Origin of the sequence: Streptomyces sp. NPDC056373 (assembly GCF_042262425.1) — a bacterium.
GTDB lineage: Bacteria > Actinomycetota > Actinomycetes > Streptomycetales > Streptomycetaceae > Streptomyces.
Genome location: NZ_JBHJPX010000003.1, coordinates 115,344 through 169,547, shown reverse-complemented (window position 1 = coordinate 169,547; position 54,204 = coordinate 115,344). Strand labels below are relative to the sequence as shown.

The 54,204-nt window shown below is 70.5% G+C and carries 56 protein-coding genes, 3 tRNA genes, 2 pseudogenes and 1 riboswitch (2 of these 62 running past the window's edge); of the genes and pseudogenes, 24 read left to right on the top strand and 37 right to left on the bottom strand.

Going from position 1 to position 54,204, the window contains the following annotated elements; genetic code table 11:
• Nucleotides 1-1,293, bottom strand: the 5' portion of a protein-coding gene (locus tag ACFCXS_RS07585; RefSeq protein ID WP_376642121.1) for a beta-1,6-galactanase. It extends 183 nt beyond the left edge of the window; the window shows 1,293 of its 1,476 coding nt (coding positions 1-1,293); its start codon is at nt 1,291-1,293; its stop codon lies beyond the left edge, outside the window.
• Nucleotides 1,294-1,527: 234 nt separating this feature from the next.
• Here ACFCXS_RS07585 and ACFCXS_RS07580 point away from each other — a divergent pair, with 234 nt between their 5' ends.
• The 3 genes from ACFCXS_RS07580 (at nt 1,528) to ACFCXS_RS07570 (ending at nt 3,644) form a co-directional block, all read left to right on the top strand.
• Complete coding sequence (locus ACFCXS_RS07580; protein ID WP_376642120.1) at nt 1,528-1,863, top strand: DUF6412 domain-containing protein; 336 nt, start codon at nt 1,528-1,530, stop codon at nt 1,861-1,863.
• Nucleotides 1,864-1,930: 67 nt separating this feature from the next.
• Entirely contained in the window at nt 1,931-2,641 is a 711-nt protein-coding gene (locus tag ACFCXS_RS07575) for a YidC/Oxa1 family membrane protein insertase (RefSeq protein WP_376642119.1), read from the top strand.
• Nucleotides 2,642-2,786: 145 nt separating this feature from the next.
• Nucleotides 2,787-3,644, top strand: coding sequence for a fumarylacetoacetate hydrolase family protein (locus ACFCXS_RS07570; protein ID WP_376642118.1), 858 nt, complete (start codon nt 2,787-2,789; stop codon nt 3,642-3,644).
• A 121-nt stretch (nt 3,645-3,765) separates the two neighbouring features.
• Here ACFCXS_RS07570 and ACFCXS_RS07565 read toward each other — a convergent pair whose 3' ends face one another.
• The 5 genes from ACFCXS_RS07565 to ACFCXS_RS07545 all read right to left on the bottom strand — a co-directional run bounded on the left by ACFCXS_RS07565 (nt 3,766) and on the right by ACFCXS_RS07545 (nt 7,318).
• Nucleotides 3,766-4,056, bottom strand: a complete 291-nt coding sequence (locus ACFCXS_RS07565; RefSeq protein ID WP_376642117.1) for a hypothetical protein — start codon at nt 4,054-4,056, stop codon at nt 3,766-3,768.
• A 7-nt stretch (nt 4,057-4,063) separates the two neighbouring features.
• Nucleotides 4,064-4,516 (bottom strand): hypothetical protein, encoded by a 453-nt coding sequence (locus ACFCXS_RS07560; RefSeq protein WP_376642116.1) that lies wholly within the window; start codon nt 4,514-4,516, stop codon nt 4,064-4,066.
• 217 nt (nt 4,517-4,733) lie between these two features.
• Nucleotides 4,734-5,600 (bottom strand): LLM class F420-dependent oxidoreductase, encoded by an 867-nt coding sequence (locus tag ACFCXS_RS07555; protein ID WP_376642115.1) that lies wholly within the window; start codon nt 5,598-5,600, stop codon nt 4,734-4,736.
• A 108-nt stretch (nt 5,601-5,708) separates the two neighbouring features.
• Entirely contained in the window at nt 5,709-6,230 is a 522-nt protein-coding gene (locus ACFCXS_RS07550; RefSeq protein WP_376642114.1) for a heme-degrading domain-containing protein, read from the bottom strand.
• Nucleotides 6,227-7,318, bottom strand: coding sequence for a Gfo/Idh/MocA family oxidoreductase (locus tag ACFCXS_RS07545; RefSeq protein WP_376642113.1), 1,092 nt, complete (start codon nt 7,316-7,318; stop codon nt 6,227-6,229). The genes ACFCXS_RS07550 and ACFCXS_RS07545 overlap by 4 nt, the downstream gene beginning before the upstream one ends.
• A gap of 95 nt (nt 7,319-7,413) precedes the next feature.
• On the opposite strand from ACFCXS_RS07545, the gene ACFCXS_RS07540 reads away from it, so the two are divergent.
• The 6 genes from ACFCXS_RS07540 (at nt 7,414) to ACFCXS_RS07515 (ending at nt 13,402) form a co-directional block, all read left to right on the top strand.
• Nucleotides 7,414-8,679: an ROK family protein gene (locus ACFCXS_RS07540; RefSeq protein ID WP_376642410.1), complete on the top strand. Its 1,266-nt coding sequence runs from the start codon at nt 7,414-7,416 to the stop codon at nt 8,677-8,679.
• A 211-nt stretch (nt 8,680-8,890) separates the two neighbouring features.
• Nucleotides 8,891-9,709, top strand: a complete 819-nt coding sequence (locus ACFCXS_RS07535) for an LPXTG cell wall anchor domain-containing protein (RefSeq protein WP_376642112.1) — start codon at nt 8,891-8,893, stop codon at nt 9,707-9,709.
• Nucleotides 9,710-9,857: 148 nt separating this feature from the next.
• Complete coding sequence (locus ACFCXS_RS07530; RefSeq protein ID WP_376642111.1) at nt 9,858-10,637, top strand: HAD-IIA family hydrolase; 780 nt, start codon at nt 9,858-9,860, stop codon at nt 10,635-10,637.
• Nucleotides 10,638-10,758: 121 nt separating this feature from the next.
• A complete protein-coding gene (locus ACFCXS_RS07525) occupies nt 10,759-11,553 on the top strand; it encodes a hypothetical protein (RefSeq protein ID WP_376642110.1) in 795 nt (264 codons plus the stop codon).
• Between the two features lie 6 nt (nt 11,554-11,559).
• Nucleotides 11,560-12,246, top strand: coding sequence for a class F sortase (locus ACFCXS_RS07520; protein ID WP_376642109.1), 687 nt, complete (start codon nt 11,560-11,562; stop codon nt 12,244-12,246).
• Nucleotides 12,247-12,361: 115 nt separating this feature from the next.
• Nucleotides 12,362-13,402 carry a glycoside hydrolase family 6 protein gene (locus tag ACFCXS_RS07515; protein ID WP_376642108.1) on the top strand — a complete coding sequence of 347 codons (1,041 nt, stop codon included), beginning with the start codon at nt 12,362-12,364 and terminating at the stop codon, nt 13,400-13,402.
• A gap of 96 nt (nt 13,403-13,498) precedes the next feature.
• On the opposite strand, the gene ACFCXS_RS07510 is transcribed toward ACFCXS_RS07515, so the two are convergent.
• From ACFCXS_RS07510 to ACFCXS_RS07495, 4 genes are all read right to left on the bottom strand, one after another.
• Nucleotides 13,499-15,439, bottom strand: a complete 1,941-nt coding sequence (locus ACFCXS_RS07510) for a kelch motif-containing protein (RefSeq protein WP_376642107.1) — start codon at nt 15,437-15,439, stop codon at nt 13,499-13,501.
• Entirely contained in the window at nt 15,436-17,436 is a 2,001-nt protein-coding gene (locus tag ACFCXS_RS07505; RefSeq protein WP_376642106.1) for a glycosyltransferase family 2 protein, read from the bottom strand. Before ACFCXS_RS07505 ends, ACFCXS_RS07510 begins: the two co-directional genes overlap by 4 nt.
• Before the next feature lie 325 nt (nt 17,437-17,761).
• A complete protein-coding gene (locus ACFCXS_RS07500) occupies nt 17,762-18,475 on the bottom strand; it encodes a FadR/GntR family transcriptional regulator (protein WP_376642105.1) in 714 nt (237 codons plus the stop codon).
• Between the two features lie 99 nt (nt 18,476-18,574).
• Nucleotides 18,575-18,648: transfer RNA gene (locus ACFCXS_RS07495), tRNA-Lys, on the bottom strand.
• Between the two features lie 197 nt (nt 18,649-18,845).
• Here ACFCXS_RS07495 and ACFCXS_RS07490 point away from each other — a divergent pair.
• The 5 genes from ACFCXS_RS07490 to ACFCXS_RS07470 all read left to right on the top strand — a co-directional run bounded on the left by ACFCXS_RS07490 (nt 18,846) and on the right by ACFCXS_RS07470 (nt 24,422).
• Entirely contained in the window at nt 18,846-20,159 is a 1,314-nt protein-coding gene (locus tag ACFCXS_RS07490; RefSeq protein WP_376642104.1) for a peptidoglycan-binding protein, read from the top strand.
• Between the two features lie 122 nt (nt 20,160-20,281).
• Nucleotides 20,282-21,403 carry an SPFH domain-containing protein gene (locus ACFCXS_RS07485; protein ID WP_376642103.1) on the top strand — a complete coding sequence of 374 codons (1,122 nt, stop codon included), beginning with the start codon at nt 20,282-20,284 and terminating at the stop codon, nt 21,401-21,403.
• Between the two features lie 101 nt (nt 21,404-21,504).
• Entirely contained in the window at nt 21,505-22,110 is a 606-nt protein-coding gene (locus tag ACFCXS_RS07480; RefSeq protein ID WP_376642102.1) for a lytic polysaccharide monooxygenase, read from the top strand.
• 106 nt (nt 22,111-22,216) lie between these two features.
• Entirely contained in the window at nt 22,217-22,681 is a 465-nt protein-coding gene (locus ACFCXS_RS07475) for a DUF3592 domain-containing protein (RefSeq protein WP_376642101.1), read from the top strand.
• A gap of 40 nt (nt 22,682-22,721) precedes the next feature.
• A complete protein-coding gene (locus ACFCXS_RS07470) occupies nt 22,722-24,422 on the top strand; it encodes an AMP-binding protein (protein ID WP_376642100.1) in 1,701 nt (566 codons plus the stop codon).
• Here the strand turns inward: ACFCXS_RS07470 and ACFCXS_RS07465 are convergent.
• From ACFCXS_RS07465 to ehuB, 6 genes are all read right to left on the bottom strand, one after another.
• Nucleotides 24,388-24,461, bottom strand: a tRNA-Lys gene (locus tag ACFCXS_RS07465). The two genes, ACFCXS_RS07470 and ACFCXS_RS07465, sit on opposite strands and share 35 nt — an antisense overlap.
• Nucleotides 24,462-24,603: 142 nt before the next feature.
• Nucleotides 24,604-25,362, bottom strand: coding sequence for an IclR family transcriptional regulator (locus ACFCXS_RS07460; protein WP_376642099.1), 759 nt, complete (start codon nt 25,360-25,362; stop codon nt 24,604-24,606).
• 208 nt (nt 25,363-25,570) lie between these two features.
• Nucleotides 25,571-26,368, bottom strand: a complete 798-nt coding sequence (gene ehuA, locus ACFCXS_RS07455; RefSeq protein ID WP_376642098.1) for an ectoine/hydroxyectoine ABC transporter ATP-binding protein EhuA — start codon at nt 26,366-26,368, stop codon at nt 25,571-25,573.
• On the bottom strand, nt 26,358-27,008 hold the full coding sequence (gene ehuD / locus ACFCXS_RS07450) for an ectoine/hydroxyectoine ABC transporter permease subunit EhuD (RefSeq protein WP_376642097.1): 651 nt from the start codon (nt 27,006-27,008) through the stop codon (nt 26,358-26,360). The genes ehuA and ehuD overlap by 11 nt, the downstream gene beginning before the upstream one ends.
• Nucleotides 27,005-27,721 (bottom strand): ectoine/hydroxyectoine ABC transporter permease subunit EhuC, encoded by a 717-nt coding sequence (gene ehuC, locus ACFCXS_RS07445; RefSeq protein WP_376642096.1) that lies wholly within the window; start codon nt 27,719-27,721, stop codon nt 27,005-27,007. The genes ehuD and ehuC overlap by 4 nt, the downstream gene beginning before the upstream one ends.
• Nucleotides 27,718-28,659 carry an ectoine/hydroxyectoine ABC transporter substrate-binding protein EhuB gene (gene ehuB / locus ACFCXS_RS07440; protein WP_376642095.1) on the bottom strand — a complete coding sequence of 314 codons (942 nt, stop codon included), beginning with the start codon at nt 28,657-28,659 and terminating at the stop codon, nt 27,718-27,720. Before ehuB ends, ehuC begins: the two co-directional genes overlap by 4 nt.
• Before the next feature lie 106 nt (nt 28,660-28,765).
• Here ehuB and ACFCXS_RS07435 point away from each other — a divergent pair, with 106 nt between their 5' ends.
• Nucleotides 28,766-29,260 (top strand): DUF3830 family protein, encoded by a 495-nt coding sequence (locus tag ACFCXS_RS07435; protein WP_376642094.1) that lies wholly within the window; start codon nt 28,766-28,768, stop codon nt 29,258-29,260.
• Here the strand turns inward: ACFCXS_RS07435 and ACFCXS_RS07430 are convergent.
• Nucleotides 29,241-30,656: an amidase gene (locus tag ACFCXS_RS07430; protein WP_376642093.1), complete on the bottom strand. Its 1,416-nt coding sequence runs from the start codon at nt 30,654-30,656 to the stop codon at nt 29,241-29,243. The genes ACFCXS_RS07435 and ACFCXS_RS07430 overlap by 20 nt on opposite strands.
• Nucleotides 30,657-30,673: 17 nt before the next feature.
• Nucleotides 30,674-31,621: a D-2-hydroxyacid dehydrogenase gene (locus ACFCXS_RS07425; RefSeq protein ID WP_376642092.1), complete on the bottom strand. Its 948-nt coding sequence runs from the start codon at nt 31,619-31,621 to the stop codon at nt 30,674-30,676.
• Nucleotides 31,622-31,818: 197 nt separating this feature from the next.
• Between ACFCXS_RS07425 and ACFCXS_RS07420 the strand changes: the two genes are divergently transcribed.
• The gene (locus tag ACFCXS_RS07420; RefSeq protein ID WP_376642091.1) at nt 31,819-32,634 is read left to right on the top strand and encodes an aspartate/glutamate racemase family protein; all 816 of its coding nucleotides are present in this window, start codon (nt 31,819-31,821) and stop codon (nt 32,632-32,634) included.
• Nucleotides 32,631-32,973 (top strand): annotated as a pseudogene (locus tag ACFCXS_RS07415) (decarboxylase); the annotation flags it as partial. The gene ACFCXS_RS07420 and the pseudogene ACFCXS_RS07415, both read left to right, overlap by 4 nt.
• A 119-nt stretch (nt 32,974-33,092) precedes the next feature.
• Here ACFCXS_RS07415 and ACFCXS_RS07410 read toward each other — a convergent pair.
• The 4 genes and pseudogenes from ACFCXS_RS07410 to ACFCXS_RS07395 form a co-directional block, all read right to left on the bottom strand.
• A pseudogene (locus ACFCXS_RS07410) lies at nt 33,093-33,779 on the bottom strand (DUF1707 domain-containing protein); the annotation flags it as partial.
• A gap of 33 nt (nt 33,780-33,812) precedes the next feature.
• Complete coding sequence (locus tag ACFCXS_RS07405) at nt 33,813-34,829, bottom strand: ATP-binding cassette domain-containing protein (RefSeq protein WP_376642090.1); 1,017 nt, start codon at nt 34,827-34,829, stop codon at nt 33,813-33,815.
• Nucleotide 34,830: 1 nt separating this feature from the next.
• Nucleotides 34,831-35,652, bottom strand: a complete 822-nt coding sequence (locus ACFCXS_RS07400; RefSeq protein WP_376642089.1) for an ABC transporter permease — start codon at nt 35,650-35,652, stop codon at nt 34,831-34,833.
• On the bottom strand, nt 35,645-36,445 hold the full coding sequence (locus tag ACFCXS_RS07395) for an ABC transporter permease (RefSeq protein ID WP_376642409.1): 801 nt from the start codon (nt 36,443-36,445) through the stop codon (nt 35,645-35,647). Before ACFCXS_RS07395 ends, ACFCXS_RS07400 begins: the two co-directional genes overlap by 8 nt.
• Nucleotides 36,446-36,923: 478 nt before the next feature.
• Between ACFCXS_RS07395 and ACFCXS_RS07390 the strand changes: the two genes are divergently transcribed.
• Entirely contained in the window at nt 36,924-39,323 is a 2,400-nt protein-coding gene (locus ACFCXS_RS07390; protein ID WP_376642088.1) for a transglycosylase domain-containing protein, read from the top strand.
• A 12-nt stretch (nt 39,324-39,335) separates the two neighbouring features.
• On the opposite strand, the gene ACFCXS_RS07385 is transcribed toward ACFCXS_RS07390, so the two are convergent.
• From ACFCXS_RS07385 to ACFCXS_RS07375, 3 genes are all read right to left on the bottom strand, one after another.
• A complete protein-coding gene (locus ACFCXS_RS07385) occupies nt 39,336-39,656 on the bottom strand; it encodes a DMT family transporter (RefSeq protein ID WP_376642087.1) in 321 nt (106 codons plus the stop codon).
• 34 nt (nt 39,657-39,690) lie between these two features.
• Nucleotides 39,691-39,758, bottom strand: a riboswitch (guanidine-III (ykkC-III) riboswitch).
• A gap of 61 nt (nt 39,759-39,819) precedes the next feature.
• A complete protein-coding gene (locus ACFCXS_RS07380) occupies nt 39,820-40,176 on the bottom strand; it encodes a GroES family chaperonin (protein ID WP_376642086.1) in 357 nt (118 codons plus the stop codon).
• A 44-nt stretch (nt 40,177-40,220) separates the two neighbouring features.
• Complete coding sequence (locus ACFCXS_RS07375; protein WP_376642085.1) at nt 40,221-40,550, bottom strand: DUF3618 domain-containing protein; 330 nt, start codon at nt 40,548-40,550, stop codon at nt 40,221-40,223.
• A 95-nt stretch (nt 40,551-40,645) separates the two neighbouring features.
• Between ACFCXS_RS07375 and bcp the strand changes: the two genes are divergently transcribed.
• The 3 genes from bcp (at nt 40,646) to ACFCXS_RS07360 (ending at nt 42,428) form a co-directional block, all read left to right on the top strand.
• On the top strand, nt 40,646-41,113 hold the full coding sequence (gene bcp / locus ACFCXS_RS07370) for a thioredoxin-dependent thiol peroxidase (protein ID WP_053669884.1): 468 nt from the start codon (nt 40,646-40,648) through the stop codon (nt 41,111-41,113).
• A gap of 303 nt (nt 41,114-41,416) precedes the next feature.
• On the top strand, nt 41,417-42,289 hold the full coding sequence (locus ACFCXS_RS07365; protein ID WP_376642084.1) for an HNH endonuclease signature motif containing protein: 873 nt from the start codon (nt 41,417-41,419) through the stop codon (nt 42,287-42,289).
• 54 nt (nt 42,290-42,343) lie between these two features.
• Nucleotides 42,344-42,428 (top strand) — tRNA-Leu (locus ACFCXS_RS07360).
• 46 nt (nt 42,429-42,474) lie between these two features.
• Here ACFCXS_RS07360 and rdgB read toward each other — a convergent pair.
• The 4 genes from rdgB to ACFCXS_RS07340 all read right to left on the bottom strand — a co-directional run bounded on the left by rdgB (nt 42,475) and on the right by ACFCXS_RS07340 (nt 44,891).
• Complete coding sequence (gene rdgB, locus ACFCXS_RS07355; protein WP_376642083.1) at nt 42,475-43,077, bottom strand: RdgB/HAM1 family non-canonical purine NTP pyrophosphatase; 603 nt, start codon at nt 43,075-43,077, stop codon at nt 42,475-42,477.
• Between the two features lie 167 nt (nt 43,078-43,244).
• On the bottom strand, nt 43,245-43,643 hold the full coding sequence (locus tag ACFCXS_RS07350) for a hypothetical protein (protein ID WP_104779695.1): 399 nt from the start codon (nt 43,641-43,643) through the stop codon (nt 43,245-43,247).
• 174 nt (nt 43,644-43,817) lie between these two features.
• Nucleotides 43,818-44,555 carry a ribonuclease PH gene (gene rph / locus ACFCXS_RS07345; RefSeq protein ID WP_376642082.1) on the bottom strand — a complete coding sequence of 246 codons (738 nt, stop codon included), beginning with the start codon at nt 44,553-44,555 and terminating at the stop codon, nt 43,818-43,820.
• Nucleotides 44,556-44,657: 102 nt separating this feature from the next.
• Nucleotides 44,658-44,891 (bottom strand): glucose PTS transporter subunit EIIB, encoded by a 234-nt coding sequence (locus ACFCXS_RS07340; RefSeq protein WP_086602225.1) that lies wholly within the window; start codon nt 44,889-44,891, stop codon nt 44,658-44,660.
• A gap of 363 nt (nt 44,892-45,254) precedes the next feature.
• Between ACFCXS_RS07340 and ACFCXS_RS07335 the strand changes: the two genes are divergently transcribed.
• Complete coding sequence (locus ACFCXS_RS07335; protein WP_376642081.1) at nt 45,255-46,517, top strand: PTS transporter subunit EIIC; 1,263 nt, start codon at nt 45,255-45,257, stop codon at nt 46,515-46,517.
• 69 nt (nt 46,518-46,586) lie between these two features.
• Here ACFCXS_RS07335 and ACFCXS_RS07330 read toward each other — a convergent pair whose 3' ends face one another.
• Nucleotides 46,587-47,339: an MBL fold metallo-hydrolase gene (locus ACFCXS_RS07330; protein WP_376642080.1), complete on the bottom strand. Its 753-nt coding sequence runs from the start codon at nt 47,337-47,339 to the stop codon at nt 46,587-46,589.
• A gap of 214 nt (nt 47,340-47,553) precedes the next feature.
• Between ACFCXS_RS07330 and ACFCXS_RS07325 the strand changes: the two genes are divergently transcribed.
• Nucleotides 47,554-48,000 carry a type II toxin-antitoxin system PemK/MazF family toxin gene (locus ACFCXS_RS07325; protein ID WP_376642079.1) on the top strand — a complete coding sequence of 149 codons (447 nt, stop codon included), beginning with the start codon at nt 47,554-47,556 and terminating at the stop codon, nt 47,998-48,000.
• Between the two features lie 126 nt (nt 48,001-48,126).
• Here the strand turns inward: ACFCXS_RS07325 and ACFCXS_RS07320 are convergent, their stop codons facing one another.
• The 7 genes from ACFCXS_RS07320 to clpS all read right to left on the bottom strand — a co-directional run bounded on the left by ACFCXS_RS07320 (nt 48,127) and on the right by clpS (nt 52,973).
• The gene (locus ACFCXS_RS07320) at nt 48,127-49,077 is read right to left on the bottom strand and encodes a PLP-dependent cysteine synthase family protein (RefSeq protein ID WP_248507850.1); all 951 of its coding nucleotides are present in this window, start codon (nt 49,075-49,077) and stop codon (nt 48,127-48,129) included.
• A gap of 6 nt (nt 49,078-49,083) precedes the next feature.
• On the bottom strand, nt 49,084-49,362 hold the full coding sequence (locus ACFCXS_RS07315; protein ID WP_352097959.1) for a MoaD/ThiS family protein: 279 nt from the start codon (nt 49,360-49,362) through the stop codon (nt 49,084-49,086).
• A gap of 115 nt (nt 49,363-49,477) precedes the next feature.
• Nucleotides 49,478-49,573: a putative leader peptide gene (locus ACFCXS_RS07310; protein ID WP_311688247.1), complete on the bottom strand. Its 96-nt coding sequence runs from the start codon at nt 49,571-49,573 to the stop codon at nt 49,478-49,480.
• Between the two features lie 98 nt (nt 49,574-49,671).
• Complete coding sequence (locus ACFCXS_RS07305) at nt 49,672-50,094, bottom strand: Mov34/MPN/PAD-1 family protein (protein WP_376642078.1); 423 nt, start codon at nt 50,092-50,094, stop codon at nt 49,672-49,674.
• A 131-nt stretch (nt 50,095-50,225) separates the two neighbouring features.
• On the bottom strand, nt 50,226-51,650 hold the full coding sequence (locus tag ACFCXS_RS07300) for an amino acid permease (protein WP_376642077.1): 1,425 nt from the start codon (nt 51,648-51,650) through the stop codon (nt 50,226-50,228).
• Nucleotides 51,651-52,014: 364 nt separating this feature from the next.
• A complete protein-coding gene (locus ACFCXS_RS07295; RefSeq protein ID WP_376642076.1) occupies nt 52,015-52,623 on the bottom strand; it encodes a DUF2017 domain-containing protein in 609 nt (202 codons plus the stop codon).
• A 32-nt stretch (nt 52,624-52,655) separates the two neighbouring features.
• Nucleotides 52,656-52,973, bottom strand: coding sequence for an ATP-dependent Clp protease adapter ClpS (gene clpS / locus ACFCXS_RS07290; protein ID WP_376642075.1), 318 nt, complete (start codon nt 52,971-52,973; stop codon nt 52,656-52,658).
• Nucleotides 52,974-53,080: 107 nt separating this feature from the next.
• On the opposite strand from clpS, the gene ACFCXS_RS07285 reads away from it, so the two are divergent.
• Nucleotides 53,081-54,204, top strand: the 5' portion of a protein-coding gene (locus tag ACFCXS_RS07285; protein ID WP_376642074.1) for a nicotinate phosphoribosyltransferase. Its footprint extends 223 nt past the window's final position; the window shows 1,124 of its 1,347 coding nt (coding positions 1-1,124); the start codon lies at nt 53,081-53,083; the stop codon falls past the right edge of the window.

Genomic DNA, 54,204 nt, shown 5'->3' with positions numbered 1-54,204 from the left:
GAGGTCGAAGGTGAGGGTCTGCGCGGAGGCGGAGGTGTTCACCGCGACGATCACCAGGCGGCGGGCCGTCGCGTCGTACGCCGCCACCGCGTAGTCCACGCCCGTGTCCAGGATCGTCATGCCGGGGCGGATGTGGCGGCTGAACTGGGCCATCACGTAGTGCTTGGTCTGGACGGTGGTCGGCTGGAGGGTGCCGGCGTCGTAGGCGATCATCGCCCAGCCCGTCGACGGGTCCATGACCTGCCAGTAGCACCAGGCCGTCGGGTGCAGCCAGCGGAAGTCGAGGCAGAGGTTGGAGGCCATCGTCAGGCCCGTGCCGTCGCTGTCGCCCGTCTCGGAGTTCCACAGCTTCTTGCGGGAGGTGGTCACGACGTCCGTGTAGAGGAGGTCGCGGCGGCCGCCCGAGCCCTGGTAGCCGTGCACGTTGACCTGGGATACCAGGGCCTTCGTCGACGTACCGAAGGATCCCCAGGTCGAGCGGGCCGTGTCGTAGTTCGTCTCGTCCGAGGCCGCTATGCGCAGTCCCGTGAGGCCGCGCTTGTCCAGCTCGCTTCGCATGTAGGGGAGTACGGCCGCCTGGACCGCCGGGTCCATGTGGCAGCCCTCCTGGGTGCCGGTCGCGGTCCACCAGGTGGAGGCCGGCTCGTTGAAGGGGTCGACCGTCGCGAAGTTCACGCCCCAGTTGTTCTTCGCGTACAGGGCCGTCGCCGCCAAGTGGCTCGCGTGCTGGCGGTAGTTCCAGGTCTGGAGGTTGTTGCCGCCGCCCGACGCGCCCGAGGGGTTGTGGTTGGAGCACATCCACCACATCGGGGAGTTGGCGAACAGCTCGGTGATCGCGCCCCGCTGGGTCGCCTTCACCAGCATCGCGCGCTGGTTGGCGTCCGCCGTCCACTTCCACGCCGAGGAGGTGGGGTCCTCGTTGTTCCAGTCCTGCCAGAAGCCCTCGATCTGCTTGAAGGCGGGGATGTTGGGCGACTTCACCATCGTCTCGCCGCCGACGCTGTTGGAGCTGCAGGCGCCGAGGTTGTAGCGGGCGATGTTGAGGCCCAGGCCGGGGAGGGAACGGCCGTTGTACGTGACGGACTTGGTGGTGAAGAACAGGTCGGCGAAGTCGTCCCGGGCGCCGAAGACGTTGGCCCACCAGGCGAGGGAGGTGCCCCAGCCCTCCCAGGTGCCGTACGTCGTCGACGGGTTGACGGCGATCGTGGCGTCCGCGTGCGCGGTGCCCGTCGCCAGGGCGCTGCCGAGGAACGTTCCGCCTGCTGCGGCCAGCAGACTTCTGCGTCGGATCACGGCTCCTCCGTAAGGGAGTTGGGGGCGGACGCCGGTCCCCGGCCCGGCGTCACAGGGGTGTCCCCGTGGTTGGTGACGAGAAGCATCGGGTGTGGCGTGTGGGTTGTCGATAGTTCTGACGAACCTTCTTCAAACCCGTTTACGAAGTCGCCGGTCCGCTCCCGGTCCGCTGCGGAGGGTGATCCTGTATAACGAACGACAGGGCATACACGCGTACGAGGGGAGGGGCGGCCGATGAACCGGAGCTGGGCGACGCTGCGTCCCGCCCTCGCGCTGCTCTTCCTGCTCGTCGAGGTGGCGCTGCTCGACACCGGCAGCCTCTCCGCCACCGTCGCCCTCGCCGCCACCGCCGCGGCCTCGGCAGCCCTCGCACTCTGCACCGTCGTCGCCTCGCGCTGCGCGCCCGCCGTGCCGCGCACCCGGGTGCGTACGGCCATCCGCGACCGGGACCGGCGTACGGCCTTCCTCCCACAACGCGATCCCGACGCCCGGGGACGCACCCGGCCCCGGGCACCCGGTCACGCCCTCCGGGCGACCGTCGCGCAGGGGCACCTCCTCACTTCGAAGTGACCCCGCGCGGGTCGTCATGCCGCCATGACCCACTTCCGGCACGACGAGACCCCCGGAGGGCTCACCCATGTCCGTCTTCGCCAGCCTGGTCGAGCACCTTGCCGACCTGCTCCAGCCGCTGTTCGGCGCCTCGGCCGCCGCCGCGGCGATCGTCCTGTTCACCGCGCTCGTACGCCTCCTCGTCCACCCCCTGTCCCGGGCCGCCGCACGCGGCCAGAAAGCCCGCACCGCACTCCAGCCGAAGATCGCCGAGCTGCGGAGGAAGCACGGCAAGAACCCCGAGAGGCTCCAGAAGGCAGTGCTGGAGCTGCACGCCGAGGAGAAGGTGTCACCGCTGGCCGGCTGCCTGCCGGGGATGCTCCAGATCCCCGCGTTCTTCCTGCTCTACCACCTGTTCTCCAGCGGCACGATCGGCGGCGAGACCAACGCGCTCCTCGGCCACCAGCTGTTCGCCGCGCCGCTCGGGGAGCGGTGGACGGACGCGCTCGACGGCGGTCTTCTCAGCGGTGCGGGGCTGGTCTACGCCGTGCTGTTCGTGGTCGTCGGGTGCGTCGCAGCGTTCAGCTACCGGCTCGGCAAGCGCGTGGCGGCCGCGAACCCGGCCGCCCCGGCCGATGGCGGGGAGCAGCTGCCCGGGCTGGCGGCGGTGAGCCGGGTGATGCCGTTCATGTCGTTCTTCACGCTGGTCACCGTGGCGGTCGTGCCGCTGGCCGCCGCGCTGTACGTCGTCACCAGCACGACGTGGAGCGCCGTCGAGCGGGCCGTGCTGTACCGGTGATCCGGCGGGCCCGGTCCAGTACGTGAACGGGGTATTGCGGAGCGCACCGCGGGCTTGGAGGATCGACCAGTCCTCCGATGGCTCCGCCCCGCCGCATCCGGGTCGCGCGCATCGGTCGGGCGCACGCGATCGAGGGAGACTGATCATGAAGCTGCTGCGAGTCGGTACGGCCGGGGCGGAGCGGCCCGCGCTGCTCGACGCCGACGGGGCCCTGCGCGACCTGTCGGGCGTCGTGGCGGACATCGACGGTGCGCTGCTCGCCGACGAGGAGGCGCTCGGCCGGGTCCGGGCCGCCGCCGACGCCGGTGACCTGCCCGTACTGGACGCCACCGGGCTGCGGGTCGGGCCGCCGCTGGGGCGGATCGGCAAGATCGTCTGCATCGGGCTGAACTACCACGACCACGCGCGCGAGACCGGCGCCGAGCCGCCCGCCGAGCCGGTCCTCTTCATGAAGGCGCCGGACACCGTGGTCGGGCCGTACGACACCGTCCTCGTGCCGCGCCGGTCCCTCAAGACCGACTGGGAGGTCGAACTGGCCGTCGTCATCGGGCGTACGGCCAGGTACCTGGAGTCCGTGGAGGATGCCCTCGCGCATGTCGCCGGGTACGCCGTGGCGCACGACGTGTCCGAGCGGGAGTTCCAGATCGAGCGCGGCGGGACCTGGGACAAGGGCAAGAACTGCGAGACGTTCAACCCGCTCGGGCCGTGGCTGGTGACGGCGGACGAGGTGCCGGACCCGCAGAGTCTGGCCCTCAAGCTGTGGGTCAACGGGGAGTTGAAGCAGGACGGGACGACTGCCGAGCAGATCTTCCCGGTCGGGGAGGTCGTGCGCTACCTCAGCCGGTTCATGACGCTGTACCCGGGCGATGTGATCAACACCGGGACGCCTGCGGGGGTGGCGCTGGGGGCGCCCGAGCCGAAGCCGTTCCTGCGGGCCGGGGATGTCGTGGAGCTGGAGATCGAGGGACTCGGGCGGCAGCGGCAGGAGTTCAAGGACGCCTGAGAGGCGGGGTGGGGCAAGCTGACTCGGGCAGCGTTCTGCCTCTCCCCTTGCGCAACGAGGGCCTTCACCGTGTGAGGTGAAGGCCCTCGTTGCGTGGCGGTCACGTCAGAGAGCGGACCGCTCAGGAAGGTCGCCGGTCCAACTCCTCGACGAGCGCCGAAGAGAAGATCGTGCCCGCCAGCCAGGCGTCCTTGTCGGGGCCCTGTGCCGGAATGATCAGGCGGCGGCGAACCCACGGCTCCCGCAGGCCCGGCAACTCCACCGCAGCTTCCGCCCAGACGCCTTCCTCGTCTTCCGCGAACGACAGACCGTTGAGAGCGGCGGAGTGCTCGGAAAGGGCTGCCCTCAGACCCTCGACGACTTCCGCACGGAATTCTTCGAGGTACGCCTCGTGGTCTGGAATCTTAGCCATAGGTTTTCTAGCACCCGCAGTTGTAGTAGTACGCGGTGATGATGCCGACGGGCCGGTGGTCGTGCGATCGTGAGTCGACTCGTTCGGTGAACACGACCTTCATCGCACTGGCGTTGACATTCCGGAAGGTGTGACTTTGAAGGTTGCAAGTAATCTTACTGCCGGCAGTCTTGCATTTTCCGCGGTCCAAGGTCTTGTCGATGTCCTGCTTCATATTCGACCAGCTGGAGATCTGCCCGCTGTGACCGGACTCGATGTGTCGCTTCCCGAACCCGTCGATGCCGGCCGCGTCCTTCTGCCCGACGCGGAGGGGTACGTCCTCCCCGTCAGGGCCGATGTGTGTGGAGTAGACGTGCCAGTCGATGGGGTTGGGATTGGCCGCCGCCTGTGCGGGTGAGGCCGCGGCTCCGAACAGACACAGCGCGATGACCGAGACCGTGACCGATGCGCGACGTCGCATGAGTGAACGCAAAGCTCCCCCTGAATTGTCTTTTCTGCCGTCGAGGTCGGACGAGGCAGAAGGTCAGGGTCAACGCTTTCTTTGGTTCCGCAGGAGAGTCAACGACGTTCATCAGGTGTCCATGTAACCGGCACGTTTTCGGCGTGGGTGGTCGGCCTCGACTCGTTTTCGGGTCAAGACTTTGTCAAGTGCTGCTGTCAGTGCGTCGGGGGCGCCCTCAGGCCAGCAGGGCGGCCAGGTCGCGCCACGCCTTCCTGGGAAGGGCGTCTCGCGGCTCGTCGTTCACGATCTGGAGGGCCAGGTGGTCCGCGCCCGCCTCGAAGAACGTGTCGATCTTGGCGCGGATCGCCGTCTCGTCGCCCCAGGCGAACAGCGCGTCGACCAGGCGGTCGCTGCCGCCGTCCAACAGGTCGTCCTCGGTGAAGCCGTGCCGGAGGAAGTTGTTGGTGTAGTTCGGCAGCGGCAGGTAGATGCCGAGGAACTCGCGGGCCAGGGCGCGGGCGCGAACCGGGTCCGACTCCGGGACGACGCCCAGCTCGGGGGCGAGCAGGGGGCCTTCGCCGAGGATCTCGCGGGCGTGCGCGGTGTGCTCGGGGGTGACCAGGTACGGGATCGAGCCCGCCGCCCGGTCACCGGCCAGCCGCAGCGACTTCGGGCCCAGGGCGGCCAGCAGCCGGCGGTCCTCCGGCACCCCGGCGGCGTCCAGGCCGTCGAGGTGGGAGACCAGGGCCGAGTAGGGGCGGGCGTACTGCTCCACCCGCTTGGCGTGACTCACGCCGAGGCCCAGCAGGAAACGCCCGGGGCGGGACGACTCCAGGTCCGCGAAGGCCGCAGCGGACGCGTCCGGCTCGTGCTGCCAGATGCTCTGGATGCTGGTGCCGACCTTGATCTTCGAGGTCGCCTCGATGAGGGGGACGGCGTTGGCGGCGGAGCTGTTGCCGCCCAGCCAGAGGGCGTCGTAGCCGAGCTCCTCCAGTTCGGCGGCGGCCTCGGCGAGTTCACCGCGGCGGTCCGGGTCCTCCGAGCGCAGGCCTACGCTCCAGATGCCGTAACGGCCGAGGGTCTCCTTCAGGGAGGTGGTCATCGGTGGGGGTCCCTCCGGTTGGGGCGCCGTGCTTGATCACGCGTACACGGGTGCCAACCGGAGGGAGTCTCCGCTCATTCCGTGGGGGCGGCGTCGGCTGCCACGGCCCTAGCGGTCCAGGAACCGCTCCAGCGCCTCCACCACCATCCGGTGATCGTCGAGCTGCGGCAGTCCGGAGACCGTCACCGCGCCGATCACGCCCACGCCCTCGACGGTGATCGGGAAGGAGCCGCCGTGCGCCGCGTAGGTGTCGGGGTCCAGCCGGGAGGACTCCTCGAACGTGCTGCCCTTGGCGCGGAAGCGGGCGCCGACCAGATAGGAGGCGCAGCCGTAGCGTTCGACGACCCGGCGCTTGCGGGCGATCCAGGCGTCGTTGTCCGGCGTGGAGCCGGGCAGCGCCGCGTGGAAGAGCTGCTGGCCGGAGCGGTGGATGTCGATCGCGACCGGGGCCTGCCGCTCCCGGGCCGTCTCGACGAGGAGCGAGCCGAGCGCCCAGGCGTCGTCGTTCGTGAACTGCCGGAACACCAGGACGCGTTCCTGCTTCTCCAGCTCTTCCAGGCTCGGGGTGAGTTCCGGGTGGAACTTCGGGGTGAGCCCCTGGCTGTGCGAGGGGTTGCTCTTGTGGGTCACAGGGTCACCGTCACCTTCTCGAGGGCCGAACGACGAGCGGCCTGAAGGACGTCCAGGGCGGCGGCCGCCTCTCGCGCGGTCACCGGGTTCGGGGCGCCCTCCAGCAGGGCCCTCGCCACGCTCGCATAGTAAGCGGGGTAGTCGCCCGGGAGGGTGGGTTCGACGCGTCCGCCGCCGGTGACCGGGGACTCGCCGGAGCCCACGCGGCCCCACAGCGACTCGGGCTCCACACCCCAGCCGGGGCCGGGGCGCCGGCCGTCCCGGAGCGCCGCCTCCTGAGGGTCCAGGCCGTACTTGACGTAACCGGCGGTGGAGCCCAGGACGCGGAAGCGGGGGCCGAGTTGGGCGGTCGTCGCGGAGACGTGGAGGTGGGAGCGGACGCCGCTGGTGTGCGTGACCGCGATGAAGGTGTCGTCGTCGGTCTCGGCGCCCGGGCGGCGGACGTCCGCCTCCGCGTACACGGAGGCCGCCGGGCCGAACAGGACCAGCGCCTGGTCGACGACGTGACTGCCGAGGTCGTAGAGCAGACCTCCGATCTCTGCGGGGTCGCCGGACTCCCGCCAGCCGCCCTTGGGCTTCGGGCGCCAGCGCTCGAACCGCGACTCGAACCGCCACACCTCACCCAACTCGCCCTCGTCCAGCAGCTTGCGCAGGGTGAGGAAGTCGTTGTCCCAGCGGCGGTTCTGGAAGACGGAGAGGAGCAGTGCGCGTTCCTCGGCGAGGGCGGCGAGTTCGCGGGCCTCGGCCGCCGTGCCGGCGACGGGCTTGTCGACCACGACCGGCAGGCCTGCCTCCAGGGCGGTCCTCGCGAGCGGCACGTGCGTCTTGTTCGGGGACGCGATGACGACCAGGTCCAGCTCGATGGCCCGGTCGAACAGCTCGTCCGGTGCGGCGGCGAGACGGACGTCCGGGAACTCGGCGCGGGCCTGCTGCTGCCGTTCCGGGTTCGAGGTGACCACCGTGTCGAGGGTGAGCCCCTCGGTGGCGGCGATCAGCGGGGCGTGGAAGACGGAGCCGGCGAGGCCGTAGCCGACGAGGCCGACGCGGAGGGGCGAGCCGGGGGCTGTGCCGAGGGGTGTGCCAGTCATGCCACCCACTTTCGCAACGCTGTTGCCAAAGTGCAAGCGCCGGGGACAATGGGGGCGTGGACAGGGCGGACGACCGTACGGGCGGAGTGGACGGCATGCGCGGGTCGGGAACGGCGGGAGCCGCGGAGGCGGCCGGTTCGGCCCGGGCGGGGGCTGCGGGAGCAGCGGGAGCAGCCGGTTCGGCCCGGGCGGGAGCAGCCGGTGCGGCCCGGGGCGGGGGCGGCGGGGTGAACCTGCTCTCCCTGCGCAGCCACAACGCCGCGCTGGTGCTCGACCTGCTGCGGACCGCCGGGGGCGAGGGCATCAGCCGGCTCGAACTCGCCGAGCGGACCGGGCTCACCCCGCAGGCCGTCAGCAAGATCACGGCCCGGCTGCGGGAGGACGGGCTCGTGGCGGAGGCCGGGCGCCGGGCGTCGACCGGGGGCAAGCCGCGCACGGTGCTGCGGCTGGTGCCGGAGGCCGGGCACGCGGTCGGGGTCCATCTGGACCGGGACGAGGTGCGGGTCGTGCGCGTGGACCTGCGCGGGACCGTGGTGGGGGAGCGGCGGGCCGCGCTGGATCTGGGGGCGGGGTCGGAGGCCGTACTGGCCGCGGTGCGGGAGGCGGTGGCGGGGGTGCTGCCGGCCGGGCCCGACCCGCTCTCCCGGCACGGGCTCTCCGCGCTCGACCCGCTCTCCCGGCACGGGCTCTCCGCGCTCGACCCGTCCCTGCTCGGGGTCGGTGTCGCGTTGCCCGGGCCGCTCGATCACGGCCGGGGGGTGCTGCATCGGGTGACCGGGTTCCCCGAGTGGGACGGTTTCCCGTTGCGTGAGGCGCTGGCCGAGCGGCTCGGGGTGCCGGTCGTCGTCGACAAGGACACCAACGCGGCGGCGCTGCGTCTCGCCGCAGGCGGCGAGCGCGGTTCCTTCGCCTACCTGCACCTCGGCACGGGGCTGGGGGCCGGGCTGGTCATCGGCGGCAGTGTGCACCGGGGGGCCAGGACCGGGGCCGGGGAGTTCGGCCACCAGGTGATCCAGCTCGACGGCCCGCCCTGCACCTGCGGGGACCGGGGCTGCGTCGAGGCCCTGTGCCTCGGTGCCGTGGCGCGCGGCGACCTGGACGAGGCGGCGCGGGTGCTGGGGGCCGGCGCGGCGAACCTCGTCGGGCTGCTCGACATCGACGTCGTCCTGCTCGGCGGCCGTACGGTGACGGCGGCGCCGGAGGCCTTCGTGGGCGGGGTCGGCGCGGTGCTGGCGGACCGGGCCCGGCGAACGGGCCAGGACGCCGTGCCCGTACGCGTCACGGCCGGGGGAGAGGGTGCCGTGGCGGTGGGGGCGGCTCAACTGGTGCTGGGGCCGGTGTTCGGGCGGGGAGGAGGCTGAGCGGAGAAGGGCCCGGTCCTCGCGCTCAGCCGTTGCGGCTCCGGCAAGCCCCGTTGCGACGTCACGGCCCGGGAACGCCGAGCCGGCGTCCCATCGCAGCGGGCCGTTCCGCCCGGAGTGTGCGCCGACCGGGCGGATCCGCGCCGCCGTTCGGGGCCGGTTCGCGGCGTCGTCGTCTCGCGCGCCACTCCGCTCGGAATGTCACATCATCATGCGACTCTGCACGCCCGCTCACTTCTGCCTGGCGGCGGCAGCGGCGGCTGCCGTCCTGCTGCCCGGTGCGCATCCGGCACTGGCGGACGCCCCGGCGCCCGCCTGTGCCGCGCCCGACGACCACACCTTCCCGCTCACCACCCGCATCCACGGCGGCCCCGGCTCCTACACGGCCGGTGGCGGGTTCGGGACCTTCTCGGTCGACCTGACCAACACGACGGACCGGACCTGCGCCGAGATCCACCCCGTCGTCGTGCTCGTCGACGGCAAGCGGGCCCTGGAGCCGTCCCAGCCCCGCCTCGAATTCTTCGAGGGGGCGCGCGCCCACCCCGTGCGGTTCGAGAAGACCGGCGAGGACGAACTCGTGGGGGCGTTCGCCGACGAGCGGGACGGCTTCGCCGGGTTCACCGTCGGACCGGGCGAGACCGTCACCGTGCAGGTGCGGCTCTCGCTCACCTCGGACGCCGTGCCCAACGAGGTCACGGCCAACGCCGCGGTCGTGCAGCGGCACGACGACGACGGAGACTGGGTCGGGCAGTCGAACGACTACCGGTTCCGGATCGCCGACAGCGAGTCGGGCACCGGCACCGACGCGGACCCGGACACCGACGCGGACCCGGACACGGGTACGGAATCCCGCCCCGACTCCGAGTCCTCCGTCCCGCCCCGCGAGGACCGGTTCCCCTTCGCCGAGGAACTGGCCAGGACCGGCACCGGCACCCGGGTCGCCGCGGCCACCGCGGTCCTGCTGCTCACCGGCGGCGCTGCTCTGCTCGTGGTACGCCGCCGCCGCTCGGACTCCTCGGAAGGGCCCTAGGTGTATCGAGCCGCGGCGTCGTGCCCCCGACGGACGGATGGCCGGCCGTCCCGCCAGTCGGGACGCCGTACACGGACCGTTCCGCAAGATCCCGCCACTGTCTAGGCTGGGTCGCACGCTGGACCGCGTACGGCAGGAGATCCCGCACATGGCAGACCGCAAGCCCATCGAGTCGTGGCTCACCGACATGGACGGTGTGCTCATCCACGAGGGCGTTCCGATCCCCGGCGCCGACGCCTTCCTGAAGAAGCTCCGCGAGTCCGGGAAGCCCTTCCTGGTCCTCACCAACAACTCGATGTACACCCCGCGCGACCTGCACGCCCGGCTGCGCCGCATGGGCCTGGAGGTGCCGATCGAGAGCATCTGGACCTCGGCGCTGGCCACCGCCCAGTTCCTGGACGACCAGCGACCGGGCGGGTCGGCGTACGTCATCGGCGAGGCCGGGCTGACCACCGCGCTGCACGACATCGGCTACATCCTGACCGACCACGAGCCGGACTACGTCGTCCTCGGCGAGACCCGTACGTACTCCTTCGAGGCCATGACGAAGGCGGTGCGGCTCATCCTCGGCGGTGCCCGCTTCATCTGCACCAACCCCGACGAGACCGGCCCCTCCACCGAGGGCCCGCTGCCCGCGACCGGCGCGGTGGCCGCGCTGATCACCCAGGCGACCGGCAAGAAGCCGTACTTCGCGGGCAAGCCGAACCCGCTGATGATGCGGACCGGGCTGAACGCCATCGGGGCGCACTCCGAGACCAGCGCGATGATCGGCGACCGTATGGACACCGACGTGCTGGCCGGCATGGAGGCCGGGATGCAGACGTTCCTGGTGCTCACCGGCCTGACCCGGCCCGAGCAGGTCGAGGACTTCCCGTACCGGCCCTCGCAGGTCGTGGACTCGATCGCGAACCTCGTCGACCGGGTCTGACCTCGGGCCCCGCGGCGGGCGGGGCTCAAACCCCCGGTCACCCGTACGGAGCAACTGCGGCGTCCCTGAGGATGCGGTGGCCCACCGGGCGGGGGAGGCTCCAGGCGTCTGGAGGTTCACGATGGGTTCCCTGAGAGTCACTGTCTGTACGAGCGTCCTGGCCGTCGTCGCCCTCGCACCGGCGGCGTACGCGACGGACACGGGGAGCGTGTCGGTGACCCCGGCCCGCCCCGCCCCCGGCAGTGACGTCACGCTCCGTGTGACCGGCTGCGACCGGCGAACGGCTGTGGCCGCCTCGCCGGCCCTCGTCGCGGACGCGCGGCTCACCGTCGCCGGCGCCGACGAGCTCGTCGGCGACAGCCGCGTCCGCTCCACGCTCAAGGCGGGTTCGTACGCCGTGCGGGTCACCTGCGGTGCCACGCGACGCACCGGCACCTTCACCGTCCAGGACGGCGAGGCACGACACGGCGCGGGACAGCACGGTGCCCCGCTGGCCACCGTGCCCGCGGCCCCACAGGCCACCGTGCCCGGACCCGGCGGCCGGCCACCCGCCCCCGGCAACGGCGGACAGTCACCCGCCCTCGGCAACGGCGGCCGGCCACCCGCCCCCGCCGAGGGCGAACAGCAACCCGTCCCCGGCAGGGGAGGTCAGCCGCCCGCGCCCGAGAAGGGCGGTCGGCCGCCCGCGCCCGGCGTCGACGAGGGGGCGTTCCCCTCCCGCCGGCCCGGCGCGCCCGCCTCGCCCGTCGCTCCCGTCCAGGCGGGGGGCGGCGGTGCCGCCGACCACCTCGCCGCCGAGGAACGCGGCGCCGGTCCCGGTGCGGCGCAGGGGGTGACCGGACTCGTGCTCGCGGCGGCGGCCGCGGCGGTGGTCTTCGCCTTGCGCGGGGTCCGCCGGGGCCGCGGAACGGACTGACCGGCCATGCACGATCACGATCACGTCCAGAGACGTTTCTCGGGCACCGGCCGCCTGCTGACCGGCATGGCCTGGGTCGTGCTGCTGCTCGGGCTGTGGCTGTGGGGCCGCGAGGTCACCGAGATGCGGCACGGCATCTCGGCGCCCGCCACGGGTGACATGGCGGCGGCCGGACGGCCCCCGGACATCAAGCTGCCGCCGGAGCGGCGCCCGCTGGGCGACGCGCTGCCGCAGCGCATCGACATCCCCGGCATCGGCGTCCAGGCCCCCGTGGTGGCGCGCGGTCTCGACGCGCACGGGGCCCCCGACCCGCCGCCGTACGACCAGCCCGGCGTGGTCGGCTGGTACGCCGGCGGGGTCGCACCCGGGGCGCCCGGCACCGCGCTGATGGTCGGTCATGTCGACACCGAGTCCCGGCCCGCCGTCTTCTACCGGGTCAGTGCCATGCGGCCGGGCCAGACGATCCGGGTGGTCCGGGCCGACGCGAAGATCGCCGAGTTCACCGTCGAGTCGGTGCAGGTCCTCACCCGCGACCGCTTCGACGCCCATCAGGCCTACGGGCCCCGCGAGTCGGGCCGGGCGGAACTGCGGCTGGTCACCTGCGGCGGCAGCTACGACCGCACGACCCGCAGCTACACGGCGAACGTGGTCGTCTCGGCGTACCTGACGGGAACCGGCCCCCGGGCTGGATGACGCCAAGTCCCGATACGGTGGCGCTGTGTCATCGCGCCGACGGGGTTCGTCGGTGGGCGGCGCGGGACGTATGCCAGGATTGAGACTTGGAACGGTGCACCCAAGGGGGAGTTGGATGTACGGCAGCAGGGGGGCCGGGGCGTTCGCCAAGAGGCGCGTGTCCGCAGTGGTGCTGGGGGCGGCACTGCTGGTGACGGGGTGTTCCTCCTCCGACGGAGGAGACGGAACGGACGAGCGCGGCGACGGGGCGGGCGCCGGGATCACCCAGCAGCCCAAGGAGAAGGCCCCCTTCTGGGTCAATCCGGACGGTACGGCGGCCCGGCAGGTCGCCGCCCTGGAGAAGTCCGGCAAGAAGCAGGACGCCGAGCAGATCCGCAAGATCGCCGAGCAGCCGGTCGCCGAGTGGGTCGTCCCGGACGACCCGCAGCAGCAGGTCAGGGGCTTCACCGAGGCCGCCGGCAAAGCCGGCCGTACGGCGCTGCTCGTCCTCTACAACGTCCCGCACCGCGACTGCGGCCAGTACTCGCAGGGTGGCGCCGCCGACGGCAACGCCTACCGCGACTGGATCGACGGCGTCGCCGCCGGTATCGGCGACCGGCCCGCCACGGTCGTCCTGGAACCCGACGCCCTGCTGCACCTGGTCGACGGCTGCACCCCGGAGCAGTTCCACGAGGAGCGCTACGACCTCCTCAAGGGCGCCGTCGCCAAGCTCAAGTCGCTGAAGAAGACGAAGGTCTACCTGGACGCGGGCAACGCCGGCTGGCAGGACCCCGACCAGATCTTCGAGTCCCTGAACCGCGCGGGCATCGCCCAGGCCGACGGCTTCTCGGTCAACGTCTCCAACTTCTACTCGACCGAGGACTCCATCGCCTACGGCAAGAAGCTCTCCGCCAAGGTCGGCGGCAAGCACTTCGTCATCGACACCAGCCGCAACGGCAAGGGCCCTTACAACGACGGCAAGCCCGACGAGCGCTGGTGCAACCCGCCGGGCCGCTCCCTGGGCGAGACCCCGACGACGAAGACGGCGGACCCGCTGGTCGACGCGTACCTGTGGGTGAAGCGGCCCGGCGAGTCGGACGGCGAGTGCAAGGGCGGCCCGAAGGCGGGCCAGTGGTGGGCGGACTACGCGCTGAAGCTGGCGAAGGCCACCGCCTGACCCGGCCGGCCCGGGCGGGAACGACGCCCCGGCCATGCACAAGGGGCGCCCTCCTCGCGGAGAGCGCCCCTTCGTCGTGCCGTCGGCCCTCGGCCGTCAGGGCACCTTGACCCACTGCGCCTTGCTCGGGGTGCCGTCCGCGTCCGTCACGAACAGCATGTACCAGCCCGCCTGGACCAGGTTCCGGTTCTCCGGCACGGTCACCGTCAGCTTGTTCCCGGACGCCTTGAAGTCCAGGGCGATCGACCGCTGGTCGATGTCCGTGACGTGCGTGGCGGCACTCGGCCGGATCAGCCGCACCTTCTTGACCTTCGCCGCGTCCGACGAGGTGAACGTCCCCGTGGAGCCGCGCTCGATGGTCTGCGGACCGCCCGACAGCGAGGGCCGGTCCGCGTCGCCGTACAGGTAGGGCGGCGTGTAGATCTCGATGCGCTGCTCGAACTCGCCCGGCTTGGTGTTGGCCTTGTCGGCGTAGAGCGAGTCGGAGCCGAAGACCATCACGCGCCCGTCGGGCAGCAGGATCGACCCGGAGTGGTAGTTGCGGCCCACGAGCGGGTCGGCGACGCGCTTGAGCTCGTTCTTCTCCGCGTCGTAGAGCCGCGCCTCGAAGATGTTGGAGTCGCCGCGGCCGCGGTAGTCCTCCGAGCCGCCGGAGATCAGCACGTTGTCGTCGGGCAGCACCGAGACGTTCGGGTAGCGGGTGCCCTTGTCCAGGGACGGGCCGTCCACGAAGCGCGGGTCCGGCTTCTTCAGGTCGACGATCCGGGTCTTCTCGCTGGACTTCTCCGACTCGCCGACGCCGCCGCCGCCGACCACCATGTACTTCTCGTCCTGCGCCGGCGGCAGCAGCACCGTGCCGGACGTCTCCATCAGGGTGGGGTCGCTCAGCCCGGGGATCTTGGAGAACTTGTTGGTGTCCACGTCCCACACGCCCGGCTCACGGCCCACGTTGTCCGGTCCGTAGCCCGCGTTGGACCCCGAGTAGAAGACCTTGCCGTTCTGCATGAGGAACAGCGCCGGGTAGGTCGGGAACTGCCGGACCTTGCCGGTGTAGGCCCACTTCCTGGTCTTCGGGTCGAAGACCTCGTTCTTGCCCGGGACCAGCTGGCCGATGTCGTCGAGGCCGGAGACGCTGAGGATCTTCCCGTCGCTCAGGGTGGTGAGCGTCGGGTACCAGCGGGCCTCCTTCATCGGGTCGACCTTGATGTACTTCTCGGCGACGGGATCGAACTCGAAGGCGTCCCGGATCCCCTGGAAGTCCTTCTTGTCCAGGGCGAGTTTCTGCGCGATGCCGTAGGTGTTCTTGGCGTCGGCGCCCTTCAGGCCGTGCACGCGGTAGTTGTCCTGCGTGCCCGTCTCGTACTTCTTGCCCCGCTTCTGCGCCTCGACGTAGATCCGGCCGAGGCCGGGGTCGTTGCGCAGGAACCGGCCGGTCGCCTTGTCGAAGACCTTCTTGGCGCGCGGCACGAGCACCGGGTCCTTGGAGACGAAGGTCTTGCCGTTCTTCTTGCCGGTGAACGTGGTGCCCGCGGGCAGGGTGATCGGCGCGTCCGGGTTCTCGTTGTGGACGATCATCAGGCCACCGGCCTTCTTGACGTCACCCTGGAGTTTCTCGTAGCGCTTGGTGCCGCCCGCGATCAGCAGATTGCCGTTGGCGAGCTGAGTGTGGCCGGTGCAGAACAGGTCGGCCGGTGTGGGCACCTTCTTGACGGTGCCCTTGACCGGGTCCCAGATCCGGGTGTCGAACTTCTTCGCGTCGAAGTTGTCCTGGTTGTTGCCCGACCCCGCGACGAGCAGCACCTTGCCGGTGCGCAGGAGCGCCGCGTGGATGGTGTTCTGCCGGTACTCCTCGGGGAAATCGACTATCTCCCACTTGCCGTTGGCGGCCTTGTACTCCGGCTTGTTGATCGTGTACTGGTGGTATTTCTCGGTGCTGAAGCGGTAGAGCCACGGCCCGTTCATCCCGGCCAGCGCGAGTACCACCGCCGTGCCGATCGCGAGTCGACGAGCCCGGCGGCGGCCTGCACGGTCGTTCATTCCTTACGTCCCCCAAGTCCACCAAGGGCGATCTGCATGGTCTGGTCGGATCCCCCGACCTCCCCGTTCTCGCCCGGGGTGGCGGCCCACGAGGGCTTGCGCTGCGGGGTGTGCCCCGACGGCTGCTGCGGGATGGGCAGCGGCTGCGTCCGGGGCGGCCCCGCAGGGTCCTGCGGCTCTCCCGCGGCACCGGCGGCGGGCTTCTTCGCGTCCTGCCGCAGCTGCCAGCGCCAGGCGAACACCGGCGAGGCGGTGATCAGCAGCGCGAACGTCGCCCAGATGATCATCGCGGGGTGGGAGTGGCCGAAGGCGAAACCGGCCGCGATCGATCCACCGAAGATCGCGACGAAGTACCAGTGGTAGCGGAACGTGCCGAACCAGCGGTCCGGGCTCGCCGAGTCGCCCTTGGGCGTCACCACGAACTTGCTCTTGCGCCGCAGCACGGCGTCGATCAGGGCCTTCGCGTACAGCGGCGCCGACAGCGCGGACATCACCATGCCGGCCACACCGCCGGAGCCCTCCGGCTCGTGCGGCGAGACGTTGTGCCGGCGGTTCCAGACGTACAGACCGATCTGCAGGGCGGAGGCGTTGCCGTAGAGCATCAGCCACACGGCCGGGTCGATGTTCACACCCGAGGCGCCCAGGCCCAGGAACAGGCAGCAACTCAGCGCCGCCAGGATCCAGTTGAGGGCCGACATCGGGTAGAAGATGATCATCATCGTGTAGTTGAAGAGCTTGCTCGGCGGCAGCGAGTACCAGCCCTTCCAGTACTGCCCCAGGATCGTCTCGTACGTCCCCCGCGACCAGCGCATCTGCTGGGTGAAGAAGTCCGTCCAGGCGCTCGGGCCCTCACCGACGGCGAGCACGTCCGGCGTGTACACCGAGCGCCACTTCCTGCCCGTCGCCGGGTTCTTGTGGCGGTGCATCTCGAAGCCGGTCGCCATGTCCTCGGTGATCGAGTCGTACAGGCCGCCGATCTGCTTCAGGGCCTTGATGCGCACCGCGTTGGACGTGCCGACGAACATCGGGGAGCCGTAGCGGTTGCCGGCGCGCTGGATCAGCGCGTGGAAGAGGAACTGCTGCGACTCGGCGGCCTTGGTGATGGGGTTGTCGTAGTTGCCGTAGACCTGCGGGCCGATGACGAAGCCGACGTCCGGGTCGCGGAAGAAGCCGAGCATCCGCTCCAGGTAGTTGGGCAGCGGCACGTGGTCGGTGTCGACCGAGGCGAAGAAGTCGTAGTCGTCGCCGTGCGCCTCGAGCCAGGCGTTGTAGTTGCCGTGCTTGGTCTTGGCGCGGTGCGGGCCCTTGGCCTGGTTCCACTTCGCGACGCCCTTGCGGGAGAAGTGGTGCACACCCAGGCGCTCGCAGACCGCCTTCACGTCGGGGTCGTCGCCCTCGTCGAGCAGCCACACGTGCATCAGCCCGCGGTGGCGGATCCTGACGGCCGCCTCCAGGGTCTTCGTCACCATCTCCAGCGGCTCCTTGCCGGGCACGAAGGAGGTGAGGAAGGCCACTCTCGTGCCGGTCTCGGGCACCACCGGGACCGGATCGCGGGCCACCAGCGTGGCGTGCGCGTTCGACAGCACGTTCATGCAGCGGAAGAGCTCGATCAGGCCGATCGAGACGAGCATGACCATGTCGAGCGCGGGCAGCCAGTCGAAGGCGGGGTAGTCGCGCTCGGTCCAGTGCTCGGGCTGGAGCAGCCAGAACAGCAGCACCAGGGACAGCACCGGGGCCGCGGCCAGCATCAGGGCGACGCGGATGCGGTGCGGCTCCTGCGAGATGAGCGAGCGGTACTGCACCTTGTACGGCTTGCTCGGATCCGGCTGGGTGAGGGGACCGGCGAGCCGGCTGTAGTGCTCGTAGTCGTATCTCGGCAGCGTCTTCTTGATCCGCCGGAACGTCCCCGTGGTGCTCATCCGGTTCGCCGGCACTCTGAGCTGGGTGGTCTGGGACGGGTCGTTTTCCTGCCGGGCACCCGTGGGCCTCGACGTCATGAGTCATCCCCCCACACGCGGACAGCCGCGTGTTTCGTAGCTTCGTACCGCCTGCTGCTGGTCCCCCTCGACCTTCACAGACGTATCAGTGGTGGGTCGCAGTCACCACGTCATCCACACCCTATAGACACGGCAACGCGACCTTCCGGTTGCATGATGCCCCCCACGGCATCGGTTCATGAACGGGGCCCCTATCCCCGCCCAGCCCGCAACCGGCTCCGAATCCCCCCAACTGCCGCGTCGTCGCAGCATCCTGTAAAACCAGAAAGCCAAGGTTCTACGGCGCCCATCATGATCGCAAGACGCGAAACACGGTGGTTACCGGTCATACACGCTCATTGTGGCGGGTGTGGGGGCCTTGTGGAGGCGTTGTCGAAAGGCGGGCGCGGATGTTGCCGAAGTGCTCTCTTATGGCCTCCTCCGCCCGCATCGAGTCGCCGGACCGCACCGCGTCGAGGATCTCCCGGTGCTGCCGGCAGGTCACCTTCGGGTCCTGCGGCTCGCCCCCCAGGTCCGTGCGGACCCGGTGGAAGGCGTCCCAGAATGCCTCGAGGACCTCGCACAGCAGCACGTTGTCCAGCCCCCGGTAGAGGGTGGCGTGAAAGGCCCGGTCGGTCTCGGCGAGGCCGGCTCCGCGCGCGGCCTGCTCTTCCATACGGCCGACGAGCGCGTCCAGTTCAAGCAGATCCGCATGAGGCATCCGCCCGGCGAGGCGGGACACGAGCCCCGTCTCCACCGCCTCCCTCAGCTCCAGCAGCTGGAGCAGGGAGTCCTCGCCCCGGTAGTGCCCGGCGACCGTGCGGAAGGCGAGCCCCTCGATCATCGGGGCCAGGGACATCGGGCCGACGTAGGTGCCGAAGCCGTGCCGGATCTCCACGATGCCCATCGCCTGGAGCGCCTTCAGGGCCTCCCGCACCGAGTTCCGGCTCGCGCCGAGGTGCTCCATCAGCTCGGGCTCGGTCGGCAGCGGGGCCCCGGAGGCCAGCCGGCGGTCGATGATGAGCTTCTTGATCCGCTCCTGAAGGTCACGCGCTGCCATGGCCAGAGGGTATCCGGCCAGGAGTGGAGGGGGGGTCTCGAAAGGACATACAGGGGCATGCGAAAGGCCCCCCGCTTCCGCGAGGGGCCTTCCGGTCGGTGCGCCGCCAGGGACTCGAACCCCGGACCCGCTGATTAAGAGTCAGCTGCTCTAACCAACTGAGCTAGCGGCGCCTGCTGACGTCGTAACCCTACAGGACGTCCAGAGGTGCTCCGGACCACGGCCCGGGGGAGGGGGTCCCCCGTGAGGCGGCCGCGTACATCATTCGGACCGTCAGCATGCGCGTACGGAAGACAGTTGCGAAACTGGCCAGGCGCGCCCTCCGGTGTCCGGGCGCCGCATTTTCCGCCGGAAGTGTGAGGGGAATCGCATGGAGTCGCCGGTATTCGAGGAAATCGACCCCGCGAACGACTGCGACTGCCCGGGCTGCGTCCACTGGCGCCGCGCCCTCCCGCATTCCTGGACCGGCCGCGCCGGCGCCCATCCGGCGGCGCACCGGGCTCTCGCCCTGGCCGCCGTGGCCTCCGCCGCCCTCGGCGCGGGCCACACCGTACCGGCCGCGGCGGTGTCGCACGCCCCGCACCGCCCGGGCGATCCCGCAGGTGACGAGCCCGAGACCCCCCAGGGTGTCACGTCCCCGCTGCATGGCTCCCCGGGCCGTCAGACGGAGTCCTCCGCCGCCCCGGAGGTCACCGCCATCACTCGCTCGGAGATCATCAACAGGGCCAAGACCTGGGTCGCCGCGAAGGTGCCGTACAGCATGAGCGCCTATTGGTCCGACGGTTACCGGCAGGACTGCTCCGGCTATGTCTCCATGGCCTGGCGGCTGCCGCGGAACGAATGGACGGGCAGCCTCGCGGCATACGGGCAGAAGATTTCCAAGGAGGAACTCCAGCCCGGCGACATTCTGCTGTTCCACAATGCGTCCGACCCCGAGAAGGGCTCGCATGTCACCATTTTCGGCGGCTGGACGGACAGCAAGCACACCTCCTACACCGCGTACGAGCAGACCCCGCCGCACACCCGCCGGAAGGCCACCCCGTACGCCTATCGGACCAATTCCGACCGGTACGTGCCCTACCGCTACAAGGGCGTCACCGCGCAGGAGCCGGTCCCCGGGAAGGACGGCGGCCAGGCGGGCGCCCCGGCCACCACGCCCTACCCGGGAGAGGTGTATTTCGGCCCCGGCGCGAACAACGAGTACGTCACGCAGCTCGGCCGCATGCTCGTCGCACGCGGGGCCGGCGGCGCGTACGCGTCGGGCCCGGGGCCGCGCTGGACCGATGCCGACCGGCGGGCGACCCGGGCGTTCCAGCTGGCCCAGGGCTGGACCGCCGCGGAAGCGAGCGGGCTGCCCGACCCGCGCACCTGGGAGCTGCTGGTCACGGCCCAGGGCGAGGACGTGACCGACGGGGCCGTCGGCCCGCCGCCCGCTTCCCACGGGGTGCCCGGCTACCCGGGGCGGGCGATGTTCCGCCCCGGCGCGAGGAACCCCTACGTCACCCGGCTGGGCGAGCAGCTCGTACGGAAGGGGTTCGGCAGGTTCTACCGGATCGGACCGGGGCCGGCCTGGGGCGAGGCGGACCGGCGCGGTGTCGAGGCCTTCCAGCGCACTCAGGGCTGGCGGGGCGGCGCGGCCGACGGCTATCCGGGCCCGGAAACCTGGCGGCGCCTCTTCTCATAGGACGGACCCCGAGGTCCCCGGCCCCCCCCCGCGGGTGGGCCCCGAATCCCGGCCGGGCCCCTCGGGCCCCTGCGTCCGGGACCACCGTTGTGACGCATCTGGCGCGGAGGCTGGAGGCACGCATGAGTACGACCACTTCCCACACGTCCGAGTCCGACGGGCCGGCCGACGGACCGGCCCGGCCCGCCCGGCTCATCCAGAACGAGTCCACCACCGAGATCCCCGTCCACCTGCTGTTCCGTGACGATCCCGACCCCGCGCCGGTGCCGGTGAAGGCGGCGGTCGTCGGCCGCAGGCAGGGCACGGGGGAGCAGCCGCGGCTCAGACGCCCGGCCGACATCCCGAAGCGCCCGGTGCCGGAGGTCGATCCGGACCTGGTGGAGCGGCCCGCACGGGTGCTGCCCGGTGCGGCGGGCGTACTGGCCGGGGCCTGCGGCGCGGCCGGGTGCGTGGCCACCTCCTGGTGGGCCGGGGTACTGCCGCCGCTCGTGCTGGAGGCGCTGCGGCTGCCCGCGTACGCCGGGGCCGGGCTCGGCCCCGCACAGTGGGCGGCGTACGCGGGGGCCGGGGCGCTCGGGCTGTTCGGGCTCGGTGGGCTGGCCCGCGGCCGTACCGGGCGCGCCTGGGTGCTGGACCTGTTCGGCCGCTACCGGGGGACCGTCCGGCGCTCCGGTCTGCTGTGGGTCAACCCGCTGCTGCTGCGCCGCCGGGTGGATGTCCGGCTGCGGCACTGGCGCAGCGAGCCCGTGCCCGCGGCCGACGGGGGCGGGGTCGCGCTGCGGGTGGTCGTGCTGGTGGTGTGGAGGGTGCGGGACACCGCCCGGGCCATGCTGGGCGTCGAGGACCACGAGACGTATCTGCGCGAGTGCGTCGAGGCGGCGCTGGCCCGGGTGCCGGTGGAGATGCCGGGCGGGCCGCGGGGGGCGGGGGACGCGGCGGCCGAGGCGCTGACCCGGCTGGTGGCGGCGGACGCGGCCCCGGTCGGCCTGGAGGTGTTCTCCGTGCAGCCGGTGCGTGTGGAGTACGCCCCCGAGATCGCCGCCGCGATGCACCGCCGCCGGATCGCGCAGCTGGACGCCCGGCACCGGGCCAGCGTGCTCACCTCGGTCGTGGACTCGGTGGAGGACACGGTGACCCGGCTGACCATGCGGGGGCTGGTCGAGCTCGACGACTACGAGCGGAAGGTGCTGGTGAAGGACCTGACGGTGGCGTTCTGCGCCGGCCGTGGGGAAACGGCTCCGTGATTGGTATGGACATGTTCAACCGACGCCCATAATCTCGCACTTGGTCTAGACCTACACGCACGGCTCACTGAACCTCCCCCACGTTCTCCAGGAGCGGCAGCATGCGTACCAGGACCAAGTTGTCCGCAGCCGCGGTGGGGCTGGCCACGACCGGAGCTCTCGTGCTCTCCTCCGGCGGTGCCAGCGGCCACGGCTACACCGACCTCCCCATCAGCCGGCAGAAGCTCTGCCAGAACGGCACCGTGACCAACTGCGGATCCATCCAGTGGGAGCCGCAGAGTGTCGAGGGCCCGAAGGGCTTCCCGGCCTCCGGGCCCGCCGACGGGCAGATCTGCAACGCCGGCCTCGGCCACTTCAGCCAGCTCAGCGCACCTCGCACGCCGTCCGGCGGAGCCTGGCCCGCCACGAAGGTGACGGGCGGCCAGAACTACACGTTCCGCTGGCAGTTCACGGCCATGCACGCCACGACCGACTTCAAGTACTACGTCACCAAGCCGGGCTGGAACCAGAACCACAACCTGGCCCGGTCCGACCTCGACCTCACGCCGTTCCTCACGGTGCCGTACAACGGGCAGCGCCCGCCGTCCACGCTCTCCCACAGCGGCAGACTGCCGACCGGGCTCAGCGGCCGGCACGTCATCGTCGCCGTGTGGACGATCGCCGACACGGCCAACGCGTTCTACGCCTGCTCGGACGTGACCTTCTGAACCCTTCGGAACCTCTGAGCTTCTCTTGAGTCACGGCTGCGGCCGGCGCGGGTAGGTTCCTCCCACGCCGGCCGCTCGAAGGCCGCCCAGGGCCTCGGGGGAGCTCATGGAAACCTTGTTCTACATCGTGCCCGCGCTCATGATCGCGGTCGCTTCCTGTGCCGTGGTCGTGGTGATCCGCCGCTCCGTGCGGGTCAGCCGCGCCTGGAACAGCGGCCTGACCGCCGAGGCCCGCTGTCTGCGGACGTACACCACGACGAGCGGGGGCGGCGACAGCTCGGTGCGCACCACCCTGCACCACGTGTACGAGTTCACCACGCGCGAGGGCCGCGGCGTCCGCTTCGAGGAGCACGGCGGGCCGGGGACGATCCTGGAGGGCGACATCGTCACCGTGCACTACCCGGCGGACCGCCCGGAACATGCCACGGCCAGGCCCCCGGCACAGGGGAAGCTCGTCGCGGGCACGGGATGTCTGCTCGCCTTCCTCGGCACGTTCATCCTCTTCGCCGTCGGCTTCATGGCGGTGGCCCACGCGATGTTCTCCGTCGCGGGCGACTTCCCGCAGCCGTAGGACTCCACATCTGACGTCACGTCAACTACCGTGCCCGCCCATGGACTCCAGGGCGAGCACCGTCGCGGAACTCATCGCCGCCCGGTGGGGCGACCACCGCCCCGGCCTGCGGTGCGAGGAGCGGACCCTGACGCAGCACGAGGTGGCGGCCGGCGCCGCGGCCCGGGCGGCACTCCTCACGGACCTTCTGCCGCCGGCCGCCGAACCCCACCTCGGGGTGCTGCTCGACAACACCCCCGAGTTCCCGCTGTGGCTGGGTGCCGCGGCCCTGGCCGGGGCGGCCGTCGCCGGGATCAACCCCACCCGGCGCGGTGCCGAACTCGCCCGCGACATCGTCCACACCGAGTGCCGCGTCCTGATCACCGAACGGGCCCACCTGCCGCTGCTGGCAGACCTGGACCTGCCGGAAGTCCGCCTGCTGGTTACGGACACCCCGGAGTACGCCGAGCTCCTCACCCCGTACGCGGACGCCCGCCCGGACCCTTGCGGGGCCACCCCGGGCGACCGTTTCCTGCTCTGCTTCACCTCCGGTTCGACCGGCGCCCCCAAGGCCGCGCTCTGCTCCCAGGGCCGTCTGGCAGCCGCCGGCCGGTCCCTGGCGGACCAGTTCTCCCTGTCCCCGGACGACGTGCACTACGTCTGCATGCCCCTGTTCCACGGCAACGCGGTGATCGCCGACTGGGCACCCGCACTGGTGACCGGCGCGGCGGTGGCGCTGCGCCGCCGCTTCTCGGCGTCCGGGTTCCTGCCGGACGTACGGCGGTACGGGGCGACGTACTTCACGTACGTGGGCCGGGCGATCCAGTACGTCCTGGCCACCGGGCCGCGCCCGGACGACCGCGACAACCCGCTGCGCCTGGGCTTCGGCACGGAGGCCGGCGCGGTGGACGCGGCCGCCTTCGAGCGGCGGTTCGGGGCGCGGCTGGTGGAGGGCTACGGCTCGTCGGAGGGCGGGGCGGCGATCGCGTGGACACCGGGGACACCGCCGGGCGCGGTGGGGCGGGCGGCACCCGGGCTCGTCGTCCTCGACCGGGAGAGCCGTGCGGAGTGCGAGGCGGCCGTCTTCGACGGGGCGGGGCGGCTGCTCAACGGGGACGAGGCGATCGGCGAACTCGTCAACCAGGGGCCCAGCTCCTTCGAGGGCTACTGGCGCAACCCTGCGGCGGAGGCGGAACGCCGCAAGTGGGGGTCCCCCCGCTCGGGCGAAGCCGAGAGCGGGGGAGGCTGGTACTGGACGGGCGACCTCTTCTACCGCGACACCGACGGCTACCTCTACTTCGCCGGCCGGACCGACGACCGCCTCCGCGTGGACGGGGAGAACCTGGCCGCGGCGATGATCGAGAACATCCTCGCCCGGTACGAGGGGGCGGAGGCGGTCTGTGTGTACGCCGTGCCGGACCCGGTGACCGGGGACCAGGTGATGGCCACGATCGCCGGTTCGTTCGATCCCGAGAGCTTCGCGGCGTTCCTCGCCGCTCAGCCCGACCTCGGGACGAAGATGGCGCCCCGGTTCGTGCGGGTGGTGGAGCACATGCCCGTGACGGCGACGAACAAGATCCGCCGGGCGGAGCTGCGCGGGGAGGGTGTGGGGTGCGCCGGTCCGGTGTGGTGGCGGCCGCCCGGGGAGCGGGCGTACCGACGGCTGACGGACGGGGATCGCAAACGCGCTGAGGGGCCTCTCGCTCCCACGAGAGGCCCCTCATCCGTGCGCCGCCAGGGACTCGAACCCCGGACCCGCTGATTAAGAGTCAGCTGCTCTAACCAACTGAGCTAGCGGCGCATGACTCTCGCCTGCCACCGGAATCGTGTTCCGCGGCGGGCGACGGGGAAAATACTACCCAATGCCGGGGGGTGCTCCGGACCACCCGGACAGGGCCGGCGCCCCGCACCGCGGACAGGGTCCGAAGCCGTGGCGGCAGGCCTCAGATCGCCAGGGAGAGCAGCACCGGTGCCGCGTGGCGGTTGAGGGTGTCGGCGGCCTGGCGCAGGCGGTGGGCGTGCTCGACCGGGAGGGACAGGGCCAGGCAGCCGACGGAGGAGCCGGCCGTGATCGGGACGGCCGCGCAGACCGTGCCGATCGCGTACTCCTGGAGGTCCAGGACGGGCACGGTGGGCGGTTGCGCCTCCAGGCGGGAGAGCAGCAGCCAGTCGCTGGTGATGGTGCGCGAGGTGAGGCGGGCCATCTTGTGCCGGGCGAGGTGGTCGCGGCGGCCGGCGTGGTCGAGCTGGGTGAGCAGGCTCTTGCCGATGGCGGTGGCGTGGGCCGAGGAGCGGAAGTCGACCCACTCGTTGACCGCGGGCGCCGACGGGCTGTCGGCGTACTGGGTGATGCTGATCTCGCCGTCGACGTACCGGCTCATGTAGACGGCGGCGCCGACCGAGTCCCGCAGCCGGTCCAGGGTGCGCTGGAGCTTGTCGCGCAGGGCCTGCTCGCGGTGGTGGGCGGAGCCGAGACGGGCCAGGGTCTCGCCCGTGACGTAGGCGCCGTCGGAGATCTGCTCGATGTAGCCCTCGCGGCGCAGCATGCGCAGGAGCGCGGTCAGCCGCTCCGGTGCGATGCGGGTGTGCAGGGCGATCTCGGCGTCGGTGACACCGCTGGTGCCGCGCGCCACCGTCTCCAGGACGCGCAGGGCCTCCTGGGCCGAGTGGTACGGGGTGGTCGGCTCGTGCTTCAGCGCCACGGTGGTCTCCCCCTGCGCTTGCTGTAGGGCCGTAATCCGGTCAGTGAACCTCTTCCAGGTTAACCGGCAAAGGGCTTGCGCGGAGCGGGGGTTGACAAGATTCCCGGGGCCCCGGACTGGGGCAATGGCACTCTGGCATGTGCCAGAAGCATGCCCCAGTCCGGTCCCTGCCACAGGGCGGGGTGTTCTTCCTGTTCACGGGCTGTAGTCACAGAACTGCGCTGAGGAACTCCCGTGTCCGGTCCAGCTCCGGATCATTGAAGATCTTTTCCGGTGTGCCCGACTCGATGATCCGGCCGTTGTCGAACATCAGTACCTGGTCGGAGATGTCCCGGGCGAAATTCATCTCGTGGGTCACACAGAGCATCGTGATGTCCGTGGAGCGGGCGATGTCCCTGAGGACGTCGAGAACTCCCGCGACCAGCTCCGGGTCGAGCGCGGAGGTCACCTCGTCCAGCAGCAGCACCTGCGGGCGCATCGCCAGGGCCCGGGCGATCGCCACCCGCTGCTGCTGGCCGCCGGAGAGCTGGGCCGGGTGCGCGTCGCACTTGTCGGCCAGGCCCACCATGTCGAGCAGGCCCTTGGCCCGTTCCACCGCCTCGTCCTTCGAAAGGCCGAGGACCGTGACCGGCGCCTCGGTGATGTTCCGCAGCACCGTCATGTTCGGGAACAGGTTGAACTGCTGGAACACCATCCCGATCTTCTTGCGGACCTCGCGGACCTGCTTGTCGGAGGCCGGGAACAGTTGCTGTCCGTCGACCGTGATCGTGCCCTCGTCGGGCTTGAGCAGGGTCATCAGCAGCCGCAGGATCGTCGTCTTGCCGGACCCGGACGGCCCGATCAGGGTGACGTGCTTGCCGGCGTCGACCGAGAAGTCCAGGTGGTCCAGGACGGTGTTGCTCCCGAACCGCTTGGTGACCTGCTCCAGCCGGATCAGCTCGCCCGCGCTCGCGGCGGGGTCCTTCTCCGGATTGGTCTCGGGCTGGGGAAGAGTGTCAGTGGGCAAGGCGTCGCTCCAGGGCTCGCAGGGCAAGGGAGGCCAGGTAGGACATGACGATGAAGGCCACGCCGATCACCGTCAGCGGCTCGGTGAACTGGAAGTGCTCCTGCGAGTACAGGCGCGCCCGGCCGAGCATCTCCAGCACGGTGATCGCCATGACCATCGGCGTGTCCTTGAGCATGGAGATGACGTAGTTGCCGAGCGCGGGCACGACCCGGCGCACCGCCTGCGGCAGGATCACCGCGGTCCACGTCCGGCGCAGCGGCAGGTTCAGCGCCGTCGCCGCCTCCCACTGGCCGACCGGCACGGCCTCGATGCCGGCCCGGTAGACCTGCATCGTGTACGTCGAGTAGTGCAGCCCGATCGCGAAGACACCGGTGGCCAGCGCCGAGAAGGTCAGGCCCCATTCGGGCAGCACGTAGAAGAGGAAGAACAGCTGCACCAGCAGCGGGGTGTTGCGGACGAACTCCGTGACCGCGCCGACCGGCCAGGTCACCCAGCGCGAGGGCACCCGCATCAGCAGCGCCCACACCAGACCCAGCGCGAACGAGATCAGCGAACCGAGGGCCAGGATCTGCACGGTGACCAGCAGACCCTCCCAGAACTGCGGCATGAAGCCGCTGACAGCGCTCCAGTCCCACTTCATGCGACGGCACCTCCGATCCCGGTCGTCTTCGGACGGTCCAGTTCCTGGTCGGGCGTGCTCCCGACCGGCTTGCCGGTGCCGGCCTTGAGGCTGCGCTCCAGGCGACGCATGCCGCGGGTCAGCGCGAAGGCGATCACGAAGTAGATCAGCAGCACGATCGTGTAGATCTCCGCGCTCTCCTGGAGCGCGAGCCGCACCAGGTTGCCGCTGAACGCCAGGTCACCCATGCCCATGATGGACACCAGGGCGGTGCCCTTGAGCAGTTCGACGAGCAGGTTGGAGAACGGCGGGATCATCTCCGGCACGGCCTGCGGCAGCAGGATCAGCCGCAGCCGCTGCCAGGGCGTGAAGCTGAGCGCGATCCCGCCCTCCTTCTGCGCGGGGTCGACCGCGTTCAGCGCACCGCGCACGATCTCGGAGCCGTACGCCCCGTAGGTCAGACCCAGCGCCAGGATGCCCGCCCACAGCGGTACCAGCTGCCAGCCGAAGGCGACGGGGAGCACGAAGTACACCCAGAAGATCATCACCAGCGCCGACGTACCGCGGAACACCTCGGTGTAGACGCCCGCCAGGAAGCGGACGATCCACAGCCGGTGGGTGCGCGCGACACCGACGAAGAAGGACACCGCGGCGCCCAGCAGGGCACTGCCGACGAGCAGCTGGACCGTGACCCAGACGCCCTTGAGTACGAGTTCCCAGAGTCCCGAGGTCATCCGCCGCAGAGCTCCTTCGCGGTCAGATCCGTCATCTCGGCCTCGGTGAAACCGAACGGCTTGAGGATGCGGAGCAGTTCGCCGCTCTTCTTGAGCTTGCGCAGCTCCACGTTGAAGGCGTCGCGCAGGTTCGACTCGGTCGGCCGGAACGCGAAGGCGCCTCCGTCGACGTGCGGCTTGCCGCCGACGATCGGCTTGAACGGATCGGTGGCCTCCGCCTTGGCGGACTTCTTCACCACCTCGCGCACGGTGAGCGCCGTACCGGCGAACACGTCCACACGCCCCGCCTCGACCGCGTTCAGGCCCGCGACCTGGTCCGGGACGATCAGGATCTCGCTCTCCTTGTACCCCGCCTCGACGGCGTACTGGATCTCGGCGTATCCGGTCCCGGTGGCGAACTTCGCCTTCTTGCCGACGACGTCCTTGTAGCTGTGCAGCCCCTTCGGGTTGCCCTTGCGCACGATGAAGGCGTCGAGCATCTGGTAGTCGGGGTCGGCGAAGATGACCTGCTCACAGCGCTCGGGGTTGACGTACATCCCCGCGGCCACGACGTCGAACTGCTGGGAGTTCAGGCCCGGGATGAGGGAGCCGAACTCGGTCGGCACGGGCTGCACCCGGTCGACGCCGAGCCGCTTGAAGATCACCTTGGCCAGTTCCGGGGCCTCACCCGTCAGCTCGCCGTTGGTGTCGATGAAGCCGAACGGGATCTCGCCGGCGATGCCGAGCCGGACGACGCCCGCCGCCCGGAGCCGGCCGAGCAGGTCGCCGCCCTTGACGTCCGAGGCGGTGGCGACCTTGCTGCATCCGGCGGCGCCCAGCGCACCGAGCGCCGCCACCCCCGCGAGCAGCGACCGGCGCGTGGGCCCGGAGACGGGCCCGGATATGGGTTCGGGACTTCGCAGTCTGCTTCTGTGTGGGCTTCTCTGTGGTGGAGCCATGGGCGCGCGGCTACCCGACCGCTCTCGAGTTATGCCGATCTTTTCAAGCCCCGCACTCTCGCCCTGCGCCCTTGACCGCAGCGCCGGTGGGCACTCCCATGGAGGCATGGCTGATCGCTACATCGAAGTCTCGCTGGTCAAGCGCGACGTGACCTGCACGGCCAGGCTGCTGGACGACCGCGCGCCCATCACGTGCGCGGCCGTCTGGGATTCCCTTCCGCTGGCCGGCGACGTCTACCACGCGAAGTACGCACGCAACGAGATCTACGCCCTTTTCCCGCCCTTCGCCGAAACCGAACCACCCCTGGAAAACCCGACCATCACCCCCATCCCCGGCGACCTGTGCTATTTCACCTTCGCCGGGGCGGAGTTGGGGACCAAGTCCTACGGCTACGACCGCGAGGTCCGCGCCGGGACCACGCTCGTCGACCTGGCCCTGTTCTACGAGCGCAACAACCTGCTGCTGAACGGCGATGTCGGCTGGGTCCCGGGCATCGTCTGGGGCCAGGTCGTCGACGGCCTGGAGGCCATGGCCGAGGCGTGCAACGACCTGTGGAGGTCGGGAGCGGCAGGGGAGTCGCTCAGCTTCCGGAGGGCGTAGGCCCGCCCCCGGCGGCCGCCCCCGCCTCGAACAGCGCGTGGGCCGCCCGCAGCACCAGATCGTCCCGGTGCCGGGCGGCCACGAGCTGCAGACCGACCGGCAGACCGTCCGCGTCCGTGCCGACCGGCACGCTCGCCGCGGGCTGCTGCGTCATGTTGAACGGGTAGGTGAACGGGGTCCAACCGGTCCACCGCCGATGGCCGGAACCTTTCGGTACCTCGGTGCCCGCCTCGAAGGCCGTGATCGGCATGGTGGGCGTGACGAGCAGGTCATAGGTGTCGTGGAAGCGGCCCATCCGGCGCCCCAGGTCCATCCGGACGTCCACAGCGGCCAGGTACTCCAGCGCCGAGTACCGGGCGCCCCGCGCGCAGATCTCCCGCAGCCCCGGGTCCAGCAACTCCCGCTGGTGCGGGCCCAGATGCTGCGTCACCCGGGCCGCCCCGCTGAACCACAGGGTATGGAAGGCCTCCACCGGGTCGGTGAGGTCCGGGTCGGTCTCCGTGACGTACGCGCCGAGCTCCGCCAGCCGCTCCACCGCCCGTCGCACCGCCCTCGCGACCGCGGGCTGCACCGACACCTGCCCGCCCAGCGACGGCGAGTACGCCACCCGCAGCCCGCGCACCCCTGCCCCGCCCGCCAGAGAGTCCGTGTACGGACCGGCCGGGGCGGACAGCGCCGACCAGTCGCGCGAGTCCGGACGGCCGATGACGTCCATCAGCAGCGCCGCGTCCGCCGCGTCCCGGGTCATCGGCCCGACGTGCGCCAGGGTGCCGAACGCGCTCGCCGGGTAGAGCGGCACCCGCCCGTACGTCGGCTTCAGCGCGAAGATCCCGCAGAACGACGCGGGGATACGGACGCTGCCGCCGCCGTCCGTGCCCAGCGACAGCGGTCCCGCGCCCAGCGCCACCGCCGCGGCGCTGCCGCCGCTCGACCCGCCCGCGGTGCGCGAGGGGTCGCACGGGTTGCGCGTGATCCCGCTGAGCGGCGAGTCCGTCACGCCCTTCCAGCCGAACTCGGGCGTCGTGGTCTTGCCGATGAAGACCGCACCGTGCTCCCGCAGCCGGGCCACGGAGGGGGCGTCCTCGTCCCACCGCCCCGCAGCGTCCACGGCCCTCGACCCGCGCAGGGTCGGCGCCCCGCGCTGCAGCAGGATGTCCTTGACCGTGACCGGCACCCCGTCCAGCAGCCCGCGTGGCTCACCCCGCCGCCATCGCTCCTCGGACTCCGCGGCCCGCTCCAGCGCGTCCTCGGCGGTCAGCCGGACGAAGGCGTTCACCTCCGGCTGGACCGCCTCGGCCCGCTCCAGCACTGCCCGCGTCACCTCCACAGGACTCCACTCGCCCTTGCGGTACCCGTCGAGAAGCCGTACGGCGGTCAGGTCGGTGAGCTCGGTCATTCACCCTCCCAGGAACGTCAGTGACCAGGTACGTACCCACGCTGCTTGTCGACCACGTTCTTCAGTGGCTCGCCGGACGCCCACTGTTCGTACAACTCCACGAACTGGGTGGCGAGCTCGTCGCGCCAGCCGATGATGTCGCCGCTCATGTGGGGGGACACGATCAGGTCCGGTGCCCCCCACAACGGGCTGTCGGAGGGCAGGGGTTCGGCCTCGAAGACGTCCAGGGCGGCGCCCGCGATCCAGCGCTTGGCCAGGGCCTCGGCGAGCGCGTGCTCGACGACCAGCTGGCCGCGGCCGATGTTGACGAACCGGGCGGACGGCTGCATCAGGCCGAAGCGGCGGGCGTCGAACATCCCCCGTGTCTCGTCCGTGAGCGGTGCCGCCGCGATCACCCAGTCGGCGCGGGCCAGCAGCCGGTCCAGGTCCTCCGGGCCGTGCACCCCGGTGCGCGCGGTGCGGCCCACCAGTGCGGTGGTGATGCCCAGCGCCCCCAGGGTGTGCGCGATCGCCCGGCCGATCGGCCCCGACCCGACCACCACGGCCCGGCTCCCGGCGATCCTGTGCGACTCGCGGTGCCGCCAGGTCCGCTCCCGCTGGAGCTCCAGCGTCCGGGGCAGGTCCTTGGCCATCGCCAGGACGAGCGCGGCGACGTACTCCGCGATCGGCTGGTCGAAGATGCCGCGCGCGTTCGTCACCACCGTGTCCGAAGCGGCGAGTTCCGGACACATCAGATGGTCCACACCGGCGCTCGCCGTATGCACCCAGCGTGGCCGCGGACCCTCGCCCGGCCACGCGTGCCGCACGGCGTGCGAGGCGAAATCCCACACCAGGAGCACATCCGCACGCGGGAGGCGCTCGGCCAGATGTGCCGCGTCGGTGTGTTCGATGCGGGCGTGGCCGGTGAGGCGGCCGAGACGGGGGAGGGGTTCGGCGTCCAGGACGAGGAGCGTGGGGATGGGCATGAGCAGCCGTTTCTCCAGCCGTGCGGCGGCGCCGGCCGGCCCTGGTGCGGCCGGCGGTGACGACGAGTTAACCCGGTGTTGACCAAGGAGTGATCCGGGCGGATTGACCACGCTCGCACCCGAACCTACCGTCGTCAACACGGGCGTTCCCACGATCCGTTGCACACTACTTGCCCAGCGTGAGGCCGGTGCCTGCCATGGACGTCTCATTTCTCGGCGGGCCCAGCCCGCAGCGCGGGGTCGGCGTCGTCGCCCCCTTCGACTTCGCACTCGACCGCGAACTGTGGCGCTGGGTGCCGGACGAGGTCTCGCTCCATATGACCCGAACACCGTTCGTGCCGGTCGAGGTGAGTCTCGATCTGGCACGGCTGGTCAGTGAGCACGAGACGCTGAGCGAGGCGGTGCGCACGCTCAACGCCATCGCCCCCGAGGTCGTGGCCTACGCCTGCACCTCGGGCAGCTTCGTCGGCGGCATGATGGGCGAGCGGGCGATGTGCGAGGCGATGAGCCGGGCCGGTGCCGTACCGGCGATCACCACCTCCGGGGCGCTGCTGGAGGCCCTGGTGGAGCTGGACGTACGCCGGGTCGCGCTGGTGACGCCGTACACGGTCTCGGTGACGCAGTCGCTGGAGGCCTACGTCGCCCAGGCCGGTGTGTCGATCTCCGGCTGCGCCTTCATGGGGCTGACCCGGCACATCTGGAAGGTCCCCTACCGGGAGGTGGTCGACATGGCGCGGCAGGCCGTCCGAGGCGACGCCGACGCGCTGTTCATCAGCTGCACCAACCTGCCCACGTACGACGTGATCCCCCAGCTGGAGGCCGAGCTGCGCATCCCCGTGATCTCGGCCAACCAAGTGACGATGTGGGCGGCGCTGCGCCGACTGGGTACCCGTGCGGTGGGGCCGTATCAAGCGCTGATCAATCCGGCGGCGCGTTCCGGTCCCGCAGCGCCGGGGGTGGACCCCGGTCCCGTAGTGCCGGAAGAAGAGCAGCAGCAGGAAGGCTGGACATGACAGCACTGGGATTTCTCTACCCGGGCCACTCCGCCGAGGACGACTATCCGCGCATCGAGCAGTTGCTGGGCAGCGACATCCGGGTGGACCTGGTGCACACCGACATCGGTGAGGACGCGCACCGGGTAGACGCGCTGCTCGAGATGGGCTCCGCCGGGCGGCTGGCGGCGGGTGTCCAGGAACTGCGCCACGCCGGTGCGGACGCGGTGGTGTGGGCCTGCACCAGCGGCAGCTTCGTCTACGGCTGGGACGGCGCGCAGGAACAGGTCCGCGCCCTGGCCCAGACAGCGGGCATGCCCGCCTCGTCCACGTCCTTCGCGTTCGCGCACGCGGTGCGGGATCTCGACCCGTGCCCGTCGTCTGCCGCCCGTTCACAGGCGGCGGGCACACGACTGCTCAGCGCTCCCCCGTGGCCGCCCGGCGGCACGCATGTCCGCGGGCAGCGGGCGTCCTCAGTCCAGCTCCCGCCGCCCCGCCCTGCGCTCCAGCTTCTCCCGGCGGCGCTCCTCGCGCAGCCGCAGCTTCTCCGCACGGGTCGGCTTGCGCTGGACCCCGACTCCGCCCCACAGCGCGAACCCGGTCACGATCACCCTCGGTGCGCCCGGCTCGCCCGGCACGCCCTCCTCACGGTGGTCGAAGCCGCCCATGACGCCGATGCCGCGGACGACGACCTCGACCCCGGGCGGCACGATCACGTCCACCCCGCCCATGATCGCGATCGCGTTGACCTCGACCTCACGGTCGGCGAAGCGCGCCTCGCGCAGGTCGATCTCCCCACCGCCCCAGAAGGCGAGGCAGGTGAACCGCCGGGGCATCGTCCAGCGCCCCTTGCGCTGGAAACCGGACATGACGGCGACCGCCCAGGTGGAGGACCCCTCGCCGCCGACGACCCGCCCGGACCAGTCCGGCCCGGCGGCCCCGTCCTTCGTCAGGGACACCGAGGGCGCGGCGACTCCCGCGGCCGGCAGGTCCCGGGTGATCGGCGCCAACTCCCCGTAGGTGCGCGCCTTGTACGTCGCGTCCAGCCGCTCCTCGAACTCCTCCATGTCGAGGCGGCCCTCCGCGAGGGCGTCCCGCAGGATCCCGGCGACCTGTTCGCGGTCGGCATCGGAGGCGCGGAGGTCCGGGACGGCGTCGTCGGTCATACACAGCAGACTACGAGCCCACCCCGCCGGGGGCTACGAGATCGCCCGCTCCGTCTGCCCGGCGTACATCTTCGCGATCACCGCCTCGATGTCCGGCTCCCGCACCGAAAGGTCCACCAGCGGGTACTCGGCGGCGATCCGCGCCACCAGCGGCGCCGCCGACTCCCCCGCCGGGAACGCCAGCCACTGCCGCGGACCGTCCACCCGCACGACCCGCGCGGGCGCCGGCGCCTCGATCGGCGGCAGTTCCCGCTCCAGGTCCACCACCAGGACCCGCTCGCTCTCCCCCGCCTCGTGCAAGGCGGCGAGCGGACCGTCGTACATCAGGCGCCCGTGGTCGATGACCATCACCCGCCCGCACAACTGCTCGATGTCCTGCAGGTCGTGAGTGGTCAGCAGCACCGTCGTACCGCGCTCGGCGTTCACCTCCCGCAGGAACTCCCGCACCTTCGACTTGGAGACGACGTCAAGACCGATGGTCGGCTCGTCCAGGTACAGCACCTCCGGGTCGTGCAGCAGCGCCGCCGCGATGTCGCCGCGCATCCGCTGGCCGAGAGAGAGTTGCCGCACCGGCACGTCCAGCAGATCGCCCAGGTCCAGGAGTTCGACCAGACGGTCGAGGTTCGCCCGGTAACGGGCGTCCGGGATCCGGTACATGCGGTGCATCAGCCGGTAGGAGTCCAGCAGCGGCAGGTCCCACCACAGCGTCGTACGCTGCCCGAACACCACGCCGATACGGTGCGCGAGGCGCGTCCGCTCCCGGGAGGGGTCGATACCGGCCACCCGCAGCCGGCCCGCGCTGGGCGTGAGGATGCCGGTCAGCATCTTGATCGTGGTGGACTTGCCGGCGCCGTTCGGGCCGATGTAGCCGACCATCTCGCCGCGTTCCACACGGAAGGAGATCGAGTCGACGGCCCGCACCTGCCGCCGCTCCCGCTTCATGAAGCCGGTCTTCTTGCGCACCTCGAAGACCTTCTCGACACCGTCGAGTTCGATGAACCCGCCTTCGGATCCGCCTTCCCGGCTGGACCCGCTTTCCGACCCGGTCAACTCAACTCCCTGTACTCCGGTACGAACGAAGCCCCGTCCGCCACGCCAGCCCGGCCAGCACACAGCACGCCACCGCCACGATCGGCGAGGCGAACTGAGCCCAGCCGGGCAGCCCGACCGGGTAGGACCGCCCCAGCACGTAGGCCGCCGGCACCCAGTTGACGAAGGCCAGCGGCAGCATGAAGGTCACGCCCCGCACCAGGTCCTTGCCGAACACCGACGGCGGGTACTGCAACAGCGTCGTCCCGCCGTAGGTGAAGGCGTTCTGCACCTCGGCGGCGTCCTGCGCGTAGATCTGGAAGGCCGCGCCCGCCACGAACACCGCCGAGAAGATCGCCGCGCCGCTGACCACCATCACCGGCACCAGCAGCACCTTCGCCGCGCTCCAGTCCACGTCCACCGACACCAGCGCCCAGCCCAGCACCACCGCGCCCTGGGTGATCCGCCCCAGCCTGCGCAACGCGAACCGGTCGGCGCCGACCTGGGCCAGCACCGGCACCGGACGCACCAGCAGCGTGTCGAACGAGCCGTCGCGCATCCGGGCGCCCAGGACGTCCATCGAGCCGAGCACCAGATCGGCGATGCCGAACGACGTCGCCGACAGCCCGTAGAGGAAGGCCACCTCGGGCAGCGACCAGCCGCCCAGCGAGTCGACCTGCGAGAACATCAGCAGGATCCCCACGAAGTCCAGGGCGGTCACCGTCAGGTTGCCGAACACCGTGACGACGAAGGAGGTCCGGTAGGCCATGCTGGAGCGCACCCACATCCCGGCGATCAGCCGGTAGGCCCGCAACCCCTCCAGCAGGACACCGCGCTCAGCCACCCTGCACCACCACCCGCCGCGTCGCCGCCCCCTGCAGCAACCGCCCCGCAGCCAGCAGCGCCACGGCCCACGCAGCCTGGAAGGCGAACGCCCGCAGCGGGTCCGTCTCCCCCATCAGCACGTCCGCCGGCATCTGGATCTGCGCCGCCCACGGCAGCACCCGCACCACCTCGCCGAACACACCCGGGAAGGCGTTCAGCGGCAGCACCATGCCCGAGAAGAAGATCCCCGTGATCACCAGCACCTGGTTGACGCCCATGCCGTCCAGCAGCCAGAACACGCTCAGCGCCGCCAGATAGCGGATCGCGAAGCTCACGACCGTCGCCAGCAGCAGCGTGACCGCGAAGGCCGCCCACGGGGTGACCGACGTCGGCAACGCCATCGGGAAGAAGAGCGCACCGAACACGAACGGAAACACACCCCGCCCCAGCATCTGGAACAACGCCCGCCCCATGTCCCCCGCCAGCCACCACAGTTGAAGATCGGCCGGCCGGTACAGGTCGACGGCGATCTCACCGGTGCGGATACGGTCCATCAGGTCCTTCTCGGCACCCCCGCCCTGGATCGCCAGCGTCGCGTAGAGGCACTGCCCCAGCCAGACATAGGTCACGGCCTGAGCCTGGTCGTACCCCCCGAGGTGCGGCTTCTCGTCCCACAGCGCCAGATACGTGTAGACGAGGACGACGCCGAAGACCGTGTTGGTGAACACCCCGGCCAACGTGGCCGCCCGATACGTCGCGTACCGCCGGAAACCGCCCGCCGCGACGGCCGCGTACAACCGTCCCGAACCCACATCCACAGCCCTCCTCGCCACCCGGCACCGAAGCGCAGGAGCCTAGCCCTCCGGCGAACGGGCGTGCCACGCAATTTCGGGGAGCGGCGGGAGCGCCGCGGGGCGAGTGGGCACCGGCCCAGACGGTACGATCCGTTGCGTCCGCGCGGGCCGAGGCGCCCGTGGCCAGGGCGAGCAGCGTGACGGCGGTGCCGGCCGGGCGGAGCGTGGGAGCCGTCGAGATCCACGGCCGGGTCCCCCTTCGGGCGAACGTCGCGCGGGCGAGATCACGATTCGGGCAGGAACGCGGAGCAGCGCGTTTCAGCCCGTGCCCGCCCGCGCACCCGCCCGCACGCGGCCCGCCTCACCACACGGCTCGCAGCCCGGCCTCCGATCAGGGAACTGATCAACGGATGGGACAGTCTTCATCACAGGGGCGCAAGAGCGAGCAGAGACGTGCGCAACGACGTACGACGCGAAACAGGAGTCCGTGCACGACATGAGTGACGAGCCTCAGCCGCAGCAGCCGAAACCGGGCTGGGCACCGAGAGAGCCGCAGGCACACGCCGACGGCGCCCCGGCCACGCCCGAGGCCACGGCGGCCGGGAAGCCGAAGCGGACCGGCTGGCGCCGGATGATCCCGACCTGGCGCATGACGCTCGGCGGCTTCATCATCGCCGTGCTGCTGCTGATCGGCGGCTTCTTCCTCGGCTACTCGCTCGTGCAGATCCCACCGGCCAACGCGCTCGCCACCAAGCAGGCCAACGTCTACCTCTACGCGGACGGCTCCGTCATCGCACGCGACGGCGAGGTCAACCGGGAGAACGTCACCCTCCCCCAGATCTCCAAGGACGCCCAGCACGCCATCCTGGCCGCCGAGGACCGCGACTTCTACACCGAGTCCGCCGTCGACCCCAAGGCCATGGTCCGCGCCGCCTGGAACACCGCCCTCGGCAAGGGCAAGCAGTCCGGCTCCACCATCACCCAGCAGTACGTCAAGAACTACTACCTGCGCCAGGAACAGACCGTCACGCGCAAGGCCAAGGAGTTCTTCATCGCGATCAAGCTGGACCGCGAGGTCAGCAAGGACCACATCCTCGAGGGCTACCTCAACACCAGCTACTTCGGCCGCAACGCCTACGGCATCCAGGCCGCCGCCCAGGCCTACTACGGCAAGGACGCCAAGGACCTCGACCCGGCCCGCGCCGCCTACCTCGCCGCGCTCGTCAACGCCCCCAGCCAGTACGACGTCGTCGCCCACCCGGAGAACCGCAAGGCCGCCGAGTCCCGCTGGAACTACGTCCTGGACGGCATGGTCAAGAAGGGCTGGCTCAGCGCGTCGGAGCGGACCGGCATGAAGTTCCCCGTGCCGAAGGAGTCCACCCTCTCCACCGGCATGTCCGGCCAGCGCGGCTACATCGTCCGGATCGTCAAGGACTACCTCGTCCAGAACAAGATCATCGAAGAGAGCAAGCTGGACGCCGGCGGCTACCGCATCACGACGACCCTGCAGAAGGGCAGGCAGGACGCGTTCGTGAAGGCCGTCAACGACAAGCTGATGTCCAAGCTCGACAAGAAGAACCGCAAGGTCGACACCTACGTCCGCGCCGGCGGCGCCTCCGTCGACCCCAAGACCGGCAAGGTCGTGGCGATGTACAACGGCGTCGACTACGTCAAGCAGTACACCCCCAACGCCACCCGCAGGGACTTCCAGGTCGGCTCCACCTTCAAGCCCTTCGTGTTCACCTCGGCCGTCGAGAACCACTCCGAGACGCAGGACGGCCGCGTCATCACCCCGAACACCATCTACGACGGCACCAACAAGCGCCCTGTCCGCGGCTGGACCGGCGACCCCTACGCCCCCGAGAACGAGGACCAGCACTCCTACGGCGACATCACCGTCACCGAGGCCACCGACAGCTCCGTGAACTCGGTGTACGCCCAGATGGCCGCCGACGTCGGCCCCGCCGAGGTCAAGCAGACCGCCATCGACCTCGGCGTCCCCGAGACCACCCCCGACCTCGCCGACGGCCCCGCCATCGCGCTCGGCACCGCCACCGCCAGCGTCCTCGACATGGCCGAGGCCTACGCCACCCTCGCCAACCACGGCCGCCACGGCACGTACACGATCGTCGACAAGGTCACCAAGGAGGGCACGCCGATCGACCTGCCCGAGCGGCGCACCCGGCAGGCCGTCAGCCGCGAGGCCGCCGACACCACCACCTCCATGCTGCAAAGCGTCGTCCAGAACGGCACCGCCTCCGCCGCGCAGGCCGCGGGCCGCCCCGTCGCCGGCAAGACCGGCACCGCCGAGGAGGACACGGCGGCCTGGTTCGCGGGCTACACCCCCGACCTCGCCACCGTCGTCTCCGTCATGGGCCAGGACCCGGTCACCGCCGCCCACAAGTCGCTGTACCGCGCCATGGGCCTGCCCCGCATCAACGGCGGCGGCGCACCCGCCGAGATCTGGACGCAGTACACCCAGGACGCCCTCAAGGGGAAGCCGGCCAAGGAGTTCGACCTCAGGCTCCAGCCCGGCGCCGACGTCTCGCAGGCCCCCAGCAGCGAGGCCCCGGCCGAACCGAGCACCGGCGCCACCACCGACGGCGGCACGACCACCGGCGGCGAGGAGACCGGCACCCGGCCGCCCGAGCAGAGCCCCAGCGCCCCCGAGGGACAGACCGAGGGCGGCACCACCGACGGTGGCACCACCGGCGGCACCACCGGCGGCGAGTCCCCCACCGGCGGCGGCACAGCGGACGGCGGCACGACCGACGGAGGGTCGACCGACGGCGGCACGACGGAGGGCGGTGGCGGCGACGCGAGCGACGGCGGCGCGACAGGCGGCCCGACCGGCCCCGGCTGGGGCGTGGTCCCCCAGGGCGCCCGCCGCGAGTAGAGGTCCGACGCCTCAGTGACCGCTGGTCGCCTTCAGCCCCACCACGGCGACCAGCAACAGGCACACGAAGAAGATCCGGGCGGCGGTCGCCGGCTCACCCAGCACCGCCATCCCGAACACCGCCGCCCCGGCCGCACCGATCCCCACCCACACGCCGTAGGCGGTACCGATGGGCAGGGACCTGGCCGCCTGCGACAGCAGCAGCATGCTCGCGACGATGCCCGCGCCCGTGAGCACACTGGGCAGCGGACGCGTGAACCCGTCCGTGTACTTCATGCCGACGGACCACCCCACCTCGAGCAGACCGGCGACGACGAGCAGAACCCAGGCCATGACGGGCACCTCCGGGAAACGGGCTGACGGTATCGGTGCGTCGTCTTTGCCTTGATCCCGGTACGGCGCGTCTCGTCGGGGGTGCCTCCAACGTAGCAAAGCCGCACAGCACGCCGAAGGGGCCGGTGACCATCGTCACCGGCCCCTTCGCACCACCTGGGCCCTACAGGTACAGGCCCGTCGAGTCCTCGGCGCCCTCGAACCGGTCCGCGGCCACCGCGTGCAGATCACGCTCGCGCATCAGCACGTACGCGATCCCCCGCACCTCGACCTCGGCCCGGTCCTCCGGGTCGAACAGCACCCGGTCGCCCGCCTCCACGGTCCGCACGTTCTGTCCCACCGCGACCACCTCGGCCCACGCCAGCCGCCGGCCGACCGCCGCCGTGGCGGGGATCAGGATGCCGCCGCCGGAACGCCGCTCGCCCTCGCTGGCGTCCTGCCGCACGAGTACGCGGTCGTGCAGCATCCGGATGGGCAGCTTGTCAGGATGGGTGCTCTGCTCGTTTCTCTTGGCGCTCACGCCCTGAAACCTACCTGTCTTCCGCGCGCACGTACGCAGTCGGGTCAGCCCTTGCGGCGCCGTGTGCCGAGCGCGAGCAGCCCGACCACTCCCACCACGACGAGCGCGACCGGAACGACCCGCTCGAGCCGGGGCGCGCCCTCCTCGTCCACGAAACGGGCCCGCACGTCGGTGACAGCCCGGTTCACTCCCACGTAGGCCCGCCCGAGGGTGTGATCGATGTTGGAAGCGACCTTGGCCTTGGCATCCCCGACGATCGTCTTCGGGTGCACCCGCACGCCGAGCTCGTCGAGGGTCTCTGCCAGGGTCGCGCGGCGGCGCCTGATGTCCGCCTCGATCTGCGCCGGGGTCCTGGTGTCCGCCGTGTCCGCCACCGTGTCGCCTCCGAAGTCGGTGTGAAGCCTGTGTGGGACAGTCTGTCAGCTCCACGGCTCATCACACTGTCAGCACCCCCGGTTACCCTGGCCCGATGAGCGAGCGACTCCAGCCGGGGGACGTGGCCCCCGCCTTCACCCTGCCCGACGCCGACGGCACCGAGGTGTCCCTGGCGGACCACAAGGGCCGCAAGGTCATCGTGTACTTCTACCCGGCCGCCCTCACGCCCGGCTGCACGAAGCAGGCCTGCGACTTCACGGACAACCTGGAGCTGCTGGCGGGCGCGGGCTACGACGTCATCGGCATCTCCCCCGACAAGCCGGAGAAGCTGGCCAAGTTCCGCGAGAAGGAGTCCCTGAAGGTCACCCTGCTCGCCGACCCGGACAAGCAGGTCCTGGAGGCGTACGGCGCCTTCGGCGAGAAGAAGCTGTACGGCAAGACGGTCGTCGGCGTCATCCGCTCCACGATCGTCGTGGACGAGGAGGGCAAGGTCGAACGCGCCCTGTACAACGTCAAGGCGACGGGCCACGTAGCCAAGATCATCAAGGACCTGGGGGTCTGAGACTCCGCTGATCGTCTCGCGAGCGGCTCGCACCGGTGAAATCTCGGGTACGAGCCGCTCCGCGTTTCCACCCGCATTCCGGGCACATTCGGGCGTGACTGTCCGATAAACGGTTCGTTACTCCGTGCGAGACCACGAACGGATGGTCGTCAGGGGAGGACGAGCTACGTGCGCGACAGAACGAGCCCTTACAGCGATGAGCGACTGACGTCGACCGTAGCCGAGGCTCGCAACTGGGCCGACCTGATGCGACGGCTGGGCCTCAGACCAAGCGGAGGCCAGAGGCGTGTACTACAAGAGAGAGTGGCGGCGCACGGACTCGACACGAGTCATTTCGTCAAGCGCAGCCCTTATCGCAAGTACCCGGACTCCGCCATTGCCGAAGCGGCCGCCTCGTCATCATCGCTGCGCGAAGTAGCTCTGAAACTGGGCGCTGACCCGGCCAGCGGCACCCTGTCACACATCCGACGGCGCATTCACGCGGCGGGCATCGACGTCCGTCATTTTCCCGGTATCAACAGGCCCGACTTGGACCTCCCTTTCACTGCCGAAGAGCTCCGGGCAGCAACAGCGACGGCCACAAGTGTGCGCGGCGTAGCTCGTTCCCTGGGCGTACCGGACGACAGCCGCTCCCGTGCGACTCTGAGCCGCATGCTGCGGGGGCATGGGATCGACACGTCGCATTTCACCCACCGACGTGTGTCGATCCCCGAGGACAGACTCCGTGAACTCGTAGCGCGCTGCACGAGCTACGCCGATGTGATGCGCGGCCTCGGCTTGGATGTGGACGACACCAATCACCGACGCGTGAGGCGCGCGGTGTCTCGGCTCGGACTGGACACCGGCCATTTCAAGCGCAGAACGTGGGCGCGACCGGAGCGCCCGGCTCCCGAGCCCGTCTCTCAACGTGTCCTGGTCGTCCTGCCCTCGGATGCGGGGCGAACCAACAGATCTCAGCTCCACCGCGCCCTGCTCGAAATCGGAGTGCCGTACGCATGCCAGACATGCGGCAACAAGGGCGAGTGGCTGGGGCAGCCGATCACGTTGCAGATCGACCACATCAACGGCAACTGGCGCGACAACCGCCTGGAGAATCTGCGGTATCTCTGCCCCAACTGTCACGCCCTCACTGAGACGTGGTGCCGCAGGAAAGCGAGGACGCCTCTCGTCGCGTAACTCGCTGAGCCCTTACACTGAACGCTGCCGGTCGAGCGCGATGACCGTTTTTGAGCGGCCGTGATGGAATTTGGCAGTCATGCTGGGTTTAGGTCCCAGTGGGTTCACACCCGTGTGGGTTCGAGTCCCACCGGCCGCACGCGCACAGAGGGGCCGCTCGGACCGGGCGGCCCCTCTCGCATATTTCAGCCCACCAGCTCCCGCACCACCGGCACCAACGCCCGGAACGCCTTCCCTCGGTGGCTGATCGCGTTCTTCTCCTGGGGGGTCAACTCCGCGCAGGTGCGCGTCTCGCCCTCCGGCTGGAGGATCGGGTCGTAGCCGAAGCCGCCCGCGCCCGTGGGCTCGTGGCGGAGGGTGCCGGGCAGTTGGCCCTCGACCACACGCTCCGTGCCGTCGGGCAGGGCCAGGGCCGCCGCGCAGGCGAAATGGGCTCCGCGGTGTTCCTCGGCGATGTCCGACAGCTGCGCGAGCAGGAGGTCCAGGTTGGCCTTGTCGTCGCCGTGGCGGCCGGACCAGCGGGCGGAGAAGATGCCGGGGGCACCGTTGAGGACGTCGACGCAGAGGCCCGAGTCGTCGGCGACTGCTGGGAGGCCGGTGGCCCGGGCCAGGGCGTGGGCCTTGAGGAGGGCGTTCTCGGCGAACGTCACGCCCGTTTCTTTGACGTCGGGGATGTCCGGGTAGGCGTCGGCACCGACGAGTTCGTGGGGCAGCCCGGCTTCGGCGAGGATCGCGCGAAGTTCGGTGATCTTCCCGGCGTTACGGGTGGCGAGGATCAGGCGACTCATGCACCCAGTATCACCGGGCAGAATCGCGCCCCGTCAGGGTGCAGGGAACCTGGGCATGATCGCGCCCCGTCAGGGGCGCGGGGAACTGCGCGAGCGGCCACGACGGATCCGCAGCCGCCCGACGACAGAAACCCGGCGCACGAGAAGCCCTGCCCAGTCGGCGCAGCCTACGGCGTGCAGACCTTCGTCAGTTCGCCCGCCGCGTCCGTGACCGGGCTGATGTCGGGCGTCTCGTCGCCGTTCTTGATCGACGTGCGGACGTTGTCGACGGCCTTGTTCAGGTCGTCCACGGCCTTGCCGACGTCCGCGTTGTCGGTCTTGTCGCCGATCTCGCCGAGGTTCTTGTCGATGGAGTCGAGGGACTCGTCGAGCTGCGTCGGGTCGTTGGACGCGCTGTCGACGGCCTGCTGGAGTTCCGTGACGCTGTCGGCGATGGCGTCGGCGGTCTGGACGCAGTCCAGCGCCTTGTCGACGGCGGCGCAGCCGGTGGTGAGTCCGGCGGTCAGCGCGACGGCCGCCAGGGTGGCGGCGACGGCTGCGGTGCGGCGTCGGCGGCTCGCGGCCATGGAGCGGTCCCTCTCGTTCGGTCGGGCCGGTCGGGCCCGCGCGGCTGGCCGAGCGCACAGGGGTGAGCCGTGCGCCCGTACTCGTTCAGACGCGAGGGTGCTCGGCGCGGTTGCCCGTGCCGAGCACCCTTCTTGGTGTGCCTTTTACTTTTCGAGTCGCTTCTTCGAGTCGCGTTACTTCTCGAGAACGGCGTCGAGCGCGGCGCGCTGGTGGGCGGCGAGTTCGTCGCAGCCGGCGACGGCGAGGTCGAGGAGGGCGCCCAGTTCGTCGCGGGCGAAGGGCTCGGCTTCGGCGGTGCCCTGGACCTCGACGAAGCGGCCGTCGCCGGTGCAGACGACGTTCATGTCGGTGTCGGCCCTGACGTCCTCTTCGTAGCAGAGGTCGAGGAGGGGGACTCCAGCGACGATGCCGACGGAGACGGCGGAGACGGTGCCGGTGAGGGGCTTGCGGCCGGCCTTGACGAGTTTCCTGCCCTGGGCCCAGGCGATGGCGTCGGCGAGTGCGACGTAGGCGCCGGTGATGGCTGCGGTGCGGGTGCCGCCGTCGGCCTGGAGGACGTCGCAGTCGAGGACGATGGTGTTCTCGCCGAGGGCCTTGTAGTCGATGACCGCGCGCAGGGAGCGTCCGATGAGACGGCTGATCTCGTGCGTGCGGCCGCCGATCTTGCCGCGGACGGATTCGCGGTCGCCGCGGGTGTTGGTGGCGCGGGGCAGCATGGAGTATTCGGCGGTGACCCAGCCTTCGCCGCTGCCCTTGCGCCAGCGGGGGACGCCTTCGGTGACGGAGGCGGTGCAGAAGACCTTGGTGTCGCCGAAGGAGACGAGGACGGAGCCTTCGGCGTGCTTGCTCCAGCCGCGCTCGATGGTGATGGGGCGGAGCTGCTGGGGGGTGCGGCCGTCGATTCGAGACATGCGGCTGAGCCTATCCGTACCGCGGGAGGGGCCCTTCCCGCGGTGGGAGGGCCCCTGTGGTGAGGGGTCTCAGGGGGTGAAGCCCGGGATGATCCCCGCCCTTCACATCATGTCTTCGATCTCCGCCGCGATGGGGTCGGCGTCGGTGCCGATGACGACCTGGATGGCGGTGCCCATTTTGACGACGCCGTGGGCGCCGGCGGCCTTCAGGGCGGTCTCGTCGACCTTGGCGGGGTCCACGACCTCGGTGCGGAGGCGGGTGATGCAGCCTTCGACTTCCTCGATGTTGTCGATGCCGCCGAGCCCGGCAACGATCTTCTCAGCCTTGGTGGCCATGTTCGTTCTCCCTGATCCGAACCGCTTTGTCGCAGTAACCCACAGTTGGCCCGCCTTCGCGAGCGGCCCTGTCGTGTGTGCCGAAGGACGGCGCCACGTTCGCGCGACCGTCGAACGCCTGGTCTACACCACGAGCCCGTCTCTCGACAAAAGGCACACGGCATGGAGGGCGGCGCGGGGGGTGTGATCGTCCGCGGCGGGCGGAATTGGCGGGTTCCACTCGTTCGGCCTACCGTGCTACAACTGGTCTACACCACTCACCGGTGGAGGGCGCGCGGCGCAGACCGCGGTCCTTTTCTGAGACGCCGCCGTCCCCCTGTCGAACTCTTCCCCGGGCGGCGCCTTGCCTCATGGAGGAAGTTCATGTCCACAGCCACTGCCGCGCCCGCGGGCCCGAAGAAGGGCTCCGCGGTGATGGCGGTCCTGCAGCGTATCGGCCGCAGCCTCATGCTGCCCGTCGCCGTGCTGCCGGCCGCCGCCCTCCTGGTCCGCCTCGGCAACACCGACATGCTGGGGCGGGACTCCTTCCCGGGCTTCATCACCAAGATCGCGGGCTTCATGACCGCGGGCGGCAACGCGATCCTCGACAACATGCCGCTGCTGTTCGCCGTGGGCATCGCGATCGGCTTCGCGAAGAAGTCGGACGGCTCGACCGCGCTCGCCGCCGTGGTCGGCTACCTGGTGTTCAAGAACGTGCTGGGCACGTTCACCGACCCGACCCTGCCCAAGGTGGCGGCGGCCGTCGACGGCAAGGCCGTCATGGTCGACGCTCCCGCCGACGCCAAGGTGCTGGGCGGTGTCGTCATGGGCATCGTGGTGGCCCTGCTCTACCAGCGCTTCTACCGGACCAAGCTGCCCGACTGGGCGGGCTTCTTCGGCGGTCGCCGCCTGGTGCCGATCCTGTCCGCCTTCGCGGGTCTGGTCATGGGCGTCGTCTTCGGCTACATCTGGCCGGTTCTCGGTACGGCTCTGCACAACTTCGGTGAGTGGCTGGTCGGCTCCGGAGCCGTGGGCGCGGGCATCTTCGGTGTCGCCAACCGTGCGCTGATCCCGATCGGCATGCACCACCTGCTCAACTCCTTCCCCTGGCTGCAGGCGGGCTCCTACGAAGGGAAGAGCGGGGACATCGCGCGCTTCCTGGCCGGTGACCCGACCGCGGGACAGTTCATGACCGGTTTCTTCCCGATCATGATGTTCGCCCTTCCCGCCGCCTGCCTCGCGATCGTGCACTGCGCCCGTCCCGAACGGCGCAAGGTCGTCGGCGGCATGATGCTGTCGCTCGCGCTGACCTCCTTCGTCACCGGTGTCACCGAGCCGATCGAGTTCACGTTCATGTTCATCGCGCCGGTGCTGTACGCGATCCACGCCGTGCTGACCGGTGTGTCGATGGCGCTGACCTGGGCCCTCGGCATGAAGGACGGCTTCGGCTTCTCGGCCGGTGCGATCGACTTCGGTCTGAACCTGGGCATCGCGACCAACCCGTGGGGCCTGGTGCTGGTCGGGCTGTGCTTCGCGGCGGTCTACTACGTGGTCTTCCGCTTCGCGATCACCAAGTTCGACCTGCCGACGCCGGGCCGGGAGTCCGACGAGGAACTCGCCGAGCTGCAGAAGGCGGAGGCCAAGTAGACGCGGCACGACGAAGGCCCCGGAACCGCCTGGTTCCGGGGCCGTTGCACGTGTGGTGCAAAACACCCCTTAGATCTCGTACGTCTGCCGGGGTGCGGCGAGGTCCACCGGGCCGTCGTAGACCTCGCGGGCGTGGACGAGGTTGACCTGGGGGTCCGTCCAGGGCGGTACGTGGGTGAGGACCAGGCGGCGGGCACCGGCCCGGGCCGCCGTCTCTCCCGCCTCGCGGCCGTTGAGGTGCAGGTCGGGGATGTCCTCCTTGCCGTGCGTGAACGCCGCCTCGCACAGGAACAGGTCGGCGTCCCGGGCGAGTTCGTCCAGCGCGGGGCTCACTCCGGTGTCGCCGGAGTACGTCAGCACCTTGCCGCCGTGCTCGATGCGGATGCCGTACGCCTCCACGGGGTGGGCCACCCGCTCGGTGTGCACCGTGAAGGGGCCGATCTCGAACGTCGACGGCTTGACCGTGTGGAAGTCGAAGACCTCGCTCATGGAGGAGGCGGAGGGGGTGTCCGCGTAGGCGGTGGTCAGCCGGTGTTCCGTGCCTTCGGGTCCGTGGACCGGGAGCGGATCGCAGCGGCCGCCGTCGTGGCGGTAGTAGCGCGCGACGAAGTACGCGCACATGTCGATGCAGTGGTCGGCGTGCAGATGGCTGAGGAAGATCGCGTCGAGGTCGTAGAGACCGCAGTGGCGCTGCAGCTCGCCCAGGGCACCGTTGCCCATGTCGAGAAGCAGCCGGAAGCCGTCGGCCTCGACGAGGTAGCTCGAGCAGGCCGATTCCGCGGACGGGAACGACCCCGAGCAGCCGACGACGGTGAGCTTCATGAAGCAGAAACCTCCGCTGGCGGGATAAGTCTGAGAGGGGCGTCGGGGGTCGTGCGGTCCGTCGAGCGTAAGGCGCAAAACCTCCGGTAGCTCCTCCGCCAAGGCCTGTTGTGGGCGAACTCACCTGTGGTGTCACCGGTTCGGCTGGCAGAGCCGGGGGTGATCCCTGTGAGGGGGGCGCGTGGCAGGGGCGGCGCCGGTAACGTCTTTCAGTATGGACACGTCCTGGTGGCTGGCGCTCGCAGCGGTGGTGCTGCTCGCGCTCATCGCCACGCTCGTCGACGGCTGGGGCCGGGGCCGGCGGCCGTCGGCCCGGCGCGGCGGGAGTGCGGGGCCCGTCGTCGCGGAGGGCCGGCCGCAGCCGGCGGAGATCTGGTGGGCCGATGTGCCTTATGAGGACGAGGCCCGTACGAAGGACCGGCCCTGTCTGGTGCTGGCGGTCCGCGGGGAGCGGGCGACGGTCGCGAAGATCACCACCCGGTTCCGTGACGGGCGCAGCGGGGTGATCCCGCTGCCGCCGGGCTCGGTCGGTGATGCCCAGGGCCGGGCGAGTTTCCTGGAGACGGACGAGTTGCGGGAGGTTCCGGTGTGGGGCTTCCGGCGGCAGGTGGGCGTGGTGGATCCGACGCTGTGGGACCAGGTGCGGTACCTGGCGGGCTGAGCCGGGGGCATGGGGCGTTCGGGACGGCGCTGGACGCCGGGCACCGGAAAAGGGCTGGAGTCGTGGACTCCAGCCCTTCGTGTCGGTGCCTCCGGCCGTGCCGGCCGTCGGGGGGTTCGCCGTCGGCTACGCCCAGAGCTGGCCCTGGAGGGTGTCGATGGCTTCCTCGGTGGTGGCGGCCGTGTAGACGCCGGTCGAGAGGTACTTCCAGCCGCCGTCGGCGACGACGAAGGCGATGTCGGCCGGCTCTCCGGCCTTGACGGCCTTCTTGCCGACGCCGATCGCGGCGTGCAGCGCGGCGCCCGTGGAGACGCCGGCGAAGATGCCCTCCTGCTGGAGCAGCTCGCGGGTGCGGGTGACCGCGTCCGCGGAGCCGACGGAGAAGCGGCTGGTGAGGACGGAGGCGTCGTACAGCTCGGGGACGAAGCCCTCGTCGAGGTTGCGCAGGCCGTAGACCAGGTCGTCGTAGCGCGGTTCGGCGGCGACGATCTGGACGTCCGGCTTGTGCTCGCGCAGGTAGCGGCCGACGCCCATGAGGGTGCCGGTGGTGCCGAGGCCGGCCACGAAGTGGGTGACGGACGGCAGGTCGGCGAGGATCTCGGGGCCGGTGGTGGCGTAGTGGGCGCCCGCGTTGTCCGGGTTGCCGTACTGGTAGAGCATCACCCAGTCGGGGTGCTCGGCCGAGAGCTCCTTGGCGACGCGCACGGCGGTGTTGGAGCCGCCCGCCGCCGGGGAGGAGATGATCTCCGCGCCCCACATGCCCAGCAGGTCCCGGCGTTCCTGCGAGGTGTTCTCGGGCATCACGCAGACGATGCGGTAGCCCTTGAGCTTCGCCGCCATCGCCAGGGAGATGCCGGTGTTGCCCGACGTCGGCTCGAGGATGGTGCAGCCCGGGGTCAGGCGGCCGTCCTTCTCCGCCTGCTCGATCATGTGCAGGGCGGGACGGTCCTTGACGGACCCGGTCGGGTTGCGGTCCTCCAGCTTCGCCCAGATGCGGACGTCGGCGGACGGCGACAGCCGCGGCAGGCGCACCAGGGGGGTGTTGCCGACCGCGGCCAGGGGGGAGTCGTAGCGCATGGTCGATCAGACCATGCCGCCGGCCACGGCCGGCAGGATCGTGACGTTGTCGCCGTCCGACAGCTTGGTGTTGATGCCGTCGAGGAAGCGGACGTCCTCGTCGTTGAGGTAGACGTTGACGAAGCGGCGCAGCTGGTCGCCGTCCACGATGCGGGCCCGGATGCCGGCGTGGCGGGTCTCGAGGTCGGTGAAGAGCTCGGCGAGGGTGTCTCCCTTGCCCTCCACTGCCTTCTGACCGTCGGTGTAGGTGCGGAGGATGGTCGGGATGCGGACCTCGATGGCCATGGCTTCAGGGCTCCTGTCGGGAGTAGTCGATCGGGGCGCGCGGCAGCGCAGGAACGGCAGGTGGTGCGTGTGTGCGGCGCCGCGGCTCACGGCCGTACGGCGGCAGGGACGGGCGTCAACAGATGGCGCTGGCGAGCCTGCACAGGTCGACGTGCAGCCGCGCCACGAGCAGATCGCCCGGCGTCTTTTCGCTCACGTCGTGGAAAACCATGGGCTCATCGTATCGATTCCCGGTCCGGGTACTGGAATGTGATCCCACATGACGGACGTTTTTGGGCCGGGGAGTGAGACCGCCCTGTTCAGAGGACCTCAGTGGGCCTCGACGATCTGGACCTCTTCCTCCGTGACCTCGCCCTCGACGATACGGAAGGAGCGGAACTGGAACTCGCCGGCCCCGTCGGTGTCGGCGGTGGAGACCAGGACGTAGTGCGCGCCGGGCTCGTTGGCATAGGAGATGTCGGTGCGCGAGGGGTAGGCCTCGGTGGCGGTGTGGGAGTGGTAGATGACCACCGGCTCCTCGTCGCGGTCGTCCATCTCCCGGTAGAGCTTGAGCAGGTCACCGGAGTCGAACTCGTAGAACGTGGGCGACATGGCCGCGTTGAGCATGGGGATGAAGCGCTCGGGGCGGTCCGAGCCCGCCGGGCCGGCGACGACGCCGCACGCCTCGTCGGGGTGGTCCTTGCGCGCGTGGGCGACGATCTGGTCGACGAGGGCCTGGGTGATGGTCAGCATCTCGCCAGGATAAGCAGAGGGGCCGTTCCGTACCGAGGGTTGGTACGGAACGGCCCATATGCCGGACGCCCTGAGCGGCGGCCGCAGGGAGTGCCACGAGTACTCCCTGCGGCGGGCGTCCCGCGGGGTGGTCAGCCGACCTGCTCGAACTCCGGGTCGCGGCGCTCGGTGAGCTGCGGGTTGCGGCGCTTGAGGAGCGTCCAGCCGATGCCGAGGGCGACGGCCCAGCCGGCGGCGACGTACAGGCAGACCCGGGCGTCCTTGTCGTACGCGATCATGCAGGTCACGCCGATGAGGAAGAGGAGCGCGACCCAGCTGAAGAGCGCTCCGCCGGGGGCGGGGAAGGACGAGGCGCGCAGCCGGCCCGCGTCGACGGCGGCGCGGTAGCGGATGTGGCTGACGAGGATCATCATCCAGGTCCAGATGCCGGCCGCGGTGGCGACGGAGGTGACGTAGAGGAACGCCTTCTCGGGGACGACGTAGTTCAGGACGACGCCGATGCCCATGAGCGCCACGGAGACGGTGATGCCGACGGCGGGCGTCTTGCGGGCGTTGAGCTTGCCGAACGCTCGCGGGGCCTCGCTGTTGGCGGCCAGGTCGCGCAGCATGCGGCCGGTGGAGTACATGCCCGAGTTGCAGGACGACAGGGCGGCGGTGAGCACGACGAAGTTGACGATGCCCGCGGCGAGCGGGATGCCGATCTCGCCGAAGGCGTGGACGAAGGGGCTCTCGCCGGCGGAGAAGTCGGTCCACTTGACGACGGAGAGGATCACCAGCAGCGCGCCGACGTAGAAGACGATGATGCGCCAGGGCAGGGTGTTGATGGCCTTGGGCAGGGTCTTCTCGGGGTTCTCGGACTCTCCGGCGGTGACGCCGACGAGCTCGACGGCGAGGTAGGCGAACATGACGCCCTGGAGGGTCATGAGGCTGGAGCCGATGCCGTTGGGGAAGAAGCCGTCGTGCGCCCAGAGGTTGGAGACGGCGGCGGTGTCACCGGCGTCGGAGAAGCCGAGGGTGAGCACGCCGAGACCGATGACGATCATGCCGATGATGGCCGTGACCTTGACCATCGAGAACCAGAACTCGACCTCGCCGAAGATCTTGACGGAGATCAGGTTGACGCCGAAGAGCACCACCAGGAACACCAGGGCGCTGACCCACTGCGGGATCTCGGGGAACCAGAAGTGGATGTAGATCGCGGCGGCGGTGAGTTCGGCCATGCCGGTGACCACCCACATGAGCCAGTACGTCCAGCCCGTGACGAACCCGAAGAACGGGCCGAGGAACTCGCGGGCGTACTCGGCGAAGGAGCCGGAGACCGGACGGTAGAGCAGCAGTTCGCCCAGCGCTCGCATGATGAAGAAGATGATCACGCCCGCGAGGGCGTACATGAGAATGATGCTGGGGCCGGCCTTGGCGATGTTCGCCCCGGCGCCCATGAACAGGCCGACGCCGATGGCGCCGCCGATCGCGATCATCTGGACCTGACGGCTGCCGAGTCCGCGCTCGTAGCCCTCTTCAGGTGCTTTCTCCGTGTCGACCTGCGCAGAGGTCATGTGTGGTGCGCCTTTCTCCATGCCGACCCGGGCCCTCGTCGGCCTCGGATCGGGTTTCGATCCCCCCGGAATGATGGAGCTGAGCGGGCCCGGAAGCCCGCTCGTGCCTGGCCGGCGGTCGCCGGCTCGGTGGCGCACCCGGCCGAACATTCGGGTGGTGTTCTGCCGGGCGGTCGTGAAGATTTATCACGCCCGAAACACTGATCACGAGGGCGCGATGTGGCGCACCACACAAGGAGAAGCAGACAAAACGCACCCGAAGAGCCCATAGGCGGCGGGTGCGGTGACGGGATCGTTATCCGGATTTGAGTGTCCTCTGAGCGAACACCGTTCGGTCACTCAGCGGTCACGAAATCTGCACCGATCAGGGCATAAGGGTTCCGACCAGCGTCTCCTGGAGTCCACCGAGCCACAGGTAGGCCATCACCATCGGCTTGCGCGGGTCGTCGTCCGGGAGGCGGTAGAGGAGGTCGGTGTCCTCGTCGTCGGTGATCTCCAGCCGGGAGCCGATCGCGAGCCGCAGGTCGTTCAGGGCCCCGAGCCACTGCTGGGACTCGGCCGGCGACAGCTTGAGCACGGCACCGCCCTCGCCCGCCGAGGCCGAGGAGAGCGCGTCGAGGGAGCGGATCACCGCGAGGGCGCTGTCCCGCTTGCCGGCCCGCAGGTCGTTCTCGGTGTAGCGGCGGAACTCCGCGGAGTGCGCCCGCTGCTCCTCGGCGTCCCGCGCCGAGGCGGGCTGCTCGGGGTCGCTGTAGGCGTCCGGGAAGAGCCGTTTGAGCACCGGGTCGCCGGGCGGCTCGCTCGGGCCCTCGGCGAACAGCTCGGCGAGCGGGTCGTCGGGGGCGTCCGCGGCGGGGCCGGGGCCGATGAGCTCCAGGAGCTGGACGGCCAGCGACCGGATGATGGAGATCTCGACGTCGTCGAGGGCGACGGCCGCGCCGCCGCCGGGGAGCGGTTCGAAGGTTCCGGGCATGAACGCCTTTTCGCTGCTGGGCGGGGAGCTGGCTACTTGCGGTCCTGCTGGAGGGTGGCCCACAGGCCGTAGCCGTGCATGGCCTGCACGTCGCGTTCCATCTCCTCGCGGCTGCCGCTGGAGACGACCGCCCGGCCCTTGTGGTGGACGTCGAGCATGAGCTTGGTGGCCTTGTCCTTGGAGTAGCCGAAGTACGTCTGGAAGACGTACGTCACGTAGCTCATGAGGTTGACCGGGTCGTTGTGGACGATCGTGACCCACGGGACGTCCGGCTCGGGTACGGCGAAAACCTCCTCCGCCGACTCGGTCTGTTCGATCTCCAGGGGCGCGGGTGACGTCACACTGCCCATGCTGCCACCCGAGGGGGGTAGTCGCACAAACGGGCCTGGCCGCAAGGCGATCGCGTCCCCCCGGACTGCAATCGTCAGATTGACGAAATGGGGGTACGCTCATCATCATGAACACAGCGGACCTTGGGCTGCCGGTGGACGTTCCTTCGACGGCTCTTTTCACGGACCAGTACGAGCTGACGATGTTGCGGGCCGCGCTGGAGGCGGGCACGGCCGAGCGGCGGAGCGTGTTCGAGGTCTTCACCCGGCGGCTGCCGAACGGGCGCCGCTACGGCGTCGTGGGCGGCACCGGCCGGGTGCTGGACGCGGTGGAGAACTTCCGCTTCGACACGGCCGTGCTGGACTTCCTGCGCGAGCGGGGGATCGTCGACGAGGAGACCCTCCAGTGGCTCTCCGGCTACCGGTTCAGCGGGGACATCTGGGGCTATCCCGAGGGCGAGGTGTACTTCCCGGGCTCGCCGATCATGCGGGTCGAGGGCACCTTCGCCGAGTGCGTGCTGCTGGAGACCGTGATCCTCTCGATCCTCAACCACGACTCGGCGATCGCCGCGGCCGCCTCGCGCATGTCGGCGGCAGCGGGTGACCGGCCGCTGATCGAGATGGGCGCCCGTCGCACACACGAGCTGGCGGCGGTGGCGGCCTCCCGGGCCGCGTACGTCGGCGGTTTCGCGACCACCTCCGACCTGGCGGCCGGTTTCCGCTACGGCATCCCGACCGTCGGCACCTCCGCGCACGCCTTCACCCTGCTGCACGACAGCGAGCGGGACGCCTTCCAGGCGCAGGTGAACACGCTGGGCCGGGGCACCACCCTGCTGGTGGACACCTACGACGTCGCCGAGGCCGTCCGCACGGCCGTCGAGGTCGCCGGGACCGAGCTGGGCGCGGTGCGGATCGACTCCGGCGACCTGCTGCTCGTGGCGCACCGGGTGCGCCAGCAGCTCGACGAGCTGGGCGCCACCGACACGAAGATCGTGGTGACCTCCGACCTGGACGAGTACGCGATCGCCTCGCTGGCCGCGGCCCCGGTGGACGCCTACGGCGTCGGCACGCAGCTGGTGACCGGCTCCGGCCACCCCACCTCCTCGATGGTCTACAAGCTGGTCGCGCGGGCCGAGTCCGCCGACCCGAAGGCGCCGCTGGTGGCGGTGGCGAAGAAGTCCACCGGCGGCAAGACGTCGGTCGGCGGGCGCAAGTGGGCCGCGCGGCGGCCGGACTCCTACGGGGTCGCCGA

Bases quoted from the DNA above. Each gene is read 5' to 3' on its own strand.
- ACFCXS_RS07580 (WP_376642120.1), top strand. From the start codon at position 1,528: ATGAACCGGAGCTGGGCGACGCTGCGTCCCGCCCTCGCGCTGCTCTTC.
- ACFCXS_RS07575 (WP_376642119.1), top strand. From the start codon at position 1,931: ATGTCCGTCTTCGCCAGCCTGGTCGAGCACCTTGCCGACCTGCTCCAG.
- ACFCXS_RS07570 (WP_376642118.1), top strand. From the start codon at position 2,787: ATGAAGCTGCTGCGAGTCGGTACGGCCGGGGCGGAGCGGCCCGCGCTG.
- ACFCXS_RS07565 (WP_376642117.1), bottom strand. From the start codon at position 4,056: ATGGCTAAGATTCCAGACCACGAGGCGTACCTCGAAGAATTCCGTGCG.
- ACFCXS_RS07560 (WP_376642116.1), bottom strand. From the start codon at position 4,516: ATGCGACGTCGCGCATCGGTCACGGTCTCGGTCATCGCGCTGTGTCTG.
- ACFCXS_RS07555 (WP_376642115.1), bottom strand. From the start codon at position 5,600: ATGACCACCTCCCTGAAGGAGACCCTCGGCCGTTACGGCATCTGGAGC.
- ACFCXS_RS07545 (WP_376642113.1), bottom strand. From the start codon at position 7,318: ATGACTGGCACACCCCTCGGCACAGCCCCCGGCTCGCCCCTCCGCGTC.
- ACFCXS_RS07540 (WP_376642410.1), top strand. From the start codon at position 7,414: ATGCGCGGGTCGGGAACGGCGGGAGCCGCGGAGGCGGCCGGTTCGGCC.
- ACFCXS_RS07535 (WP_376642112.1), top strand. From the start codon at position 8,891: ATGCGACTCTGCACGCCCGCTCACTTCTGCCTGGCGGCGGCAGCGGCG.
- ACFCXS_RS07530 (WP_376642111.1), top strand. From the start codon at position 9,858: ATGGCAGACCGCAAGCCCATCGAGTCGTGGCTCACCGACATGGACGGT.
- ACFCXS_RS07525 (WP_376642110.1), top strand. From the start codon at position 10,759: ATGGGTTCCCTGAGAGTCACTGTCTGTACGAGCGTCCTGGCCGTCGTC.
- ACFCXS_RS07520 (WP_376642109.1), top strand. From the start codon at position 11,560: ATGCACGATCACGATCACGTCCAGAGACGTTTCTCGGGCACCGGCCGC.
- ACFCXS_RS07515 (WP_376642108.1), top strand. From the start codon at position 12,362: ATGTACGGCAGCAGGGGGGCCGGGGCGTTCGCCAAGAGGCGCGTGTCC.
- ACFCXS_RS07510 (WP_376642107.1), bottom strand. From the start codon at position 15,439: ATGAACGACCGTGCAGGCCGCCGCCGGGCTCGTCGACTCGCGATCGGC.
- ACFCXS_RS07505 (WP_376642106.1), bottom strand. From the start codon at position 17,436: ATGACGTCGAGGCCCACGGGTGCCCGGCAGGAAAACGACCCGTCCCAG.
- ACFCXS_RS07500 (WP_376642105.1), bottom strand. From the start codon at position 18,475: ATGGCAGCGCGTGACCTTCAGGAGCGGATCAAGAAGCTCATCATCGAC.
- ACFCXS_RS07490 (WP_376642104.1), top strand. From the start codon at position 18,846: ATGGAGTCGCCGGTATTCGAGGAAATCGACCCCGCGAACGACTGCGAC.
- ACFCXS_RS07485 (WP_376642103.1), top strand. From the start codon at position 20,282: ATGAGTACGACCACTTCCCACACGTCCGAGTCCGACGGGCCGGCCGAC.
- ACFCXS_RS07480 (WP_376642102.1), top strand. From the start codon at position 21,505: ATGCGTACCAGGACCAAGTTGTCCGCAGCCGCGGTGGGGCTGGCCACG.
- ACFCXS_RS07475 (WP_376642101.1), top strand. From the start codon at position 22,217: ATGGAAACCTTGTTCTACATCGTGCCCGCGCTCATGATCGCGGTCGCT.
- ACFCXS_RS07470 (WP_376642100.1), top strand. From the start codon at position 22,722: ATGGACTCCAGGGCGAGCACCGTCGCGGAACTCATCGCCGCCCGGTGG.
- ehuD (WP_376642097.1), bottom strand. From the start codon at position 27,008: ATGAAGTGGGACTGGAGCGCTGTCAGCGGCTTCATGCCGCAGTTCTGG.
- ehuC (WP_376642096.1), bottom strand. From the start codon at position 27,721: ATGACCTCGGGACTCTGGGAACTCGTACTCAAGGGCGTCTGGGTCACG.
- ehuB (WP_376642095.1), bottom strand. From the start codon at position 28,659: ATGGCTCCACCACAGAGAAGCCCACACAGAAGCAGACTGCGAAGTCCC.
- ACFCXS_RS07435 (WP_376642094.1), top strand. From the start codon at position 28,766: ATGGCTGATCGCTACATCGAAGTCTCGCTGGTCAAGCGCGACGTGACC.
- ACFCXS_RS07430 (WP_376642093.1), bottom strand. From the start codon at position 30,656: ATGACCGAGCTCACCGACCTGACCGCCGTACGGCTTCTCGACGGGTAC.
- ACFCXS_RS07425 (WP_376642092.1), bottom strand. From the start codon at position 31,621: ATGCCCATCCCCACGCTCCTCGTCCTGGACGCCGAACCCCTCCCCCGT.
- ACFCXS_RS07420 (WP_376642091.1), top strand. From the start codon at position 31,819: ATGGACGTCTCATTTCTCGGCGGGCCCAGCCCGCAGCGCGGGGTCGGC.
- ACFCXS_RS07390 (WP_376642088.1), top strand. From the start codon at position 36,924: ATGAGTGACGAGCCTCAGCCGCAGCAGCCGAAACCGGGCTGGGCACCG.
- ACFCXS_RS07385 (WP_376642087.1), bottom strand. From the start codon at position 39,656: ATGGCCTGGGTTCTGCTCGTCGTCGCCGGTCTGCTCGAGGTGGGGTGG.
- bcp (WP_053669884.1), top strand. From the start codon at position 40,646: ATGAGCGAGCGACTCCAGCCGGGGGACGTGGCCCCCGCCTTCACCCTG.
- rdgB (WP_376642083.1), bottom strand. From the start codon at position 43,077: ATGAGTCGCCTGATCCTCGCCACCCGTAACGCCGGGAAGATCACCGAA.
- ACFCXS_RS07350 (WP_104779695.1), bottom strand. From the start codon at position 43,643: ATGGCCGCGAGCCGCCGACGCCGCACCGCAGCCGTCGCCGCCACCCTG.
- rph (WP_376642082.1), bottom strand. From the start codon at position 44,555: ATGTCTCGAATCGACGGCCGCACCCCCCAGCAGCTCCGCCCCATCACC.
- ACFCXS_RS07340 (WP_086602225.1), bottom strand. From the start codon at position 44,891: ATGGCCACCAAGGCTGAGAAGATCGTTGCCGGGCTCGGCGGCATCGAC.
- ACFCXS_RS07335 (WP_376642081.1), top strand. From the start codon at position 45,255: ATGTCCACAGCCACTGCCGCGCCCGCGGGCCCGAAGAAGGGCTCCGCG.
- ACFCXS_RS07330 (WP_376642080.1), bottom strand. From the start codon at position 47,339: ATGAAGCTCACCGTCGTCGGCTGCTCGGGGTCGTTCCCGTCCGCGGAA.
- ACFCXS_RS07325 (WP_376642079.1), top strand. From the start codon at position 47,554: ATGGACACGTCCTGGTGGCTGGCGCTCGCAGCGGTGGTGCTGCTCGCG.
- ACFCXS_RS07320 (WP_248507850.1), bottom strand. From the start codon at position 49,077: ATGCGCTACGACTCCCCCCTGGCCGCGGTCGGCAACACCCCCCTGGTG.
- ACFCXS_RS07315 (WP_352097959.1), bottom strand. From the start codon at position 49,362: ATGGCCATCGAGGTCCGCATCCCGACCATCCTCCGCACCTACACCGAC.
- ACFCXS_RS07310 (WP_311688247.1), bottom strand. From the start codon at position 49,573: ATGGTTTTCCACGACGTGAGCGAAAAGACGCCGGGCGATCTGCTCGTG.
- ACFCXS_RS07305 (WP_376642078.1), bottom strand. From the start codon at position 50,094: ATGCTGACCATCACCCAGGCCCTCGTCGACCAGATCGTCGCCCACGCG.
- ACFCXS_RS07300 (WP_376642077.1), bottom strand. From the start codon at position 51,650: ATGACCTCTGCGCAGGTCGACACGGAGAAAGCACCTGAAGAGGGCTAC.
- ACFCXS_RS07295 (WP_376642076.1), bottom strand. From the start codon at position 52,623: ATGCCCGGAACCTTCGAACCGCTCCCCGGCGGCGGCGCGGCCGTCGCC.
- clpS (WP_376642075.1), bottom strand. From the start codon at position 52,973: ATGGGCAGTGTGACGTCACCCGCGCCCCTGGAGATCGAACAGACCGAG.